Origin of the sequence: Actinacidiphila acidipaludis (assembly GCF_019890725.1) — a bacterium.
Classification (GTDB): Bacteria; Actinomycetota; Actinomycetes; order Streptomycetales; family Streptomycetaceae; genus Actinacidiphila; species Actinacidiphila acidipaludis.
On the sequence record NZ_JAINZZ010000031.1, the window covers coordinates 1 to 57,145 of the forward strand.

The 57,145-nt window shown below is 73.9% G+C and carries 47 protein-coding genes and 1 riboswitch (1 of these 48 cut by a window edge); of the genes, 29 read left to right on the plus strand and 18 right to left on the minus strand.

Annotated features, from left to right (window positions below; genetic code table 11):
* From K7862_RS38620 to K7862_RS22570, 4 genes are all read left to right on the plus strand, one after another.
* Nucleotides 1–123, plus strand: a 123-nt coding sequence (locus tag K7862_RS38620) for a serine/threonine kinase C-terminal domain-containing protein (protein ID WP_504740058.1), incomplete at its 5' end; no start/stop codon positions are given.
* A 301-nt stretch (nt 124–424) separates the two neighbouring features.
* Nucleotides 425–2,035, plus strand: a complete 1,611-nt coding sequence (locus K7862_RS22560; protein ID WP_222965387.1) for a serine/threonine-protein kinase — start codon at nt 425–427, stop codon at nt 2,033–2,035.
* Nucleotides 2,036–2,284: 249 nt separating this feature from the next.
* Nucleotides 2,285–3,922 (plus strand): succinic semialdehyde dehydrogenase, encoded by a 1,638-nt coding sequence (locus tag K7862_RS22565; RefSeq protein ID WP_222965389.1) that lies wholly within the window; start codon nt 2,285–2,287, stop codon nt 3,920–3,922.
* Between the two features lie 88 nt (nt 3,923–4,010).
* Nucleotides 4,011–5,849, plus strand: a complete 1,839-nt coding sequence (locus K7862_RS22570) for a GMC family oxidoreductase N-terminal domain-containing protein (RefSeq protein ID WP_222965391.1) — start codon at nt 4,011–4,013, stop codon at nt 5,847–5,849.
* Nucleotides 5,850–6,338: 489 nt separating this feature from the next.
* Here K7862_RS22570 and K7862_RS22575 read toward each other — a convergent pair whose 3' ends face one another.
* The gene (locus tag K7862_RS22575) at nt 6,339–6,710 is read right to left on the minus strand and encodes a chorismate mutase (RefSeq protein WP_222965393.1); all 372 of its coding nucleotides are present in this window, start codon (nt 6,708–6,710) and stop codon (nt 6,339–6,341) included.
* A 365-nt stretch (nt 6,711–7,075) separates the two neighbouring features.
* On the opposite strand from K7862_RS22575, the gene guaA reads away from it, so the two are divergent.
* Together guaA and K7862_RS22585 are read left to right on the plus strand one after the other, a co-directional pair.
* On the plus strand, nt 7,076–8,683 hold the full coding sequence (gene guaA, locus K7862_RS22580) for a glutamine-hydrolyzing GMP synthase (RefSeq protein ID WP_222965395.1): 1,608 nt from the start codon (nt 7,076–7,078) through the stop codon (nt 8,681–8,683).
* 169 nt (nt 8,684–8,852) lie between these two features.
* Nucleotides 8,853–9,392, plus strand: coding sequence for a DoxX family protein (locus K7862_RS22585; protein ID WP_222965397.1), 540 nt, complete (start codon nt 8,853–8,855; stop codon nt 9,390–9,392).
* On the opposite strand, the gene K7862_RS22590 is transcribed toward K7862_RS22585, so the two are convergent.
* Nucleotides 9,298–9,561, minus strand: coding sequence for a hypothetical protein (locus K7862_RS22590; RefSeq protein WP_222965399.1), 264 nt, complete (start codon nt 9,559–9,561; stop codon nt 9,298–9,300). The two genes, K7862_RS22585 and K7862_RS22590, sit on opposite strands and share 95 nt — an antisense overlap.
* Entirely contained in the window at nt 9,561–11,066 is a 1,506-nt protein-coding gene (locus K7862_RS22595; RefSeq protein WP_222965401.1) for a PspC domain-containing protein, read from the minus strand. Before K7862_RS22595 ends, K7862_RS22590 begins: the two co-directional genes overlap by 1 nt.
* Nucleotides 11,067–11,221: 155 nt before the next feature.
* On the opposite strand from K7862_RS22595, the gene K7862_RS22600 reads away from it, so the two are divergent.
* Together K7862_RS22600 and K7862_RS22605 are read left to right on the plus strand one after the other, a co-directional pair.
* Entirely contained in the window at nt 11,222–12,517 is a 1,296-nt protein-coding gene (locus tag K7862_RS22600) for an ATP-binding protein (RefSeq protein ID WP_222965403.1), read from the plus strand.
* Nucleotides 12,514–13,191 carry a LuxR C-terminal-related transcriptional regulator gene (locus K7862_RS22605; protein ID WP_222965405.1) on the plus strand — a complete coding sequence of 226 codons (678 nt, stop codon included), beginning with the start codon at nt 12,514–12,516 and terminating at the stop codon, nt 13,189–13,191. Before K7862_RS22600 ends, K7862_RS22605 begins: the two co-directional genes overlap by 4 nt.
* 103 nt (nt 13,192–13,294) lie before the next feature.
* Here the strand turns inward: K7862_RS22605 and K7862_RS22610 are convergent, their stop codons facing one another.
* The gene (locus K7862_RS22610; RefSeq protein ID WP_222965407.1) at nt 13,295–13,609 is read right to left on the minus strand and encodes a hypothetical protein; all 315 of its coding nucleotides are present in this window, start codon (nt 13,607–13,609) and stop codon (nt 13,295–13,297) included.
* Nucleotides 13,610–13,875: 266 nt separating this feature from the next.
* On the opposite strand from K7862_RS22610, the gene K7862_RS22615 reads away from it, so the two are divergent.
* The 3 genes from K7862_RS22615 to K7862_RS22625 all read left to right on the plus strand — a co-directional run bounded on the left by K7862_RS22615 (nt 13,876) and on the right by K7862_RS22625 (nt 17,522).
* Complete coding sequence (locus tag K7862_RS22615; protein ID WP_222965409.1) at nt 13,876–14,427, plus strand: DUF2231 domain-containing protein; 552 nt, start codon at nt 13,876–13,878, stop codon at nt 14,425–14,427.
* A 223-nt stretch (nt 14,428–14,650) separates the two neighbouring features.
* Nucleotides 14,651–15,601, plus strand: a complete 951-nt coding sequence (locus tag K7862_RS22620; protein WP_222965411.1) for a transglutaminase-like domain-containing protein — start codon at nt 14,651–14,653, stop codon at nt 15,599–15,601.
* Between the two features lie 115 nt (nt 15,602–15,716).
* Nucleotides 15,717–17,522: an FG-GAP repeat domain-containing protein gene (locus K7862_RS22625; RefSeq protein ID WP_222965413.1), complete on the plus strand. Its 1,806-nt coding sequence runs from the start codon at nt 15,717–15,719 to the stop codon at nt 17,520–17,522.
* A gap of 84 nt (nt 17,523–17,606) precedes the next feature.
* Here K7862_RS22625 and K7862_RS22630 read toward each other — a convergent pair whose 3' ends face one another.
* Nucleotides 17,607–18,662 carry a C40 family peptidase gene (locus tag K7862_RS22630; protein ID WP_222965415.1) on the minus strand — a complete coding sequence of 352 codons (1,056 nt, stop codon included), beginning with the start codon at nt 18,660–18,662 and terminating at the stop codon, nt 17,607–17,609.
* A 332-nt stretch (nt 18,663–18,994) separates the two neighbouring features.
* On the opposite strand from K7862_RS22630, the gene K7862_RS22635 reads away from it, so the two are divergent.
* Nucleotides 18,995–19,354, plus strand: a complete 360-nt coding sequence (locus K7862_RS22635) for a hypothetical protein (RefSeq protein ID WP_222965417.1) — start codon at nt 18,995–18,997, stop codon at nt 19,352–19,354.
* A 79-nt stretch (nt 19,355–19,433) separates the two neighbouring features.
* Here K7862_RS22635 and K7862_RS22640 read toward each other — a convergent pair whose 3' ends face one another.
* Both K7862_RS22640 and K7862_RS22645 read right to left on the minus strand, forming a co-directional pair.
* Nucleotides 19,434–20,471 (minus strand): C40 family peptidase, encoded by a 1,038-nt coding sequence (locus tag K7862_RS22640; RefSeq protein ID WP_222965419.1) that lies wholly within the window; start codon nt 20,469–20,471, stop codon nt 19,434–19,436.
* 8 nt (nt 20,472–20,479) lie between these two features.
* Nucleotides 20,480–20,635: riboswitch (cyclic di-AMP (ydaO/yuaA leader) on the minus strand.
* A 140-nt stretch (nt 20,636–20,775) separates the two neighbouring features.
* Complete coding sequence (locus K7862_RS22645; protein WP_222965421.1) at nt 20,776–21,897, minus strand: C40 family peptidase; 1,122 nt, start codon at nt 21,895–21,897, stop codon at nt 20,776–20,778.
* A 232-nt stretch (nt 21,898–22,129) separates the two neighbouring features.
* Between K7862_RS22645 and pcrA the strand changes: the two genes are divergently transcribed.
* A complete protein-coding gene (pcrA, locus tag K7862_RS22650) occupies nt 22,130–24,745 on the plus strand; it encodes a DNA helicase PcrA (protein ID WP_222965423.1) in 2,616 nt (871 codons plus the stop codon).
* 164 nt (nt 24,746–24,909) lie between these two features.
* On the opposite strand, the gene K7862_RS22655 is transcribed toward pcrA, so the two are convergent.
* Nucleotides 24,910–26,508, minus strand: coding sequence for a M23 family metallopeptidase (locus K7862_RS22655; RefSeq protein ID WP_308012120.1), 1,599 nt, complete (start codon nt 26,506–26,508; stop codon nt 24,910–24,912).
* 139 nt (nt 26,509–26,647) lie between these two features.
* Nucleotides 26,648–27,601, minus strand: coding sequence for an esterase/lipase family protein (locus K7862_RS22660; protein WP_222965425.1), 954 nt, complete (start codon nt 27,599–27,601; stop codon nt 26,648–26,650).
* A 325-nt stretch (nt 27,602–27,926) separates the two neighbouring features.
* Between K7862_RS22660 and icmB the strand changes: the two genes are divergently transcribed.
* Nucleotides 27,927–28,340 (plus strand): coenzyme B12-dependent isobutyryl CoA mutase small subunit, encoded by a 414-nt coding sequence (icmB, locus tag K7862_RS22665; RefSeq protein WP_222965427.1) that lies wholly within the window; start codon nt 27,927–27,929, stop codon nt 28,338–28,340.
* A gap of 135 nt (nt 28,341–28,475) precedes the next feature.
* Here the strand turns inward: icmB and K7862_RS22670 are convergent, their stop codons facing one another.
* The gene (locus K7862_RS22670; RefSeq protein WP_222965429.1) at nt 28,476–30,068 is read right to left on the minus strand and encodes a DUF5691 domain-containing protein; all 1,593 of its coding nucleotides are present in this window, start codon (nt 30,066–30,068) and stop codon (nt 28,476–28,478) included.
* 126 nt (nt 30,069–30,194) lie between these two features.
* On the minus strand, nt 30,195–31,544 hold the full coding sequence (locus tag K7862_RS22675; RefSeq protein WP_222965432.1) for an SWIM zinc finger family protein: 1,350 nt from the start codon (nt 31,542–31,544) through the stop codon (nt 30,195–30,197).
* 150 nt (nt 31,545–31,694) lie between these two features.
* On the opposite strand from K7862_RS22675, the gene K7862_RS22680 reads away from it, so the two are divergent.
* From K7862_RS22680 to sucD, 5 genes are all read left to right on the plus strand, one after another.
* Nucleotides 31,695–32,807 (plus strand): ATP-binding protein, encoded by a 1,113-nt coding sequence (locus tag K7862_RS22680; protein ID WP_262413630.1) that lies wholly within the window; start codon nt 31,695–31,697, stop codon nt 32,805–32,807.
* Nucleotides 32,804–35,314, plus strand: coding sequence for a DUF5682 family protein (locus K7862_RS22685; RefSeq protein ID WP_222965436.1), 2,511 nt, complete (start codon nt 32,804–32,806; stop codon nt 35,312–35,314). Before K7862_RS22680 ends, K7862_RS22685 begins: the two co-directional genes overlap by 4 nt.
* Nucleotides 35,307–36,473 carry a VWA domain-containing protein gene (locus K7862_RS22690; protein WP_222965438.1) on the plus strand — a complete coding sequence of 389 codons (1,167 nt, stop codon included), beginning with the start codon at nt 35,307–35,309 and terminating at the stop codon, nt 36,471–36,473. The genes K7862_RS22685 and K7862_RS22690 overlap by 8 nt, the downstream gene beginning before the upstream one ends.
* A gap of 262 nt (nt 36,474–36,735) precedes the next feature.
* Complete coding sequence (sucC, locus tag K7862_RS22695; protein ID WP_222965440.1) at nt 36,736–37,914, plus strand: ADP-forming succinate--CoA ligase subunit beta; 1,179 nt, start codon at nt 36,736–36,738, stop codon at nt 37,912–37,914.
* Nucleotides 37,915–37,940: 26 nt separating this feature from the next.
* Nucleotides 37,941–38,825, plus strand: coding sequence for a succinate--CoA ligase subunit alpha (gene sucD, locus K7862_RS22700; RefSeq protein WP_222965442.1), 885 nt, complete (start codon nt 37,941–37,943; stop codon nt 38,823–38,825).
* Between the two features lie 25 nt (nt 38,826–38,850).
* On the opposite strand, the gene K7862_RS38295 is transcribed toward sucD, so the two are convergent.
* Complete coding sequence (locus tag K7862_RS38295; RefSeq protein ID WP_308012121.1) at nt 38,851–39,768, minus strand: sigma factor-like helix-turn-helix DNA-binding protein; 918 nt, start codon at nt 39,766–39,768, stop codon at nt 38,851–38,853.
* Nucleotides 39,769–40,097: 329 nt separating this feature from the next.
* On the opposite strand from K7862_RS38295, the gene K7862_RS22710 reads away from it, so the two are divergent.
* The gene (locus K7862_RS22710; RefSeq protein WP_222965446.1) at nt 40,098–41,612 is read left to right on the plus strand and encodes a cell division protein PerM; all 1,515 of its coding nucleotides are present in this window, start codon (nt 40,098–40,100) and stop codon (nt 41,610–41,612) included.
* A gap of 373 nt (nt 41,613–41,985) precedes the next feature.
* Here K7862_RS22710 and K7862_RS37750 read toward each other — a convergent pair whose 3' ends face one another.
* The gene (locus K7862_RS37750; RefSeq protein ID WP_262413632.1) at nt 41,986–42,552 is read right to left on the minus strand and encodes a hypothetical protein; all 567 of its coding nucleotides are present in this window, start codon (nt 42,550–42,552) and stop codon (nt 41,986–41,988) included.
* Between the two features lie 528 nt (nt 42,553–43,080).
* Between K7862_RS37750 and purN the strand changes: the two genes are divergently transcribed.
* Nucleotides 43,081–43,740, plus strand: a complete 660-nt coding sequence (gene purN / locus K7862_RS22720; protein ID WP_222965450.1) for a phosphoribosylglycinamide formyltransferase — start codon at nt 43,081–43,083, stop codon at nt 43,738–43,740.
* Entirely contained in the window at nt 43,737–45,323 is a 1,587-nt protein-coding gene (gene purH, locus K7862_RS22725) for a bifunctional phosphoribosylaminoimidazolecarboxamide formyltransferase/IMP cyclohydrolase (protein WP_222965452.1), read from the plus strand. The genes purN and purH overlap by 4 nt, the downstream gene beginning before the upstream one ends.
* A 187-nt stretch (nt 45,324–45,510) precedes the next feature.
* On the opposite strand, the gene K7862_RS22730 is transcribed toward purH, so the two are convergent.
* Complete coding sequence (locus K7862_RS22730; protein WP_308012122.1) at nt 45,511–46,266, minus strand: RDD family protein; 756 nt, start codon at nt 46,264–46,266, stop codon at nt 45,511–45,513.
* A 168-nt stretch (nt 46,267–46,434) separates the two neighbouring features.
* On the opposite strand from K7862_RS22730, the gene K7862_RS22735 reads away from it, so the two are divergent.
* From K7862_RS22735 to K7862_RS22750, 4 genes are all read left to right on the plus strand, one after another.
* Nucleotides 46,435–47,304, plus strand: a complete 870-nt coding sequence (locus K7862_RS22735; protein ID WP_222965456.1) for a bifunctional methylenetetrahydrofolate dehydrogenase/methenyltetrahydrofolate cyclohydrolase — start codon at nt 46,435–46,437, stop codon at nt 47,302–47,304.
* The gene (locus K7862_RS22740; protein WP_222965458.1) at nt 47,294–47,728 is read left to right on the plus strand and encodes a DUF3017 domain-containing protein; all 435 of its coding nucleotides are present in this window, start codon (nt 47,294–47,296) and stop codon (nt 47,726–47,728) included. The genes K7862_RS22735 and K7862_RS22740 overlap by 11 nt, the downstream gene beginning before the upstream one ends.
* A 217-nt stretch (nt 47,729–47,945) precedes the next feature.
* A complete protein-coding gene (locus K7862_RS37755) occupies nt 47,946–48,758 on the plus strand; it encodes a helix-turn-helix domain-containing protein (RefSeq protein ID WP_262413639.1) in 813 nt (270 codons plus the stop codon).
* A gap of 281 nt (nt 48,759–49,039) precedes the next feature.
* Entirely contained in the window at nt 49,040–50,029 is a 990-nt protein-coding gene (locus tag K7862_RS22750; RefSeq protein ID WP_222965460.1) for a malate dehydrogenase, read from the plus strand.
* Between the two features lie 159 nt (nt 50,030–50,188).
* On the opposite strand, the gene pdxR is transcribed toward K7862_RS22750, so the two are convergent.
* Nucleotides 50,189–51,667 carry a MocR-like pyridoxine biosynthesis transcription factor PdxR gene (gene pdxR, locus K7862_RS22755; protein WP_222965463.1) on the minus strand — a complete coding sequence of 493 codons (1,479 nt, stop codon included), beginning with the start codon at nt 51,665–51,667 and terminating at the stop codon, nt 50,189–50,191.
* 49 nt (nt 51,668–51,716) lie between these two features.
* Here pdxR and K7862_RS22760 point away from each other — a divergent pair, with 49 nt between their 5' ends.
* Complete coding sequence (locus K7862_RS22760; RefSeq protein WP_222965465.1) at nt 51,717–52,235, plus strand: carboxymuconolactone decarboxylase family protein; 519 nt, start codon at nt 51,717–51,719, stop codon at nt 52,233–52,235.
* A 20-nt stretch (nt 52,236–52,255) separates the two neighbouring features.
* Here K7862_RS22760 and K7862_RS22765 read toward each other — a convergent pair whose 3' ends face one another.
* Together K7862_RS22765 and rocD are read right to left on the minus strand one after the other, a co-directional pair.
* Nucleotides 52,256–53,179, minus strand: coding sequence for a DMT family transporter (locus K7862_RS22765; protein ID WP_262413640.1), 924 nt, complete (start codon nt 53,177–53,179; stop codon nt 52,256–52,258).
* Nucleotides 53,180–53,350: 171 nt separating this feature from the next.
* Nucleotides 53,351–54,598, minus strand: coding sequence for an ornithine--oxo-acid transaminase (gene rocD / locus K7862_RS22770; RefSeq protein WP_372461632.1), 1,248 nt, complete (start codon nt 54,596–54,598; stop codon nt 53,351–53,353).
* A 303-nt stretch (nt 54,599–54,901) separates the two neighbouring features.
* Here rocD and trpS point away from each other — a divergent pair, with 303 nt between their 5' ends.
* Both trpS and K7862_RS22780 read left to right on the plus strand, forming a co-directional pair.
* Nucleotides 54,902–55,915, plus strand: a complete 1,014-nt coding sequence (gene trpS / locus K7862_RS22775) for a tryptophan--tRNA ligase (RefSeq protein ID WP_222965467.1) — start codon at nt 54,902–54,904, stop codon at nt 55,913–55,915.
* Between the two features lie 199 nt (nt 55,916–56,114).
* Nucleotides 56,115–56,693 (plus strand): 2'-5' RNA ligase family protein, encoded by a 579-nt coding sequence (locus K7862_RS22780; protein WP_308012124.1) that lies wholly within the window; start codon nt 56,115–56,117, stop codon nt 56,691–56,693.
* 35 nt (nt 56,694–56,728) lie between these two features.
* Here the strand turns inward: K7862_RS22780 and dprE2 are convergent, their stop codons facing one another.
* On the minus strand, nt 56,729–57,145 hold the 3' portion of the coding sequence (gene dprE2, locus K7862_RS22785; RefSeq protein ID WP_222965469.1) for a decaprenylphospho-beta-D-erythro-pentofuranosid-2-ulose 2-reductase. 339 nt of this gene lie beyond the right edge of the window; 417 of the gene's 756 nt are visible here — the last part of the coding sequence; the start codon falls outside the window, past its right edge; its stop codon occupies nt 56,729–56,731.

Below are 57,145 nucleotides of genomic sequence, written 5' to 3' on the forward strand. Positions count from 1 at the left end.
CGCAATCTCGCCGTCCAGATCGGCGGGCGGTACCACATCGTCCTGATCAGCGGCCCCGACTCCCAACGCGCCGCCGTCCAGCGCGCCTTCGACAAGGCCGTCGAAACCTACACGTCCAGCTGAGCCGCCCCCGCACCTGCGCACCCAGTGCGCACGAGCCCCCCCTGGCGAGGGGCAACCACCCTGGGGAACCCCGCGCCCCTGTTGTGGCGGACGCGGTCCTCCGTCTCGCGGCTCGCGCACGGTAAGGGGGGAACTGCGCTACAGCCCACGGCGGACCGTGGAACGGGGACGGGCTGTCGGGACAAGGCCCAGGCACGCCGCCGGGGGGATTCGGCCCGGGCCGGGGAGGGGGCAACTCCCGTGGAGTGAGGGGATTGTGGTCGCGCGAGCCGGCCCGCAGGGCGTGGTGCATGATGGCCGCATGGCAAGTGACGGGGGACGGGCCACGGCGTCACAGGAGCCCCGCGACACCGTCGCCGGGCGCTACCGCATCACCGGGCGGCTGGGCCGCGGCGGCATGGGCACGGTATGGCGTGCCACCGACGAACTGCTGCGCCGTCAGGTCGCGGTCAAGGAGCTGCACCTCGCCGACCCGGGTCTGGCCGACGTCGAGTCGGACCGGCAGCGTGACCGCGCCCTGCGCGAGGCCCGCAGCGTCGCCCGCATCCGCCACCCGCACGTCGTGGTCGTGCACGACGTCGTGGAGCAGGACGGCCGCCCGTGGATCGTCATGGAGCTGGTCGACGGCCGTTCGCTGGCCGACGTCCTGCGCGAGGACGGCCCGCTGGACCCCCGCGAGGCGGCCCGCATCTGCGGCGCCGTCGCGGGCGCGCTGCTCGCCGCGCACCAGCACGGAATCCAGCACCGCGACGTCAAGCCCGCGAACGTGCTGATCGAGCGGGCCACCGGCCGCGTCGTGCTCACCGACTTCGGCATCGCCCGGATCCCGGGCAGCGCCACCATCAGCGACACCGGCTCCTTCGTCGGCTCGCCGGAGTACACCGCGCCGGAGCGGATGTCGGGGCGCGGGGCGGGCCCCGAGTCGGACCTGTGGTCGCTGGGCGCGCTGCTGTGCGCGGCCGTGGACGGCCGGTCACCGTTCCACCGGGAGTCCATCGCCGAGGTCGTGCACGCCGTGGCGATCGACGACATCACGCCGCCCAGCACCGTCGGGCCGCTGCTGCCGGTGGTCAGGGGGCTGCTGGACCGGGACCCGGCGCGGCGGATGGCCGCCGCCGAGGTGCGGACCGTGCTGATGGCGTACGCCGAGACGGGCACCGAGCCGCCCACCAGGGAGGCGCCGACGCCCGCGCTGTCCCCGGCCGAGCCGGCGCCGGCCACACCCGCGAGCCCGCGCAGGTCCCGCGGCCGGACCGCCGCCGTCCTGGCCGCGGCGGCGCTGATCGCGGTGATCGCCGGGGCGACGGCGGCGCTGGTGGTCGGCCGGGACGGCGGTTCGGGTCACGCCGCGGCCGCGCCGCCGTCCACCGCCGGCACGGCCGCGACCACGCCCACCACCCCGGCCGGCACCGCGACGCCGCGCACCACCCCCGCCGCCTCGGCCTCCCCGGCGCTGCCCAGCGGCTTCCACCTGGTCAGGGACGCGCGCGGGTTCTCCGTCGCCCTGCCGCGGCCCTACGAACGGCAGCTCGCCGCACCCCGCGTCTACTACTGGCTGGCCGGCCACACCTTCCGCTTCGGCGAGCGCACGCAGCGACCCGACCCGCGCGGCGCCTACGCGGTGATGAACGACCAGAACGTCGCGGCCGCCGAGCCGGGCAGCGTGTACCCGGGCTATCGCGACGGAGTGATCACGCCCACGACGATGCACGGCCAGGAAGCCGCGCTGTGGGAGTTCACCTACGACGGCTTCGGCGACGGCTCGGGCGCCCGCCGCACGCTGGACCTGTGCTGGACGGAGAACGGCCGGATGTACGACATCTGGCTGTCGGCGCCGGTGACGAAGACCGAGGCGGCCCGCACGATGTTCGACACCGTCCGCGACACCTTCACCCCCGCCGCGCACGGCTGACCCGCCCCCACGGCTGGCGGGCGCCCGCCAGTCGTAGGGGACCCCGGAGGCGTACGGGGCGCCCCCCGGCCCCGGGACCGGCGCCCCGACCCCGGTCCTGACCTGCGGCTCCGCGTACCGCCGGTTACCCCGCCCCGACCTGCGGCGACCCCATGTCGCCACCGATCGCTGGCGTAGTTGCGCGAATCAAGGAAAAAGTGGCTACTGATGGGTATCCACAGTGTGCCGGGGAGTCGTAACCTCACCGGCATGACGGAAACGCCGGAGCCCGGCAGCAGCCCGAGCGGCAGCGCCAGCAGCGCCCCCACCGACGGCAACCCGGCCGCGCCGACCACGGCCCGGGGCCCGCAGGACGTCGTCACGCCCGACCTGGTCGCCCGCCTCACCCGCGGCGTCACCGGATCGGGCCGGACCGCGAACCACACCCCGCTGACCGGCGAGCGGCTCGCCGAGCTGCCCGAGGCCACGCCGGAGGAGGTGGCCGAGGCGTTCGAGCGGGCCCGCACCGCCCAGCAGGCGTGGGCGGCGACTCCGGTGCGCCGGCGCGCAGCGGTCCTGCTGCGCTTCCACGACCTGGTGCTCGCCCGGCAGTCCGAGGTCCTCGACCTCATCCAGCTCGAGACCGGCAAGGCGCGGCTGCACGCCCACGAGGAGGTGCAGGTGGTCGCGATGGCCGCCCGGCACTACGGCCTCAAGGCGCCCGCGTACCTGCGGCCCAAGCGGCACACCGGCGCGATCCCGACGCTGACCAAGACCGTCGAGCTGCGGCAGCCGCGCGGCGTGGTGGGGCAGATCGCGCCCTGGAACTACCCGCTGGAGCTGTCCGTCGGCGACGCGCTGCCCGCCTTCGCCGCCGGCAACGCGGTGGTGATGAAGCCGGACACCGAGACCGCCCTGACCGCCCTGTGGGCGCGCGAGCAGATGATCGAGGCCGGACTGCCGGCGGACGTCTGGCAGATCGTGATCGGTGAGGGGCCGGTGGTCGGTCCGGCGGTCGTCGAGCACGCCGACTACGTGTCGTTCACCGGCTCCACCCGCACCGGCCGCGAGGTCGCCCAGCGCGCCGCGGCCCGTCTGGTCGGCGCCTCGCTCGAACTCGGCGGCAAGAACGCGCTGCTGGTGCTGCGCGACGCGGACCTGGACAAGGCCGCCGACGGCGCGGTGCGGGCCTGCTTCGCCTCCGCCGGGCAACTGTGCATCTCCGTGGAACGGCTCTTCGTGGACGAGTCGGTGGCCGACGCCTTCACCGAGAAGTTCGTCGCCCGCACCCGGGCCATCCGGCTGGGCACCGCGCTCGCCTACGGCGCGGGCATGGGGTCGCTGGTCGGCGAGCGCCAACTGGCCACCGTCACACGGCATGTGGACGAGGCCCGGGAGAAGGGCGCGAAAGTGCTGGCCGGCGGCCGTCCGCGGCCGGACCTGGGACCGTACGTCTACGAGCCGACGATCCTCGACGGCGTCGAGCCGCCGATGGCGGTCTGCACCGAGGAGACCTTCGGGCCGGTCGTCTCGGTCTACCGGTTCCGCGACGAGGACGAGGCCGTCGAGCGTGCCAACGCCACCGACTACGGGCTCAACTCCAGTGTGTGGAGCCGCGACACGCGCCGCGCCGCCCGGATCGCCGCACGGCTGCGCTCGGGCACCGTCAACGTCAACGAGGCGTACGCGTCCGCCTACGGCAGTGTGCGCGCGCCGATGGGCGGGATGAAGGACTCCGGGCTCGGCCGCCGGCACGGCTCCGAGGGCATCCTGAAGTTCACCGAGGCGCAGACCATCGCCACCCAGCGGCTGCTGCCGATGGCGCCGGCGCTCGGCATGGACGACGAGAAGTACGCCGCGTTCCTCAGCCGTTCGCTGCGGCTGATGAAGACGCTGCGGATGCGCTGACCGCCGCGGCCCCGACCCCGGCCCCGGAATCCGGCTCCCGGACCCCGGCTCCCGACCCCCGTCAACCCCGCTTTTCCCGGAGGACCTTGTGGCTCAGGACGACGGTTACGACTACGACGTGGTCGTCATCGGATCGGGCTTCGGCGGCTCCGTCTCGGCGCTGCGGCTGACCGAGAAGGGCTACCGGGTCGGCGTGCTGGAGGCCGGCCGCCGCTTCGCCCGCGACGAACTGCCCAAGAACTCCTGGGACCTGCGCAACTACCTGTGGGCCCCGGCCCTCGGCCTCTACGGGATCCAGCGCATCCATGTGCTGGGCAACGTCCTGGTGCTGGCCGGCGCCGGGGTCGGCGGCGGTTCGCTGAACTACGCCAACACCCTGTACGTGCCGCCGCCCGCGTTCTTCCAGGACCGCCAGTGGGGCCACATCACCGACTGGCAGGAGGAGCTGGCGCCCTACTACGACCAGGCCCAGCGCATGCTCGGGGTGCGGCTGAACCCCACGCTGACCCCGTCCGACGTCCACCTGCGGGCGGCCGCCGAGCAGATGGGCGTCGGCGACACCTTCCACATGGCGCCCGTCGGGGTCTTCTTCGGCGACGGAAAGGACGCCCGCGGCGACGCCGAGGTCCCGCCGGGCGACGAGACCCCGGACCCGTACTTCGGCGGGGCCGGGCCGTCGCGGCGGGCCTGCACCGAGTGCGGCGAGTGCATGACCGGCTGCCGGCACGGCGCGAAGAACACCCTCAACGAGAACTATCTGCACCTCGCCGAGCGGGCCGGCGCCGTCATCCACCCGATGACGACGGTGGTGGACCTCGCCGAGGACGCCGAGGGCGGCTACCGGGTCACCTCGGTACCCACCGACCGGCGCAAGAAGGGACCGCGGCAGGTGCTGCGGGCCCGGCAGGTGGTCGTCGCGGCGGGCACCTACGGCACCCAGACGCTGCTGCACTCCATGCGCGACGCCGGCCGGCTGCCCGGGATCTCGTCCCGGCTCGGCGAGCTGACCCGCACCAACTCCGAGGCCCTGGTGGGCGCCCAGACCTCGCCCGGCCGGTACCGCAAGCTCCATCCGGGTGCCCCGCTGGACTTCACCCAGGGCGTGGCGATCACCTCGTCGGTGCACCCCAACGACCACACCCACATCGAGCCGGTCCGCTACGGCCGCGGCTCCAACTCGATGGGCTCGCTGTCCACCCTGGCCGCGCCCCACCGCGGCCGGGTGCCGCGCTGGCTGGAGTTCCTCGGCAACAACCTGCGCCACCCGGTGCTGGCCTGCCGTTCGCTGATCACCTACCGCTGGTCGGAGCGGACCATCATCGGCCTGGTGATGCAGACCAGCGACAACTCGCTGACCACGTACCGGAAGACGAAGGGACTGGGCAAGGGGCTGCTCACCGCGCGGCAGGGCCACGGCGCGCCCAACCCGACGCACATCCCCGAGGGCGCCGAGGCCGCGCGCCTGATCGCGGCGGAGATCGGCGGCTTCGCCGGCAGCAACATCGGCGAGGCCACCGAACGGCCGCTCACCGCGCACTTCCTGGGCGGCTGCCCGATCGGGGAGGACGCCGAGCACGGTGTCATCGACCCGTACCACCGGCTCCACGGCCATCCCGGCATCCATGTGGTGGACGGCGCCGCGGTCTCCGCCAACCTCGGGGTCAACCCGTCGCTGACGATCACCGCGCAGGCCGAACGGGCGATGTCGCTGTGGCCCAACAAGGGGGAGGCGGACCCGCGTCCGGCGCAGGGGGAGTCCTACCGGCGGGTGACCCCGGTCGCGCCGGTCGCTCCCGCCGTGCCCGAGGAGGCCTTCGGCGCGCTCCGGCTGCCGTTGCTCGCGGTGCCCGCCGTACCGCCCAGGACTGCGGACGTACCGGCCGGGTCCGGGACGGCGGACGAACCGAGCGAGTCCGGAACGTCCTGAACGCGGTAGTGTGTCCTTCGCAGAGCGGCCGGTCCCAGGCGTCCCTGGGAACCGACCGCCTCTTTGAGTCGTGACCGGGCTGCTGTCCCCTGCCGTCCGATCACTCGCACCGAGGCGAGGTCCCACAGCGGCCGCGTCACTGCGGCCGCATCATCGCATCGGTCACACCCCGCCCAGCTGCGTCTGAGCGGTGTCCATTTCCACGCGTGGTGTTGGGGTACCGCCCCTGGCTGGCACGGACATCACCTCCAACGAAACCGGGGAGCGCCGGTCACGTGCCGTTCGGGTGATGCCGCCCGAACGGGCGCGCCGACCGCCGCCGCGCCTGCCTCCCCCCGCGCGGCGGCACGGGCCCACGGCCCTGTCACACCGTGCGGGTACTCGGGTCGGTCTTCCTGCTCACCGGCTTCGCGGACGGCCTCGTTCCTCGGCCGGCCGCTGCGCCGGTTCGTGCGTCAGCCCTCTGGGGTACTCGGTCGGTCTTCCTGCTCACCGGCTTCGCGGACGGCCTCGTTCCTCGGCCGGCCGCTGCGCCGGCTCGTGCGTCAGCCCTCCGCGGCAGAGTTCCAAGAGCTTCATCGCCACCGCCGTCCCCGGCTTGCCCAGTGCCGTGCCGTACGTGCGGAGGACGTCCAGTTCGCGGGCCAGGTGGACCCGGCGGCCGCCGGAGCCGATCCGGGCGGCCTGGATCTGGCCGGACACGTCCATCCGCTCCCGCACCAGGGCGATGATCCGCGTGTCCAGTTCGTCGATGCGCTCCCGCCGCTCGGCGATCAGCGCCTCGGCCGTCTCCGGGCCGGTGCCCGCGGGGGAGTGGGCGCCGGTGTCCGTCGCGGTCCTGGTGGTGGTGCTCTCGGTCATGGTCTGCTCCTCGGGGTGACCGGCCCCGGGTCACGGCCCCGCGGAAGCGACAGGCGCCCCGGGCCGTGTGGCCCGGGGCGCCTGGGAAGTCGCTGGCTAACTCACGCAGCGCGACCGTGGCAGCCGGACCAGCCGGTGCCATAGGTAAACGCGAAGGTGCGCGGGTTCATGGCGCCAGTATGGACCACGCCCCCCGCGGGGGCGCAAACCCGAAACCGGGCCGGGGGGACGCCCCGGTCCCGGACGCCGGGCCGGCGTCCGTCCACAGGAGGATCTCCGGCCGGGACGTCCGCCATCCGGCCGACGGTAGACTCGGGGGCAGGCCGATTGGCCGCGACCCTGCAGAAACCGCCGGAAGGCCGCCCGTGGCATCAGCGACCCCAGCCGCCCCCGACCACAACCCCGTCACGAACCCGGACGTCGTCCTCGTGGTCGACTTCGGAGCGCAGTACGCCCAGCTCATCGCCCGCCGGGTGCGTGAGGCCCGGGTCTACAGCGAGATCGTGCCCTCGACCATGCCGGTCGCGGAGATGCTGGCGAAGAACCCGGCCGCGATCATCCTGTCCGGCGGTCCCTCCTCGGTGTACGCCGAGAGCGCGCCGACCCTGGACCGCGCGATCTTCGAGGCCGGCGTCCCGGTCTTCGGCATGTGCTACGGCTTCCAGCTGATGGCCACCACGCTCGGCGGCACCGTCGACAACACCGGCGCCCGCGAGTACGGCCGCACCCCGCTGAGCGTCAGCAAGCCCGGGTCGACGCTGTTCGAGGGCACCCCCGCCGAGCAGTCGGTGTGGATGTCGCACGGCGACGCCTGCTCGGCGGCCCCCGAGGGCTTCACCGTCACCGCGTCCACCGACGTCGTCCCGGTCGCCGCCTTCGAGAACGACGCCCAGCGGCTGTACGGCGTCCAGTACCACCCCGAGGTGCTGCACTCCACGCACGGCCAGCAGATCCTGGAGCACTTCCTCTACCGGGGCGCGGGCATCGCCCCCTCGTGGACCACGACCAACGTCGTGGAGGAGCAGATCGCGCTCATCCGCGAGCAGGTCGGCACCCGGCGGGCGATCTGCGGGCTGTCCGGCGGCGTGGACTCCGCGGTCGCCGCCGCGCTCGTGCAGCGGGCCATCGGCGACCAGCTCACCTGCGTGTACGTCGACCACGGTCTGATGCGCAAGGGCGAGACCGAGCAGGTCGAGAAGGACTTCGTGGCCGCGACCGGCGTCCAGCTCAAGGTCGTGGACGCCTCCGAGCGGTTCCTGGACGCGCTCGCCGGGGTGTCCGACCCCGAGGAGAAGCGGAAGATCATCGGCCGCGAGTTCATCCGGGTCTTCGAGCAGGCGCAGGCCGAGATCGTCGCCGAGGCCGGGGTGACCGGCGAACCGGTGGAGTTCCTGGTCCAGGGCACCCTCTACCCGGACGTGGTGGAGTCCGGCGGCGGCACGGGCACCGCCAACATCAAGTCCCACCACAACGTCGGCGGCCTCCCCGAGGACCTCCAGTTCCAGCTCGTCGAACCGCTGCGCAAGCTGTTCAAGGACGAGGTGCGGATGGTCGGCCAGGAGCTCGGGCTGCCCGAGGAGATCGTCCACCGGCAGCCGTTCCCCGGCCCCGGCCTCGGCATCCGGATCGTCGGCGAGGTCACCCGGGAGCGCCTGGACCTGCTGCGCGAGGCCGACGCCATCGCGCGCGAGGAGCTGACCGCGGCCGGTCTCGACCGCGAGATCTGGCAGTGCCCGGTGGTGCTGCTGGCCGACGTCCGCAGCGTCGGCGTGCAGGGCGACGGCCGCACCTACGGTCACCCGGTCGTGCTCCGCCCGGTCTCGTCCGAGGACGCCATGACCGCCGACTGGTCGCGGCTGCCCTACGACGTCCTCGCCCGGATCTCCACCCGGATCACCAACGAGGTCAAGGACGTCAACCGGGTCGTGCTGGACGTCACCAGCAAGCCCCCGGGCACCATCGAGTGGGAGTGAGCGGGAAGGCGGCGCTCCGATCGGGGCGCCGCCTTCTTGCCGGTGCCGTGTGGCGCCCCGATTGAGTGACAGCGCGCGGGTGTACGTATAGGCCTCTGACGCAGTCGTCCGCCGCGTGCCGGGGAGAACCGTTCCTCCTCGGGCGCGGGCAGCGAGAGAGGTGGAACTGATGCTGGACACGTGGCGCGGGACCGCGCGGCGCTACGCGCTGCTGCCGTTGCGGATCTTCCTGGGTGTGACGTTCGTCTACGCCGGACTCGACAAGCTCACCAGCAACACCTTCTTCACCGACGCGGCCAACGGCTCCCTCGTGCAGACCCTGCACGGGACCCACGACACCGCGGCCGTCCCCGCGATGATCGACCTGGCGCTCAAGGCGCCGCACGGATTCGGCTACGCGATCGCCCTCGGCGAGATCGCCGTCGGCCTCGGCATGCTGGCCGGCCTGCTCGGCCGGGTCGCGGCGGCCGGCGGCGCGTTGATCTCGCTGAGCCTGTGGCTGACCGTCAGCTGGTCGACGACCCCGTACTACTACGGCAACGACCTGGCCTATCTGATGGCCTGGCTGCCGCTGGTCCTCGCCGGGACGCCCTACCTGTCGCTGGACGCGCTGATCACCAGGCGCCGGGACGGGCAGAACCGGGTGCCGCGCCAGCACGCTGCCGACGCCGCTCACGACGAGCGCGTACGAAGCGAACACCCTGCGTGAGGATCGCGGTGGCGGCCACCAGCAGCAGGCCGCCGCCGGCCAGCGGGATCGTCACCGTCAGCCGGGACAGGTCCCACACCCGGCAGGCGTCCAGGACGAACGCCACCGTCAGCCCGATCAGCACCAGGCCCATCACCAGCGCCGCCGGCTCGAAACGATGCCGCCGCATCACCGCACCACCTTCACCTGGCCGACGCCCACGTGGACGTCCAGCCGGATCGTCCCGGACGAGACCGTGCCCCTGGGCACGGCGAACGTCCGGGTGCCGTGCCGGCCGCCGTGGACCTGCACCCCGTCGTTCACCGTGCCGGGCAGCACGAGTTCGCCGACGCCCAGGTCGTAGTCGATCGTCACCACGGCGTTCCGCGGCAGCAGCACCTCGGCCTGGCCGGCGCCGATCTCCACCCGCGTGGTGACCGTCCGCCCGTCCAGCGCCACCCGCGTCAGGTCCAGCGTCGCGGTGCCCGCCCCGCGCTCGTACGACGACTGGACGGCGGCCGCGGTCAGCGGCCGCCAGGTGCTGCGGCCCACTCCCTGACCGGACTTCGGCAGCGTGGCCGTGCCGATCAGCGCGGCGATCGTCAGCACCGCGAAGAACGTGGTGCCCCCGCGGGCCCGTCCGGCGAAGGACGCGACGACGAACGCCACGCCCAGCACGCCGAGTGCCGACGCCAGGCCGATCTCCACGCTCACCGCGGTCGGCTGGTACGGCCACGCCACTCCGGTGCCGACGGCGAGCGCGGTCACCGTGAGCAGGAACACCAGCAGCCCGAACAGCCACGAGGAGTGCTCCCGCCGGACCTGCCGCTTGCGCTCCCGCCACACGGCCCGGTCCTCCGCGCCGTACGGGCCGTCGTCGGGGCCCCACAGATAGCCCGGCTCCTTGGTCAGCGGCTCCCGCCACCACGAGGGGGCGGCGCCCGGCTCCGGCGGAGCCTGCACCGCGGGCGGCGCGTCCGGGACCGCGGTGGCCACCCGGCTCCCCCCGCCGGGACCGGTGCCCGGCACGGGCACCTCGCCCGCGGCCGCCATCCGGCGCCGCTGCTGCGACCAGTACACCGCGGCCGCCGTCCCCGTCAGCAGCAGCAGCGAGAACGCCTGGTTGCCGCCGTTGCCGATCATCGACGCGTACAGGCCGCAGCCGACCAGGGTCATCAGCACCGCGGTCAGCGGCGCGCCCTCGATCCGGCCGGACAGCAGCCGGTGCGCCTCGCTCTCGTCCTCGCCGTCCTGCGGGATCACCAGCCAGCCCATGCCGTAGACGATCAGGCCGATGCCGCCGGTGAGCGAGAGCACGACCAGGACGACGCGGAAGATCACCGGGTCGACGCCGAAGAACCGGCCGGCGCCGTGGCAGACGCCCGCGATCACCTTGTCGCGGTCGCGACCGCGGCGCAGGCGCGGCCGGGACGCGTCGCCGTCGTCGCCGGGGTCACCGCGGTCGCCGCCGCCGTTGTCGTTGCCGCCGCCGTCGTCATCAGCGTCCGCGACGTCCTCGGCCGAGACCCGGGTCGCGCCCGTGCGCCCCGGCCGGGGCCCGCCGCCGGGCGCGTCCGCCGACGCTCCGGTGCGCGTGTCCGCACGGCCGTGCCCGGGCGCGTCCCCTGGCCGGGGGCCGTGCTCGGGTTCGTGCTCGGGCTCGGGGGTGTGCCGCCCGGGAGGCTGGTCCGTCATACGACCATGGTGGCGGTTCCGCCGCTCTGCCGGGACCCGGCCCCGACCCTGGTACGACCCTGATCCGTCCCCTGGGGGCCGCACCGGGTTCCGGGACGGGATCGTGGGGTCAACCCTGATGCCGCGGGCCGGGCGGTTGTGTGACGATCGGGGGTATGCCAGCCAGCAGCCCGCCCTCCGGTGTCACCGGAGCGACCTTCCTCGCCCCGCCCGAGCCGGGCGACAGCGGTGTGCGCAAGCTCTACCGCAGTTCCGAGGGCCGCATGGTCGGCGGCGTGGCGCGCGGGCTGGCCGGGCACCTGGGTCTGCCCGTGCTGTGGGTGCGGGTGTTCTTCATCGTCCTCGCGGCCTTCAACGGCATCGGGATCCTCGTCTACGCCATCTTCTGGTTCTTCGTGCCGCTGGGCGTCGGCGGCGTCGCCGAGGCCAAGGAGCCGCGCGACGCCCGGTCCTGGCTCGCGGGCAAGCGACCCGACAAGGGCCAGGTCATCGCGCTGATCGCGCTCGCCGTCGGCACCGGCATCCTGGTCGACAACCTCAACCTGGGGGCCGCGAACCGCGCGGTGTGGCCGCTGCTGGTGATCGCGCTCGGCGTGGCCCTGGTGTGGCGGCAGGCCGACAACGCCCGCAAGGCCCGCTGGCTGGAGATGAGCCAGGGCAAGCGGTTCTGGCCGGTGGCCCGGGCCGCGGCCGGGATCGCGCTGGTCGTCGCCGGTGTGACCGGCTTCATCGTGGTCCGCGGCTCCGGCAGCCACCTCGGCGGCATCCTGCAGGCCGCGCTCGCCGTGCTCGTCGGCGTCGCGCTGATCGCCGGCCCCTACCTGGTGCGGATGACGCAGGACCTGTCCGCGGAGCGCCTGATGCGTATCCGGGCTCAGGAGCGGGCCGAGGTCGCCGCGCACGTCCACGACTCGGTGCTGCACACCCTGACCCTGATCCAGCGCAACGCCGACGACCCCCGCGAGGTGGCCCGGCTGGCCCGCGCCCAGGAACGCGAACTGCGCGCCTGGCTCTACCGGCCGGAGGGCACCGGACGGGACGACGAGCCGACCACCCTCGCCGACGCGGTGCGGGCCGCCGCGGCCGAGGTCGAGGACGCGCACGGCGTTCCGGTGGAGGTCGTGTGCGTCGGCGACTGCCCGCTCGACGAGCGGCTCGTGTCGCAGATGCAGGCGGCGCGTGAGGCGATGGTCAACGCGGCGAAGTACGGTGGCGGTTCGGCCGGCGAGGCGGTGCAGGTCTACGCCGAGGTCGAGGAGGGCCGGGTCTTCGTCTCGGTCCGTGACCACGGTCCCGGATTCGACCTCGACCAGGTCCCCGAGGACCGCATGGGCGTACGACAATCGATCATCGGCCGGATGGAGCGCAACGGCGGGCTGGCCCGGCTGCGGTCCGCCCCCGGCGGCGGAACCGAAGTGGAGCTGGAGATGGAGAGGGTGGCGGCGGCATGAGCACGGACGAGCAGCGGCGGGTTCGGGTGGTGCTCGTCGACGACCACCGCATGTTCCGCACCGGGGTGCAGGCGGAGATCGGCGCCACCGAGGAGACCGGCGTCGAGGTCGTCGGCGAGGCCGCCGACGTCGACCAGGCGGTCAGCGTCGTCACCGCCACCCGGCCGGAGGTGGTGCTCCTGGACGTGCACCTGCCCGGCGGCGGCGGGGTCGAGGTGCTGCGGCGCTGCGCCGCGCTGGCCGCCGACCCGGAGCGGCCGGTGCGCTTCCTCGCCCTGTCGGTGTCCGACGCGGCCGAGGACGTGATCGGGGTGATCCGCGGCGGCGCCCGCGGCTACGTCACCAAGACCATCACCGGTCCCGACCTGATCGGCTCGATCTTCCGGGTCAGGGACGGCGACGCGGTGTTCTCCCCGCGCCTGGCCGGCTTCGTGCTCGACGCCTTCGCCTCCACCGACGCCCCGCCGGTCGACGAGGACCTGGACCGGCTGACGCAGCGCGAGCGGGAGGTGCTGCGGCTGATCGCGCGCGGGTACGCGTACAAGGAGATCGCCAAGCAGCTGTTCATCTCCGTCAAGACGGTCGAGTCGCACGTCTCCGCGGTGCTGCGCAAGCTGCAGCTGTCCAACCGGCACGAGCTGACCCGCTGGGCGACGGCCCGCCGGCTGGTCTGAGCGGGCCGTCCCCGGAGCGTGCGGGCCATGGCACGGTGTTCCGCCGTGTCACCGCACGTCCGGTGCGGGCCGCCGTACAAGGCCCGCGGTCACCGCACCGGCGTCAGTCGTCCTCGTCGGGCCAGAGCAGGGTGTAGTTCGGCACACGGACCGCGCGCTGCTCGACCGGGGTGTCGAGGGACTCCATCGGCACCCCCTCGGGCACCGCGCAGCGGCTGAGATGAATGCCGACCAGGCATCCGTCGCACCAGAAGGCCGCGTATCCCACCCGCTGGTCCGGATGCCCGGTGAAGGTCAGCCGGAGGCCGTCCGCCCCGCAACTGGGACACGGCCGGTGCGTCGCCCGGGCCGGCAGCGCTTTCCAGTGCTGCTCGTACGCCTCCAGCCACGCTCCCCAACTCGCCGTCAGGGCCTGCATCCTCGCATCTCCTGTCATCTCGGCTCGCCCGTCTCCGGGCGACAGACGACACTACGCCGCCGCCCGCGCCCGTGGGTCGCTTTCCCCTAACGGTTGGCGCGGCCTCCGCGCGCGGTCCGGCGCCGCGCGGTTCCGGCCACCGGGCGGACGGTGGACGGGCGGCGGTGTCCACAGGCGGGCAGCCGCGTTCAGAGGGGACGCAGAAGTTGGCGTGCCAGGCTGCTGACCTCGTGTTGTCCGCACGTCCGCTGCCCTGGAGATCCCTGATGAGTCCGACCGTCGTCGACGGCCTGCCGGCCCACATCCTGTTCGTCCACTTCGTCGTGGTGATGGTCCCGTTGACCGCCCTGGCGGTGGTGGCGGGTGCCGTACGGCAGCGGTGGGCCCGGCGGATGGGCGTGCTGCTGCCGGTGACCGCCCTGGTCACGCTGGCGATGGTGCCGGTGACCACCCACGCGGGGGAGTGGCTGGAGCGGCGGTCCGGGCACAGCCCGCTGCTGCGGCGCCACACCGAACTGGGCGACACCCTGCTGCCGTGGGCCCTTGGCCTGTTCCTGGCGGCCACGGTCGTGTGGTGGATCGGCCGCCGCACCGCCCCGGCAGTCGCGCCTGACGGGGTGGACGCGGGGAGCACGACGGACGCCGGGCCGGCGCGGTCCGGCGGCGGCTGGCAGCGCGCCGGATGGGTCCGGACGGTGGCCGTCGTCGCCGCGGTCGCGATCGGGGCCGGCGCCGTCGTCGACGTCTACCGGATAGGCGAGTCCGGGGCCAAGGCGGCGTGGGAGGGCACGACCCAGTCGGCCCCGGCGTCCCACTGACCGCCGGACTCCGGCCGTACGGCGAGCGCGCGTGCCCACAGCGCGTGCCGCCGCCGCGCATGCTGCCGGTCGGCGGCGCGGGGTCGTGCGCCGTCGATCGTTATCCCCTGGACACGCGACGGCGGCATTTGGCACGGTGGTCCGCGCCCGCCCGCCGCACGACGCGGAGCCGGCGCCGATGACCGGGGGCCGATGACCGGGGCCCGATGACTGGGGGAAGTCGATGACCACCGCCGCCGTACCGCACCTCGCACCCGAGGCCGCCGCGTTCTACCGCGCGCAGAGCCTGTTCTCCGACCCGGGTGACATGGTCGGCCTGTACGCGGACCTGCCGCATGGCGTCGGTGAACTCGCCACCGTCGTACGCAACCTGATGATCCATCGGGTGGAGTCCGGGCAGTGGGGGATCCCCGTCGACGAGCAGCGCATGCACGACGACGCCGAGACCCGCTACGTCGACGACATCCTGCGGCTGGTCGCCGGCCGCAGCACCGAACCGCTGACCGGCAGCCGCCCCTACGGAGACCGCTTCGTCGGCATCTGCCGGGACTTCACGCTGCTGCACGTCTCCCTGCTGCGGCACCTGGGGATCCCGGCCCGGCTGCGGTCCGGCTTCGCCGACTACTTCGGCACCGACGGGTTCCACTTCGACCACGTCGTCACCGAGTACTGGGACGAGGGGCGCGGCTGGCTGCTCGCCGACGCGCAGATCCACGACCCAGGCCACTACGCCCTGGACTTCGATCCCGCCGACATCCCGCGCGACCGCTTCCTGACGGCGGGCCGGGCCTGGCAGCTGCTGCGCTCGGGCGAGGCCGACCCGCGGACGTTCGGACTGCCCCCGGCCGGCGGGGACTTCACCGGGCGGTGGTTCGTCGCCGCGGACATCCGCCTCGATCTCGCCGCGCTGAACAAGGTCGAGACGCTGCTGTGGGACACCTGGGGATCCGGCGCGACCGGAGGTCCGGGCGACGGTGGCGCCGACGGGTTCGGCGCCGACATCGGCGAGGACCTGCTCGCGGTGTACGACCGGGCCGCCGCGCTCACCGCCGGGGACGTGCCGTTCGCGGCCGCGCGTGAGCTGTTCGCCGGCAGCGACGAGCTCCGCACACCCCCCACCGTGACCTGTCACGCCCCCTTCAACGGCCGCTCCCAGGTGACGTTGCGGCGATAGAATCGTGCCGCCCGGGTCGGGCGACCGCCGCTCCCGGGCTCCGGCTCCGCCTGCGCCTCGGCGCAACGACCGCGTTCCTGGGGGGACTGTGCTCTTTCGATCTCGCGCGCACGCAGTGGCGCGCCGTCGTGGCCGTCTGATCGCGGCCTGCACGACCGGCGCGGTGGCCGCGGGCGCGCTCGCGCTCGGCCCCGCGGGCGTCGCCCGGGCGGACGGCGCCGGGCCCAGCGGCAGTGCGTGGAAGGCCACTTCGGCGCGCGCCGGCGCGTCGGGCCCGGCCGGTCCCTCCCGCACCTCGGACCTCGCCGGCGCCTCCCGCACCTCCGCCCTGGCCGGCCGGCATCCCACCGTCGTCCTGCCGCACCACAAGACGGTGCTGTCCGCAGCGGCCGCGGCCGACGCCCTGGTCACCCCGCGCTACGACGTGGACGGCGACGGCCTCGAGGACTTCATCACGCAGGAGATCGACGGCACCGTCCACCAGCTCGGCAGCGTCGCCGACAAGTGGACCCCGCTCGGCCAGAGTCCGGTCATGTACCGCGACATCCTCACGCCCGGGAACCTGACGGCGGGCATCGCCGGCCCCGAGGTGCTGTCGCTGACCACCACCGGCCGCCTCTCGCTGTGGGACCACACCGCGTTCCCCACCGGGACGCCGGTGTGGACCGGCATCGGCTGGCAGATCTACAACAAGGTCGTCGCGGTCGGCGACATCGACGGCGACGGCTGGGGCGACCTGCTCGCCCGCACCCCGTCCGGCGACCTGTTCCTCTACAAGGGCACCGGCAGCGCCACCGCGCCCTTCGCCGCCCGCGTCAAGGTCGGCAACGGCTACGGCGTCTACGACCAGCTCATCGGCGCCGGCGACATCACCGCCACCGGCCACGAGACGCTGGTCGCCCGCGACCTCGACGGCGACCTGTGGATGTACACCCTCGACGGCACCGCCGCCGACCCGCTGTCCGCGCGCGTGAAGATCGGCACCGGCTGGAACGTCTACAACCAGCTCGTCGGCGCCGGCGACGAGAAGGGCGCGGTCGGCGGCATCTTCGGCCGCGCGCTGAACGGCGACCTCTACTGGTACGAGGGCACCGGGACGGGCACCGGCACCGCGACGCTCACCGCCCGGTCCAGGATCAGCACCGACTGGAACAGCCAACTGGTCGTCGGCCAGGGCAGCGTCCCGATGTGGGGCAGGAACGACCTGTTCGGCCAGACCTCCGGCGGCAACCTCTATTACTACTACGGCAATCTCGACGGCGCCCTCAGCGCCCGGCTGGCCGTCGGCGACGCCGGAGCGTGGAGGGGCAGCCGCCTGCTCACCTCGGTGTCGCTGTCCCAGCAGGACGAGGAGCCGCTGCTGGAGATCTACAACGGCACGCTCTACAACGACACTCCGGGCTTCGAGACGGTGCGCAGCAGCGGGTGGGGCGGGTACGACTCCGTCTTCGGCCCCGGCGACCTCAACGGCGACGGCAACGCCGACCTCCTCGCGCGCGACACCGGCGGGGTCCTGTGGCTGCTGACCGGCAAGGGCAACGGCACGTTCTACGGCCGGGCCAGGGTCGGTGCCGGCTGGGGCGGCTACAACGCGCTGACCGGCGCGGGCGACATCAACGGCGACGGCATCCCCGACATCGTGGCCCGCGCCGGCAACGGCCACCTCTACCTGTACCTCGGGACCGGCGTCGGCTCCGCGCCGTTCAGGTCCCGCCAGGACATCGGCGCCGGCTGGAACATCTACTCCCGGCTCGCCGCCCCCGGCGACCTCGACGGCGACGGCCGCGCGGACCTCGTGGGCGCGACCCCGGGCGGGCGGCTCTACCGCTACAGCGGCTCGGGCCGCACCGGCACCGCCACCTTCGGGCCCCGCGTCGAGATCGGCACGGCGGGCTGGAACACGTACAGCGCGATCTTCTGAGCCGGATGCCGGGACCCGGGAGCCGGAAGCGATGAGCCGCGGCCGCAGCCCGTGGGGAGGGACCGGCAGGAGCAGCGGCAGCGGTCATCCGGGCCGCGTCGCCCCGGCGAAGGGCATCTCCGAGATGGCGGCGATGCGCACCGGGGCGCCGGGGTGCGGCGCGTGGATCATCTGGCCGTCGCCGATGTACAGGCCCACGTGCGAGACGCCGGAGTAGAAGAACACCAGGTCGCCGGGGCGCAGTTGGGACTCCGGCACCCGCGTCCCGGCGTTGATCTGGGTGTAGGTGGTACGCGGCAGGGACACGCCCGCGGACTTCCACGCCGCCTGCGTCAGGCCCGAACAGTCGTAGGCGCTGGGCCCGGTGGCGCCCCAGACATACGGGAGGCCCAGCGCGCGGTAGGCGAACGCGACGGCCTGGGCGGCCCGGGCCGAGGGCGCGCCGGCGACCGTGGACAGCGGCGGCCGGACGATGGAGCGGTCGGCCGCGGCCGGGCCGGAGCCGGGACCGTCCGAGGCGGCGACCGCCGCCCGGTCGGCCGGGCTGAGCAGGGCGAGCAGCGCCTGCGCCTCCGCGAGGGTGTGCTGCACGGTCTGCTTGCGGTGCGCGAGCCTGGTCTGCGCGTCCTGGAGGGTGGACAGCCGGTCCGCGGCCTCGGCCCGCGTCTGGTCCATGTCGCGCTGCTCGGCGGTCAGCCGGGCCAGTGCCGCGGCCTGCCGGTCGCCCAACTGGTCGAGCATCCTGGCCTGTTCCAGGTAGTGCTGCGGCGCCGAGCTCAGCGCGAGCTGCAGCGTCGGGTCGAGGGAGCCGGCCCGGTACTGCGCCGCCGCGACCGTGCCCAGGGCGTCCCGGGTCGCGTTGACCGCGGCGGCCTTGCGGGCCAGCTCGTCCTGGAGGCCGTTCACCGCCTGCTGCGCGGTGTCCACCTGCTGCTTCGCGTCGTCGTACTGCTCGGCCGCCTGCTCCGCCTCCCGGTAGAGCGCCTCGACCTTCGTCCTCACCTCGGCCGGTGTCGGCCGGGGCTCCGCGTTCCCGGTCTCGCCGAACAGGGACACCGAGGCGGCGGAGGCGAGGGCCACGGTGCAGGCGGCGCGGGAGGCGGTCGTGCGAGGTCGGGGCGGGCGACTGTGGGAGGCCATGGCGGCCGTCCCTCCTTCCGGGGGTGGGGCCCGGCGGCGCCTGCACGGGGGAACAGGACGCCGCCGGACCTCGGCGGAGGTGGCCGCCCGCCGTGGTGACGACGACGGGGCGTCGACGGCGGGGGATCGGCCACCTGTCGAGCGACGCTAAACCTCCGGCGGGCCTTCGCGGGGGCGTTGGACCGGGACTGGTCTGCTTCCGGCCGGGCCCGACCGGAACCGACCGTCGTTCGACGGGTGACCTGCCCGCTTCGGTGCCCGCCGTGACCGATGCGCCCGGAACCCCACCCCGCCCGCCTGGTGGTGCTAAGGGCGCGGTTAGGGTCCCGCCCATGGACACCCTGATCAATGTGTTTGTCGGCCTGCACATCCTGGGCATCGCCGCCCTGCTGGGCGGCTACCTCACCCAGCTGAAGGTGATGGGCAACGGCGGCGCGCAGCTGCGCTTCGTCCCCGGCATGCTCTACGGCGCCGCCACGATGCTGGTGACCGGCGTGACGCTGGTCGCCCTGACGAACGCCCACCACCATCCCGTGGACAACGTCAAGATCGGCGTCAAGCTCGCGGTGCTGGTGGTCATCCTCGGCCTGCTCTACGTCAAGCGCGACGAGGAGCGCATCGACCGTGCGACGTTCGGCGCGGTGGGCGCGCTGACCGTGGTCAACATCTTCATCGCGGTGCTCTGGACGTAGCAGGGCGCCGGCCCGGTCGTCCCGGTCCGGCGCCCGTGGTGCGCGCGTGGCCCGCGGGCCACCGGTGCGCGAGGGGCCGTCAGGCCACGCGGCGCGCGGCCGCGAACGGCATCCAGCTCATCGGGGCGATCTCCACGGTCGCGCCGGTGTGCGGGGCGTGCACGACCTGGCCGTTGCCGAGGTAGATCCCGACGTGGGAGATGCCCGAGTAGAAGAAGACCAGGTCGCCCGGCTGCAGGTCCGACTCGGACACCGCCACGCCGTCCTTGACCTGGTCCCAGGTGGTGCGGCCGATGGTGACGCCCGCCGCGCGGTACGCGGCCTGGGTCAGCCCGGAGCAGTCGTAGGCGTTCGGGCCGGTGCCGCCGGAGACGTACGGCTTGCCGCGCTGCGCGAGCGCGAACTGGATGGCCGCCGCGGCGCGGCCGGTGGCCGGGCCGCTGTAGGTGTAGCTGCTGGTGGCCTTCGACGTCGAGGGCGTCAGCGCGGCGAGCTTGGTCCGCTGGGCCGCGGTGAGGCTGTTCAGCAGCTTCTGTGCGGCCGCCAGCTTCGTCTGCAGGTTCTTCTTCTCGGTGCCGAGCTGGTTCTGCGCGCTGGTGAGCTGGTTCAGGCTCGAGGTGGCCTGCGCCCGCTGGATGTTCGCCTGCTCCTGCTGGACCTTGAAGGTCTGCAGGGCCTGCTCCTGCGTGGTGGAGAGGCGGTCCATCATGTGCGTCGTCTGCAGGAACTGCTCCGGGTTGTCGGAGAGCAGCAGCTGCGTGGTCTGGTCGAGGCCGCCGTCGCGGTACTGCGCGGTGGCGAACTGCCCCAGGACCCGCCGGGTCTCGTTCATCTGCTGGGTCTTCCGGGCGACCTCGGTCAGCAGCTGGTTGGCCTTGGCGCGCTGCGCCTCGGTCTTCTCCTTGGCCTGGTCGTACTGCTGCGTGGCCGTCTCTGCCTGCTGGTTGAGCGAGTCGATCTGCTTCTTCACCTCGGTGATCGAGGGCTTGGCAGGTGCCGCGTTCGCGGTCTCGCTCATCAGGGTGACGGACGCCAGTGCCGCTGCGGTGACTCCGACCGCCGCGCGCGGGGCGGCGCTGGCGAGAATCCGGGTACGCGGCTTGCGGTGCGACGCCACAGCGGGCGACTCCTTCCGTGGACCGCCGACCGGGTTAGCTGACGGGTTCGGGCTGGGAAGGCTCCCCTACGGAAAGACGCTTGTCGGCGTCTGTCCCGATTCACCCCAAAGGTGCTGGTGGGTCCCCGGTTCCGGCCGCCGGCCGGATTAGGCGGAGGTGACGTGCTGCCGGCACTTGCACCGGCGGGAGACAGGTCACCTAGCGGGCTACGGTAATCAACTCTCGCGACTGTTGGGAAGTTTGGATCGCAATGTGACCGAAATCGCTTTGTGATCTTACGGTTGGTGACAGTGATTCAGGGGGTCAATACGGGCGAACGGCCGCGTAGAAGGGCATTTCCGTGATCGGAGCGATCTTGACGACCGTGCCCGTGTGCGGAGCGTGAATCATCTCGCCGTTGCCGATGTAGAGACCGACGTGGCTGACGTCGCTGAAGAAGAAGATCAGGTCCCCCGGCTGGAGGTTGGACTCCGAGACCCGGGTGCCGACGTTCACCTGGTCGTAGGTGGTGCGCGGCAGCGTGATCCCGGCCGCCTTGTAGGCCGCCTGGGTCAGACCCGAGCAGTCGAACGAGCCGGGGCCGGTCGCTCCCCATACGTACGGCTTGCCGAGCTGGTTGCGGGCGAAGGCGATCGCCTGTTCGGCGACCGAGGAGTTGACCGGGGCGGTGGGCGTGGTGCCGCCGGTCTTCGCGGCCGCCTTGGCCGCCGCCTCCTGCGCGGCCTTCTCCTTCGCCGCGAGCGCCGCGGCCTTCGCGCGGGCCTCCTGCTCCTGCTTGGCGGCCAGCGCGGCCAGCCGCGCCTTCTCCTGCGCGGTGAGGCTGTTGAGCAGATGCTGGGCCTCGCCCAGCTTGGTCTGCACGGTCTGCTTGGCGGTCTTCAGCTTCGCCTGCTGCGTGGTGAGCGTCGCCAGGCTCTTGGCCGCCTCCACGCGCTCCTGCGTCGCGGCCACCTGCTGCACCCGGTACGACTCGACGGCCGCCTTCTGCCGCTGTGCGAGCACGTCGGTCAGGTGCAGTTGGTCGAGCAGGTCCTGCGGGCTGCCGGAGAGCATGTAGCGGGTCGTCGAGTCGTCTCCGCCGTCGCGGTACTGCGCGGCCGCGTACTGGCCGAGCTGACGGCGGGCGTCGTTGAGCGTCTGGGTCTTCCGGGCGACCTGCGCCAGGAGTTTGTCGACCTTGCTGTTCTGCTGGTCGGCCTGCTCCTTGGCGCCGTTGTAGTTCTGGGTGGCGACCTCGGCCTGGTGCATCAGGGAGTCGACCTTCGCCTTGACCTCGGCGATGGAGGGCTGGGAGGGGGCGGGCTGCGCGTGCGCGGTCTCGCTCAGCAGGGTCACGGTGGCGAGTGCCGCGGTCGTGATCCCCACCGCGGCACGGGGCCCGGGGGTGCTGAGTAGCGCGGTTCTGGCCTTACGGTGCGTCGCCATGGCGGGCGGACTCCTCTCGGACGCGGACCGGTGCGGCTGGTGCGGGAACGTAGCCCAGGCCCGGCAGCGCTGGGAAGGCCGATGTCCGATAAGGCCCGATACCTTTTCGTAATCTTTTGCTCGAACGCGTGTCTCGTCACTCAGTGTGTTAATGGAGCCCCGCTGCGCGTCCGGCGGCCGGTTCCGCGAACCGGGACGGAGTGTCGGCGGGGCGGCCTAGACTCAGGAGGCGATGAGCAGCCTCTTTGACGACAGTTTCCTGGCCGGTCTCGACGCGGCCCACGGCCCCGCCGACGACGGGCCGCCCCCGCCGCCGGACGGCGAGCACGGCGACGCCGAGCACGTCCCCGAGGGCCTGTTCGGCGACCGTTTCGACGGCCCGCCGCCCGTCCGCGACAGCCACTACCGCAACGGCGCGGCCCGCCCGGCCACCGACCCCGCCCAGCTGCTCGAGGGGCTGAACGAACAGCAGCGCGCCGCCGTGGTGCACGCCGGCGGGCCGCTGCTCATCGTCGCCGGCGCCGGCTCCGGCAAGACCCGGGTGCTCACCCACCGCATCGCCCACCTGCTCTACGCCCGGCACGTCCACCCCGGCTCGATCCTCGCGATCACCTTCACCAACAAGGCCGCGGGCGAGATGAAGGAGCGCGTGGAGCAGCTCGTCGGCCCGCGGGCCGGCGCCATGTGGGTGTCGACGTTCCACAGCGCGTGCGTGCGGATCCTGCGCCGCGAGTCGAAGAAGCTGGGCTTCACCTCGTCCTTCTCCATCTACGACGCGGCCGACTCCAAGCGGCTGATGGCCCTGGTCTGCCAGCGCGACCTGGACCTGGACCCCAAGCAGTTCCCACCGAAGTCGTTCAGCGCCAAGATCTCCAACCTCAAGAACGAGCTCATCGACGAGGAGACCTTCGCCGACCAGGCCGAGAACCCCTTCGACAAGAAGCTCGCCGAGGCGTACGCGCTCTACCAGGCACGGCTGCGCGAGGCCAACGCCCTGGACTTCGACGACATCATCATGACCACCGTCAACCTGCTGCAGGCGTTCCCGGACGTCGCCGAGCACTACCGGCGGCGCTTCCGGCACGTCCTGGTCGACGAGTACCAGGACACCAACCACGCGCAGTACACGCTGGTCCGCGAGCTCGTCGGCACCGGGGGCCCGGCCGCCGGGGCGGAGGGCCCGGCGGACGGCGCAGCGCGATCGGCGGCCGGCTCGGGGGACGCGCCGGCGGACGGCCCGGCGGACGGCCCGGCGGACGGCTCCGCGGAAGGCAGCGGCCCGATCCCGCCCGCCGAGCTGTGCGTGGTCGGTGACGCCGACCAGTCGATCTACGCCTTCCGCGGCGCCACGATCCGCAACATCCTCCAGTTCGAGGAGGACTACCCGCAGGCCCGCACGATCCTGCTGGAGCAGAACTACCGCTCGACGCAGACGATCCTGTCGGCCGCCAACGCGGTCATCGAGCGCAACGCCGGCCGCCGGGCCAAGAACCTGTGGACCGAGTCCGGCAACGGCCCGGTGATCATCGGCTACGTCGCCGACCAGGAGCACGACGAGGCCCAGTACGTCGCCGACGAGATCGACCGGCTCACCGACGCAGGCGACGCCCGCCCCGGCGACGTGGCGGTCTTCTACCGCACCAACGCGCAGTCCCGGGTGTTCGAGGAGGTGTTCATCCGCGTCGGCCTGCCCTACAAGGTCGTCGGCGGGGTGCGCTTCTACGAGCGCCGCGAGGTCCGGGACGTGCTCGCCTACCTGCGGGTGCTGGCCAACCCCGAGGACGGCGTGCCGCTGCGCCGCATCCTCAACGTCCCCAAGCGCGGCATCGGCGAGCGCGCCGAGGCGATGATCGACGCCCTCGCCCAGCGCGAGAAGGTGTCCTTCGCGCAGGCGCTGCGCCGGGTCGACGAGGCGTACGGCATGGCCGCCCGCTCGGCCAACGCCGTCAAGCGGTTCAACACGCTGATGGACGAGCTGCGCACCGTCGTGGAGTCGGGCGCGGGACCCGCGGTCGTCCTGGAGGCGGTGCTCGAACGCACCGGCTACCTCGCCGAGTTGCAGGCGTCCACCGACCCGCAGGACGAGACCCGCGTCGAGAACCTCCAGGAACTCGCCGCCGTCGCGCTGGAGTTCGAGCAGGACCGCGGCGAGGAGGGCAGCACCCTGGCCGAGTTCCTGGAGCGCGTGGCCCTGGTCGCCGACTCCGACGAGATCCCGGACGACGAGGAGGGGTCCGGCGGCGTGATCACCCTGATGACGCTGCACACCGCGAAGGGCCTGGAGTTCCCCGTGGTGTTCCTCACCGGCATGGAGGACGGCGTCTTCCCGCACATGCGGGCCCTGGGACAGGTCAAGGAGCTGGAGGAGGAGCGGCGGCTGGCGTACGTCGGCATCACCCGCGCCCGCGAGCGCCTCTACCTGACCCGCTCGACGATGCGCAGCGCCTGGGGGCAGCCGGCCTACAACCCCCCGTCACGCTTCCTGGAGGAGATCCCCGACGCGCTCATCGAGTGGAAGCGCAAGGGATCCTCGGGGGGCGGCTTCGGCTCGGGCTCCGGCGGCGGTGGAGCGGTGTCCAAGGCCGCGGCGTCGCTGTCCTCGACGCTCGCCGCGCGCAGCCGCGGGGGCTCCGGCGCCGCGGGCTCGCGGGGCTTCGCCACGCGGAGGTCCGGCGATCGGCCGGTGATCTCGCTGGCGGTCGGGGACCGCGTCACCCACGACCAGTTCGGGCTCGGCACCGTCATCGCGGTCACCGGGCGCCCGGGCGACGAGAAGGCCACGATCGACTTCGGGGACGAGCGGCCGAAGCAATTGCTGCTGCGGTACGCGCCGGTGGAGAAGCTGTAGCGGCTGCCGGGCGGTGACCGCTGCCGGGCGGGCGGGGGCGTCGGGCCTCCGGCCGTCCGGGGACGGCGGCGCCTCCCGGGGCGCGGCTCACCGGCGGGGCGGTGCGTCCGTGGTGGGCGCGCGGCCCTTGACGCTCAGCGGGGACGCTCAGCGGAGTCGAGGGCTCAGCGGGGGTCGAGGCCGTGCGCGAGGAGCCAGGGCAGCGGGTCGATCGGGGAGCCGCCGTGCGGGCGCACCTCCAGGTGCAGGTGCGGACCCGTGGTGTTGCCGGTGTTGCCCGAGTAGGCGATGACCGTGCCCGCCTTGACGGACCCGGACCGGATCTTGGTGCTGCTCAGGTGGCAGTACCAGGTCTCGGTGCCGTCGGGCGCGGTGACGATGGCCATGTTGCCGTAGGACGGGTTCCACTGCGTGCGGACCGTGCCGTCGGTGACGGCCATCACGGGTGTGCCCACCTGGACCGGGAAGTCGATGCCGGTGTGCAGGGCCATCCAGTTGACGCCGGCCTGACCGAAGTACGCGCTCAGGCCCTTCTGCGTCACCGGCAGCACGAACTTCGGCCGCAGCGCCTCCTTGCGGGCGGCGGCCTCCGCGGCCGCCTTCTTCGCCGCGGCCTGGCGCTCCTTGAGGTCCAGCCGCTCCTGGGAGCGGCTGGCTCGGGTTGCGAAGTCGTCGGCGTCACGGCTGACGCCGGTGAGCTGCCGGTCGAGCTGCTGCGTCGGCGTCTTGGCGGTCGCGTCGGCCTGCGTCGTGGACGAGCTCTGGGCCATGCCGACCCCCGCGACCGCGGCGGCGCCGACCGCCGCGACGCCCATCACGGCCACCGACGGCACGGCGACCGTCAGCAGCGCCGAGCGCTTGGCGGGTTTGCGGCGGCGGCTGCGGGCGGTCGGCTCACCGTCGGCGAAGCCGTCCGCGGAGTACTCGTCGTTCGCGTAGTCGTGGCGGGCCGTCGGTTCGTCGCGGCCGTAGGAGTACGCCAACTCGTCGGCCAGGTCTGCGGGGTCTGCGGGGTCGGCGAGGTACCTGTCGTCCGCGCCGCTCGGGGCGTCACCGGCGTACGGGTCCGCTGTCAGGTCGTCCGCGTAGGGGTCGGGCGCGTCGGCGGGTGACGCGGCCTGAGCCGCGTGGGCGCCGGGCGCCGGGAAAGCCGTGGTCCGGTCGTCGGCCGCGGGGTAACCCGTGCCGTAGGCCGTGCCGTACGCCGTGTCGTAAGCAGGCGCCGCGGCCGGAGTCGCCGTCGGAGCCAGGTGTTCGTAGACGCCGGTGTCACCCGACGCGTCGTAGCCGTACCCGTATCCGTAGCCGTACGTCGGGTACGCGCCGGAGTCCCAGTCCTGCTGGGGCGTCGGATGCGCCTGCGGGAACGACGTGAACGCGCCGGTCTCGTAGGAACCGGTGTCGTAGGAACCGGTCTCGTAGGCCGACGTGTCGTACGAGCCCGTGCCGTACGAGCCGGCGCCGTAGCTGCCGGTGCCGGTCACCGTGGCGGCCTGGCCCTGGGCCTGGCCGTAGGCGTACGGGTCGTGGGTGGCGTAACCGCCGGTGTCCCAGGACTGCGTGGCGCTCGCGTCGTAACCGAACGAGTAGCCGTAGCCCTGCGTCTGGTCGTGCGAGGGCGTGTACTGCTGCGGGATGGCGTAGGTGCCGGTGGTGTCGTCGCCGAAGGCGGTGCCGACGGTCTGGTGGGAGCCCGTGGAATAGGGGTCGTACCCGTAGGCGTCGTAGTCGGGGGAGTATCCCGACGAGGGACCTTCGTTCACCGCCAGCTTCTCTTTCGCCTCGGCAGCAGGAGAATTAGCGGCGACTGTAGCCCTCCGTACCCGGCCGCGACAATCTCTCCCCGAGACCTGGCGCCCGCCTTGCCCGGTGTTCGGTCGATATTCGACCGTTACATGTCCGTTATGCGGCGTCCGCCGCGCCGGGCCGGCCGGGGCCTCCGGACAGCTCGCGACGGATCTCGGCGGCCACCGCGCCGTGCACCGGCAGGGCGAGATGTCCGATGCCGGTGACTTTGATGTTCTTCGCCGACAGTCCCGGGTGTTCGAGGCGCGCCGACTCCACCGGGATCATGAGCTGGTCGAGGTCGCTCCAGAACGCCACGAAGCGGGTCCGGCACCGGCGGACCGGCTTTGCCAGCTCCTCCAGCACCGCGGAACCCGGGCGCATCTGCCGGGCCAGCGGGTGCGGGATGAGGGCCGGTATCGCCCGCGTGCCGTTGTGCGGTGTACCGAGCGTGACCAGTGTCCGTACCTGCGCGTCGCCGCCCAGGCGCTGGACGTAGTAGCGGGCGATCAGCCCGCCCAGACTGTGCGCGACGATGTCCACCCGGCGCTCGCCGGACTCCTCGCAGATACGTTCGATGTGCGTCCCGAGCACGGCGGCCGCGGTCCGTACGTCGGAGGTCAGCGGTGAGTAGTTGACGGCCTGGATCCGGGTCCAGCCGTTGCGCTGCAGCGAGCGGCGCAGCAGGGCGAAGGCGGAACGGTTGTCCACGAAGCCGTGCACCAGCAGCACGGGCGGCCGGGACTTCGCCTTCGCGCCGGGCCGGGCCGGCGGGCCGTCGCCGGGGTCCGTGCCGGCGTCGGAGGCGGAGTCCAGCGTCATGGCCGGGGGGGCCGTGGCCGAGGGGGTGCCTGCGTCCTGGGCGCCCTGGGGGTCCGGCTCGTCCGGGGGCCGGTCGGGCGCGAGGTGGGAGCGCTCGGGCAGGATCCCGGTCGGATACAGCAGGGCGTGGCCGGCCAGTATGGCCAGGTCGATGGCGGTGACACGGACCAGACCGGCTCCGTGCCCCAGAAAACTGCTGCCGGGCTCTGCACCACCACCCGGCTCGGCCTCAGGCGACTTCGCGGCCATGGCCCACCTCCCGTCGCGGCCCCGAGGGATCGGCGTCGACCCCGCGGGCCCTTTCGTCGGGGGCCGGAGCGGAGGCCGCACCCCGCGCCCTGCGGCTGCGAGCACGGCGTGCGGCTCCAGACTGCGGCTCCCGAGGGAAGTTTGCAGGTCGGCGACCGTCCCGGCGTCCCGTGCCGGATGGGCGGCGGCGGACCTGCGTCCCGTCGTGTGTCTCTCCTGTGTGATTTCCCCCTCGCTGCGTCCCGTAAAACTGACGCGCCCCAGGCCCGGGCGATAACGTTCGTTCACGTAGTGCTGCGCCGCAGCCGTACCCATGGAGGCAGTGATGGGAGTGACCGGTCCGATCCGCGTGGTGGTCGCCAAGCCGGGTCTCGACGGCCACGATCGCGGTGCCAAGGTCATCGCCCGGGCGCTGCGTGACGCCGGTATGGAGGTCATCTACACCGGGCTGCACCAGACGCCCGAGCAGGTCGTGGACACCGCGATCCAGGAGGACGCCGACGCGATCGGCCTGTCGATCCTGTCCGGCGCCCACATGACGCTCTTCGCCAAGGTGATAGAGCTGCTCAAGGAGCGCGACGCGGCGGACATCAAGGTCTTCGGCGGCGGGATCATCCCCGAGGCCGACATTCCCCCGCTCAAGGAGCTCGGCGTCGCCGCGATCTTCACCCCTGGCACCTCCACGGGCGACGTCGTCGCCTGGGTCAACGCGAACGTCCGCCATCCGGCTGACGCATAGGTTTTCTCCCGCTCGGGAGACCGGGCCGCCGCCGGACGGGTGACCTTCACCTGATCGGCCGCACGGCGCCCCCGACCTCTGCGGTGAGCTTCACGGTGAGTAGCGGGCGCCTGGACACGGCCGAACGAGTGATCGTCAGGCTCGGCCGGGGCCCGGTATGGACGAGCCCGAGGGCTGCGGCACGCGCAGTTCCGCCAGCATCAGGGCCCGCAGACGCAGCGTGCCGGTGAGGCGCTGGAAGGCCTCGGACCAGTACGTACCGGCGCCCGGCGAACCGTCGGGCGGCTCCTCCGCCGCGGCGGTGAGCACGGCCACCTGGTCGGCCGCGTCCGGGTCCAGACAGCGCTCGGCCAGTCCCATCACCCCGCTGAAGCTCCACGGATAGCTGCCGCCCTCCCGTGCGATGTCCAGGGCGTCCACCACCGCGCGGCCCAGCGGGCGCGACCACGGCACCGCACACACGCTCAGCATCTGGAACGCCTCCGAGAGCCCGTGCGCCGCGATGAACTCCGCGACCCACGCGCCGCGCTCCGGCCCCGGCAGTATCGACAGCAGCTTCGCCGGGTCGCCGACCGCCGTCACCGGCGCGGCGGGTTTGGGCGGCGGCCCGAGCAGCGCCCGCGCCCAGCCGGTGTCGCGCTGCCGTACCGCGGCACGGCACCACGCGGCGTGCAGATCCGGCTGCCAGTCGTCCAGTACGGGCAGCGCGATGATCTCCTCCGGGGTTCGGCCCCCGAGTCTCGCCGGCCATGTCGACAGCGGGGCCGCGTCCACCAACTGCCCGAACCACCAGGCGCGTTCGCCTCGGCCGCTCGGCGGTTTGGCCGCCACGCCGTCCCTCTCCATCGCCGGGTCGCAGGCATAGGGCGCCTCGACCACGATGCCCTCCGGACTCAGCGAGACGCAGCTCCTCGCCCGCTCCGCCATCCGCGCGGCGAGCGCCGAACCGGGCAGGGCGGAGAGGAGTTCGGCCGCGGTCGTCCTGACATTGCGGCTGCGGTCGTTCAGCGCCTGCTCGAGGAACTCCTCGTCGGCCGGGGACAGCCCGGTGCGCAACGCGTCGAGGAACATCAGACGGTCCTCGGCGCGCTCGGTCCGCCACGACGACTCCAGCAACGCCAGGGCGGCCGCCGCATCGGCCAGGCGCATCCGGGTCAGCAGGGCGATGCGCTCGGCGAACAGCCCTTCCTCCCAGAGCTGTTCCGCGTCCCCTTCCTCCGCGGCGGCCGCGCCCTGACCCGCCCGCAGGGCGAACTTCCAGTCCGGGTTCAGCGCGGCGAGCCACAGGCCGCGCGGTCCGGCGAGGGCGAGGGCGTCGGTCCGCAGGTCCGTGCGGGCCCGGGCGGCGTCCAGCAGCGCGGGCAGCAGGGCGTGCGGTGCGGCATAGCCCTCGCGGCGGGCCGCGGCCAGCCACTGCGGCAGCAGCTCGGCGAGGTTCGGCGTCGCGCCCCGGCGTCCGCGGGCGGCGTCGGCCGTGCGGTCGGCAAGCAGCATCGCCAGCCGGCGACGGGCCGCCTCCGGGAGGTCCGGCCGGCGGTCCGCGGGGGCGAGCCCCGGTCTCGTCCCGGCCGCAGCCGGAGTCACCCCGGCCCGCCGTCGGATCACGCCGGCGGCCGCGGCGTCCAGCAGGGCGACGGCCGCTTCCTCCGCGTCACCCACCACCCCTGCCGGGCGCCGCCGCTCCGTCCCGAGCAGCGCGCTTCCGACCAGGTCGTCCCAACTCCCCATCCCCGTCCCCTTTCTCACCTGTTCCCTGCCCGTGCCCCGTCCCGCGCCCTTCACCGACGTCGCCGCGCCTCGCTCCCCGTCGCGTCCCAGGCCGACCGCGGCTCCCCGCACCGGGGGTGCGGCCCGTCAGGCGGTGAGCGGCGTCGGTATGACGCTCGCCGCGGGCCAGGCGCAGAGGGGACGGAAGCCGGTCGGGCCGAGTTCGCCGAAGGCGGTGAGGGGGTGGCCGCCCGACAGTGCGGCCAGGCGCCACTGAGGACCGGCGCCCGCGATCGGGATCGCGTCCTCACCTGTGGCGTCGGCCACCTGCCACCGCGTCGCCCCCGGTATCGGCACCACGTCCGCCAGCACGACCGGCCACGCGTCCAGCCAGGGGTCGTCGGCGAGCGCCGCCCCGTAGGCGTCGAGCGCGGCCGCGACCGGCATCCCCCGGGGCACCGACTCGGCCTGCGCCGTGCCGTGCTGGGGCCCCAGCACCGCCCGGAGCGGAAGAGCCGACGGGTAGTAGGCGACCTCGGCCTCCAGCACCGCGCCCAGCGGCAGCACCAGCTCGGGCGCCCGCCCCGCCGCGCCGAACGACAGCAGCAGCGCGAACCGGCCCGCCCCCTCGTCGTACAGCCATATCCGCCGCGTGGTCAGCCGGTCGTCGGCCGAGTCGTACTGCGCCAGGACCTGCCAGTGGCCGCGGATCGTCGCGCCGGCCAGCAACTCCGCGCTGTCGACGGTGAATCCCACCCTGGCCCGGACGGTCCCGGCCAGCGGGTCCGGCAGCCGCTCGCGGCCCAGATAGCCGCGGGCGAGCAGATGCAGCAGTGCCGTCTCCTCCAGCATGCGCGACGGCCAGTCGCCCCCGGTGGCCGTCACCGCCCCCAACTCCCGCACACGCGAGGCGAGTCCCGGCGCCTGCGCGTCCACCATGCGCGCCGCGATCTCGTCCCACTGCCGGTACCCGTCGCGGTCGGCCCCCGCCAGGCCGCCCCGCAGCAGGTCGGCGAGCCGCTGCTCCAGCTCGACGGCGCCGCCCTCGACCCGTATCGCCCGGCGGTCCGCGCGCCGCCTGGCCGCGTCGGGATCGGCCGGCCCCGCGGCCTTTCCCGACCCCGAGGACGGCGCCTGCGCCCGCTCGTCCGCCTTCTTGCGGCGAGCCGCCGTCCACTGCTCCACCCACTCCGGCTCCGCCGCGGCGGCGATCGGGCCGCCGTCCCCCTCCGCCCAGAGCAGCAGCAGCCCCAGCGCGTGCTTGCACGGGAACTTGCGGCTCGGGCACGAGCAGCGGAACGCGGGACCGCCCAGATCCACGACCGTCTGGTACGGCGTACGGCCGCTGCCCTTGCACAGCCCCCACACCGCCGCGCCCGCCACCCCCGTGCCGGACCACGGCGCGGGTGTCGCGAGCCTCGCGCCCGCCTTCCGTGAAGCGGCGTCAGGTGCCAGCGCGAGCACCTGATCGGCCGTCCACCGCGCTTCCGTATCCATGTGTACGACCGTAGAACGCGCCACTGACAATCGCCCTGACCTGCGCGGATCGCTGTCGGTGACGAATTGTCAGTGGCGGGGTGCACTGTGGAGATCAGCAACGGACGAGCCCGGGCCGAGCCGGTCCCGGCGAGTGAGTGGGGGAGAGCCATGTCCGATTCGACGAGTGCCGCGACCGGCACCGAGCAGACGCTGCGGCCGCACGCGGAGACCGCTTTCGCGGCCGAGCTCGCCGCGCTCGCCGCCGCGGACGACCGCCCGCGCCCGGCCCGCTGGAGGATGTCGCCGTGGGCGGTCGCCACCTACCTCCTCGGCGGCACGCTGCCCGACGGCACGGTCGTCACTCCCAAGTACGTCGGTCCGCGCCGGATCGTCGAAGTGGCCGTCACGACCCTGGCCACCGATCGGGCGCTGCTGCTGCTCGGCGTGCCGGGCACCGCCAAGACCTGGGTGTCGGAGCATCTCGCGGCGGCCGTCAGCGGCGACTCGACGCTGCTGGTGCAGGGCACGGCCGGCACCCCGGAGGAGGCCATCCGCTACGGCTGGAACTACGCCCAGCTGCTCACGCACGGCCCGAGCCGGGACGCCCTGGTGCCCAGCCCGGTGATGCGGGCGATGGCCGAGGGGCGCATCGCGCGCGTCGAGGAGCTGACCCGGATCCCGGCCGACGTACAGGACACGCTGATCACGATCCTGTCCGAGAAGACGCTGCCGATACCGGAACTGGGCACCGAGACGCAGGCGGTGCGCGGCTTCAACCTGATCGCCACCGCCAACGACCGCGACCGCGGGGTCAACGACCTGTCCAGCGCCCTGCGCCGCCGCTTCAACACGGTGGTGCTGCCGCTGCCGGCCACCGCCGAGGACGAGGTGGACATCGTCTCGCGCCGGGTGGGCCAGATGGGCCGCGGCCTGGACCTGCCCGCCGCGCCGCAGTGGGCCGACGAGATCCGCCGGGTCGTCACGGTCTTCCGCGAACTGCGCGGCGGTGTCACGGAGGACGGCAGGACGAAGGTCAAGTCGCCGTCCGGCACGCTGTCCACGGCCGAGGCGATCTCGGTGGTCACCAACGGGCTCGCGCTGGCAGCCCACTTCGGCGACGGCGTGCTGCGCGCCGGCGACGTCGCCGCGGGCATCCTCGGCGCGGTGGTCCGCGACCCGGCGGCCGACCGGCTGGTGTGGCAGGAGTACCTGGAGACGGTCGTCCGCGAACGGGACGGGTGGAAGGACTTCTACCGGGCCTGCCGCGAGGTGTCGGTATGAGCACCACCGACGACGTCCTCCTGCTGGGCGTCCGCCACCACGGCCCCGGCTCGGCCCGGGCGGTCCGGGCGGCGCTGGACGCGTACCGGCCGCAGGCGGTGCTGATCGAGGGTCCGCCGGAGGCCGACGCGCTCACCGCGCTGGCCGCCGACCCGGCGATGCGGCCGCCGGTCGCGCTGCTGGCCCATGTCGTGGACGACCCGGCGCGGGCGGGCTTCTGGCCGTTCGCCGAGTTCTCGCCCGAGTGGGTGGCGCTGCGGTGGGCGGCCAAGGCCGGCGCCGAGGTCCGCTTCATCGACCTTCCGGCCGCTCACAGCCTCGCCCTGCGGTCGGCGGACGACGAGTCCGGGCACCCCGACGGCGGCGCCACCCCGCCGGCCCCGGCCCACCCGGCCGACTCCCCCGGGGACGCTCCCGGTCCTGAGCCGGACCCGGACGCGGCCGCGCCCACGCCGGACGCCGGCGACCCGGGCGCGGCGGCCCGGATCGACCCGCTGGCCGTCCTCGCCCGGACCGCCGGGTACGACGACCCCGAGCGATGGTGGGAGGACGCCGTCGAGCACCGCGGATCGGCCGGGGAGGAGGGCGCCCCCGGCGGGGAACCCGGGCCGGGCGGCGACTCTGCCGACGCCCTCGCGCCGTTCGCGGCACTGGCCGAGGCGATGGGGGTGATCCGCCAGACCTACGGGGACGGCGGCCACACCCAGGACCCGCTGCGCGAGGCCCATATGCGGCTGCGGGTGCGCGAGGCCCGCCGGGCCCACGAGCGCACCGCCGTGGTGTGCGGCGCCTGGCACGTCCCGGCGCTCGCCGAGAAGACCACGGCCACCGCCGACCGGGCGCTGCTCAAGGGACTGCCCAAGGTCAAGGTCGAGACCACCTGGGTCCCGTGGACGCACCGCAGGCTGGCCCGGGCCAGCGGCTACGGCGCGGGCATCGACTCGCCGGGCTGGTACCGGCACCTGTTCACCGCGCCGGACCGCCCGGTGACCCGGTGGATGACGAAGGTCGCCGGCCTGCTGCGGGAGGAGGACTACCCGGTGTCCTCCGCCCACGTCATCGAGGCGGTGCGCCTGTCCGACACTCTCGCCGCGATGCGCGGCCGCCCGCTGGCCGGCCTCGCCGAGACGACCGACGCGGTCCGCGCGGTGATGTGCGACGGCTCGGACGTCCCGCTGGCGCTGGTCCAGGACCGCCTGGTGGTCGGCGAGGTGCTCGGCGAGGTGCCGCCGGACGCCCCGGCCGTGCCGCTGGCCCGCGACCTCGCCCGCGAGCAGCGCTCCCTGCGCCTCAAGCCCGAGGCCCTGGAGCGCGAGCTGGAACTCGACCTGCGCAAGGACCTCGACGCGGCCCGCAGCCGCCTGCTGCACCGGCTCCGCATGCTGCACATCGGCTGGGGCGAGCCCGCCCGGAGCCGCGGCAGCACCGGCACGTTCCGCGAGACGTGGCGGCTGCGCTGGGAGCCCGAGGCTGCGATCCGGATCGCCGAGGCCGGCATCTGGGGCACGACCGTGGAGTCCGCCGCCAACGCCCGCGCCGAGGACCTCGCCGTCCACGCCACCACGCTCGCCGACGTGACGGCGGTCGCCGAGCAGTGCCTGCCCGCCGGCCTGGCCGACGCGCTGCCGACCGTCATGCGGGTGCTCGCCGACCGCGCCGCGCTCGACGCGGACGTCGCGCACCTCGCGGCGGCCCTGCCCGCCCTGGTCCGGGCGGTCCGCTACGGCGACGTGCGCGGCACCGACTCCGCCGCGCTGGGCGCCGTCGCCCACGGCCTGGCCCGGCGGGTCTGCGTCGGCTTCCCCGCCGCGTGCACCGGCATCGACGCCGACGCGGCCCGCGTCCTGCGCACCCACATGGAAGAGGTCCACCGGGCCGTCGGCCTGCTGCCGGGACCGGACGCCGGGGGCGGACCCGGGACGGCACCGGCCCCGGTGCCCGCCCAGCGTCCCGGCCCGGACCCGGCCCGGGAGCTGCACGACAGATGGGGCGCGGTCCTGCGCACCCTGGCCGAACGCGACGAGGCGATACCCGGACTGCTGCGCGGCGCCGCCGCCCGGCTGCTGCTCGACGACGGCCGGCTGGACGCCGGCGAGGCCGCCCGGCTGATGGGGCTGGCCCTGTCGCCCGGCACCGCCCCGACGGAGGCGGCGGCCTGGATCGAGGGATTCCTGGCCGGCGGCGGCATCCTGCTGGTCCACGACGAACGGCTGCTCGCCCTGATCGACGGCTGGCTCGCCGCGGTGCCGGCCGACTCGTTCACGGACGTCCTGCCGCTGCTGCGGCGGACCTTCGCGGAGTTCGAGCCCGGCGTGCGGCGCGGCGTCGGCGAACTGGTGCGCCGCGGACCGGCCGCCGCCCGCCGCCCGCCGGGACCGGCCGACGCCGGGCTGCCCGGCTTCGGCACCGCCCTGGACCGGGCCCGCGCGGACGCCGCCGCCCACACCGCGCGGCTGCTGCTCGGCACGCTGACCACAACGGACCTGGGGGAACTGGGAGATGACTGACACTCGGCAGGCCGCCGACGAGCGGCTGCGGCGCTGGCGGCTGGTGCTCGGCGGCGGCGCGGACGGCACCGGCCACGAACTGGCCGGGCAGGACGCCGCGATGGACCGCACCCTGGCCGCGCTCTACAGCGGCGCCCCGGGCGGCGGCACCTCCGCCGCCCGCGGCGCCGAACGCTCCGCCGGCCTGGGCGGCTCCGCCCCCCAGGTCGCCCGCTGGCTCGGGGACATCCGCACGTACTTCCCGAGCTCCGTCGTCCAGGTCATGCAGCGCGACGCCATCGACCGGCTCGGCCTGTCGGCGCTGCTGCTGGAGCCGGAGATGCTGGAGGCCGTGGAGGCCGACGTCCACCTGGTCGGCACACTGCTGTCGCTGAACAAGGCGATGCCGGAGACCACCCGGGAGACCGCCCGCGCCGTGGTCCGCAAGGTCGTGGACGACCTGGAGAAGCGGCTGGCCACCCGTACCCGGGCCACGCTCACCGGCGCCCTGGACCGTTCCGCGCGGGTCGGCCGCCCCCGGCACCGGGACATCGACTGGGACCGGACCATCCGCGCCAACCTCCGCCACTACCTGCCCGAGCACGGCACGATCGTGCCCGAGCGCCTGATCGGCTACGGCCGCGCCGACCAGGCGGTGAAGAAGGACGTGGTGCTGTGCATCGACCAGTCCGGGTCGATGGCGGCGTCCGTCGTCTACGCCTCCGTCTTCGGCGCGGTGCTCGCCTCCATGCGGTCGATCGCGACCAAGCTGGTGGTGTTCGACACCGCGGTGGTCGACCTCACCGACCAGTTGGACGACCCGGTCGACGTCCTGTTCGGCACCCAGCTGGGTGGTGGCACCGACATCAACCGCGCGCTGGGCTACTGCCAGTCGCTCATCACCCGTCCGGCCGAGACCGTCGTGGTGCTCATCAGCGACCTGTACGAGGGCGGCATCCGGGACGGCATGGTCAAGCGGGTGGCCGCGATGAAGGCGGCCGGCGTGCAGTTCGTGGCCCTGCTGGCCCTCAGCGACGAGGGCGCGCCGGCCTACGACCACGACCACGCGGCGGCCCTCGCCGCGCTCGGCGCACCGGCCTTCGCCTGCACACCCGACCTGTTCCCCGACGTCATGGCGGCCGCGATCGAGAAGCGCCCGCTCCCCATACCGGACCGGTGAGGGGCGCGCCCTGTGACCGTTCTCACCGCTCACAGGGGACCTGCGATTTAGGCGGCCACGGCCCGCGGCGATAACCTGCAAGACGGACATGCCGCGTACTCGGTCACCGTGTGCGCTTCCCTTGTGACAGTGCAGTCGCGCCCTGCCCGTAGCGGCACGCCCAGGCGGACCAGGCAGCGCTGTACATCTGGCGGCAGCAGCCTGCGAAGCCCTGACACCAGGGAAATCCAGGGAACACCAGGGAAAAGGGAGACGGACGCGCGTGGACCTGTTCGAGTACCAGGCGAGGGACCTCTTCGCCAAGCACGGGGTACCGGTGCTGGCCGGTGAAGTCATCGAAACGCCTGAGGCGGCGCGCGAGATCACCGAGCGTCTCGGCGGCAAGTCGGTTGTCAAGGCGCAGGTCAAGGTCGGTGGCCGCGGCAAGGCCGGCGGCGTGAAGCTGGCGGCCACCCCGGACGAGGCCGTCGCCCGCGCGACGGACATCCTCGGCATGGACATCAAGGGCCACACGGTCCACAAGGTGATGATCGCCGAGACGGCCCCGGAGATCCTCGAGGAGTACTACGTCTCCTTCCTGCTGGACCGGGCCAACCGCACCTTCCTCTCCATCGCCTCCGTCGAGGGCGGCATGGAGATCGAGGAGGTGGCCGCCACCCGCCCGGAGGCCGTCGCGAAGATCGCGATCGACGCCATCGACGGTGTGGACGAGGCCAAGGCCCGCGAGATCGTCGAGGCCGCGAAGTTCCCGGCCGAGGTCGCGGACAAGGTCGCCCACGTGCTGATCAAGCTGTGGGACACCTTCATCAAGTCCGACGCCCTGCTGGTCGAGGTCAACCCGCTGGCGAAGGTCGCCTCCGGCGACGTCATCGCCCTCGACGGCAAGGTGTCGCTGGACGACAACGCCGAGTTCCGTCACCCCGAGTACGAGGAGCTCCACGACAGGGCCGCCGCCAACCCGCTGGAGGCCGCTGCCAAGGAGAAGGGCCTCAACTACGTCAAGCTCGAGGGCGAGGTCGGCATCATCGGCAACGGCGCGGGTCTCGTCATGAGCACCCTCGACGTCGTCGCGTACGCCGGCGAGAGCCACGGCGGTGTGAAGCCCGCCAACTTCCTGGACATCGGTGGCGGCGCCTCCGCCCAGGTCATGGCGAACGGCCTGGAGATCATCCTGGGCGACCCGGACGTCCGTTCGGTGTTCGTCAACGTCTTCGGCGGCATCACCGCCTGCGACGAGGTCGCCAACGGCATCGTCCAGGCGCTGAAGCTCCTGGAGGACCGCGGCGAGAAGGTCGAGAAGCCGCTGGTCGTCCGTCTCGACGGCAACAACGCCGAGCTGGGTCGCAAGATCCTCACCGACGCCAACCACCCGCTGGTGCAGCGCGTCGACACCATGGACGGCGCGGCCGACAAGGCCGCCGAGCTGGCCGCCGCCAAGTAAGCACGAGGACGAGGACTCACACCACCATGGCTATCTGGCTCAACAAGGACAGCAAGGTCATCGTCCAGGGCATGACCGGCGCCACCGGCATGAAGCACACCAAGCTCATGCTCGGCGACGGCACCAATGTCGTCGGCGGCGTCAACCCGCGCAAGGCGGGGCAGACCGTGGACTTCGACGGCACCGAGGTACCGGTCTTCGGCACCGTCAAGGAGGCCATCGAGAAGACCGGCGCCAACGTCTCCGTCATCTTCGTGCCGGAGAAGTTCACCAAGGACGCGGTCGTCGAGGCCATCGACGCCGAGATCCCGCTGGCCGTCGTGATCACCGAGGGCATCGCCGTGCACGACACGGCCGCGTCCTGGGCGTACGCCGGCAAGAAGGGCAACAAGACCCGCATCATCGGCCCGAACTGCCCCGGCATCATCACCCCGGGCCAGTCGAACGTCGGCATCATCCCGGGCGACATCACCAAGCCGGGCCGCATCGGCCTGGTCTCCAAGTCCGGCACGCTGACCTACCAGATGATGTACGAGCTGCGCGACATCGGCTTCTCGACGGCGGTCGGCATCGGCGGTGACCCGATCATCGGCACCACCCACATCGACGCGCTCGCCGCGTTCGAGGCCGACCCCGACACCGACCTCATCGTGATGATCGGTGAGATCGGCGGCGACGCCGAGGAGCGGGCCGCGGCCTTCATCGAGAAGAACGTGACCAAGCCGGTCGTCGGCTACGTCGCGGGCTTCACCGCCCCCGAGGGCAAGACCATGGGCCACGCCGGCGCCATCGTCTCCGGCTCCTCCGGCACCGCGCAGGCCAAGAAGGAGGCCCTCGAGGCCGCCGGCGTCAAGGTCGGCAAGACGCCGTCCGAGACGGCGCGTCTCGCCCGGGCGATCCTCGCGGGCTGACCCCGTACGAGCGGCCGCCGGCCGCTCACCGCTTGACGGCGCGGGTCCGTTCTCCGAAAGAGAACGGGCCCGCGCCGTTCGCGTGGTGCGGGGTCGCCGCGGGCGTGCTCCGGCCCGCGGGCTCGTCCACGGGAGCCGTGCGGCTCCCGGTCCCGGGCCCGAGAAGGACGACGCCCAGCGTCACCACGGCGATCAGCCCGGTCAGCGCGTACGCCCCGAGCGTGCGCTGCCGCGCCCCGCGCTCACCGGCGTCCCGCACCGCGGCCGGGGACCGCGGCGGTTCCGGCTCGCCGTCGAGCAGCGCGCCCAGCCGTTCCGACAGCGGTTCGCCCGGTTCGGGCACCGCGGCCGCCAGCGCCTCCCGCGCATGCGTGATGCGCGCGGCCGCCGCGACCGTGCTCGCCTCCACCTCGGCGGCCGCCTCGGGCAGGTCGAGGCCCAGCCCGTCGTAGAGCAGCACCACGCGGCGGTAGGCGGGCGGCAGATCGAGCAGCGCCGCCTCCAGCGGTTCCTCGGGCTTGCGGGGCTGCGGGCGGTGGCCGGCCCCCGGCAACCAGCGCTGCCAGGGCGCCAGCGCGTACTCGTACGCCGCCGCGCGCACCCAGCCCACCGGGTCGCTGTCCCGCGCCACCTCGGGCCACCGCTGCCAGGCCTGGCCGAACGCGTGCAGCACGGTGTGGCGGGAGAAGACGGGGTCGCCGGTGAGCAGCTCCACCTGGCGGAGCAGCGGGCCGGCGCTGCGGATGTAGAGCGCGTCGAACGCGGCTTCCGGGCCGTGGGGGAGTCCGGAGGACCGCTCCTCCTGACGCGACCGCTCAGGCCGCTCGGGCCGCGCAGACCGCTCAGGCCGCTCGGGCCGCGCAGACCGCTCCGGCTGCTCGGACCGCTCGCCCTGCCGGGCGTCCCCGGCATGCCGCTCCTGCCGGGAGCTCTCCGCCGGCACCGCGCTCGCCGCGGCCGGACGATACGTCGTCCCCCCGGGCCGCACCCGCGCACCGGCCGGCGCTGCGGCAGGTGCCGCAGGTGGGGGAGGTGCCGTGGACGGGACGGGAGGGGCGGCCGGCGGGGCCTTGACCGGGGCTCCGCCACCACCTCCCTTGGGCGGGTTCTTCCGGGGGCTCACCGCGGAGCTCCGTCAGCACGGCGCGGGCGCGCGGCGGTCGGAGTGTCCGATGGTCTGAAAAAAAGACACATAACGCTCATGCTGGGCGACACGGCGACCTTTCGCCCGCTGCTCGGGCGAAACGGGTGTTCTTGGCAGCATGGGACGCTGTGACACATTTCACCGACCCTCCCCAGGCCCCTGCCGCACGCCCCGAGCCGCACGCCCGCTGGGCCGCGGAACGGGTGTCCGCGCTCGCCTCGGGCGTCATCGCCGCCGGCCTCGGCCTCGGCGTGCCGGCCGTGGCCGTCCTGCTGCTCTGGGTCGGCTCGCCCTACCCGGACAACGGGGTCGACGGGGCGCTCCACCTGACCGCCGGCCTGTGGCTGCTGTCCCAGGGCGCCGACCTCGTCCGCACCGGCACGATCTCCGGCGAGCCCACGCCCGTCGCCCTCGCTCCGCTGCTGCTCAGCGCGGTCCCGGCGTGGCTGCTGTACCGGGGCACGGCCGCGGCGGTCTCGGGGGAACGGGGCGAGGGCGACGGCGACGAGGACGCCACCGGCCATGACGCCCGCCACGACGCCCGCCATGACGCCGGCCGCGGTTCCGGCTCCGAGCCGGGGGCCGGCGTGCACAGGGCCGCCGTCGTCGGCGGCTGGGTTCTGACGGGGTACCTCGCGGTGGCCGCGGTCACCGTCGCCTACGCGGTGAGCGGCCCGATCCGGGTCGCCCCGCTCACCGCGCTCTACGTGCCGCTGTTCGCGGCGGCGGCCGTCGCGTGCGGGGCCTGGTCGGGGTGCGGGAAGCCGGCCCCGGCCGACTGGCTCCCGCTGCCGCGCCGGTACGGCGAGGATGTCGCGAGTGCGCTGCGGTCCGCGGCGATCGGCTGTGTCGTGCTGGTGGGCGGCGGCGCGCTGGTCGGCGGTGCGGCGCTGGTCCTGCACGGAGGCGCCGTCGCGCGGTCGTACGGCCGGCTCAGCGGGCCCGACGCCGGGCGGATCGCGGTCCTGCTGCTGGCCGCGCTGCTGATTCCGAACCTGGCGGTGTGGGCGGCGTCGTACGCGCTGGGCGTCGGGTTCTGCGTCGGCGCGGGCAGTGTGGTGGCCCCGGCGGGGGCGTCGGGATACCCGCTTCTGCCGTCCTTCCCGCTGCTCGCGGCGCTGCCCGGGACCGGGGGAGCGGGGGTGCTGGGCTGGGCCACGCTGGTGGTGCCCGCGCTGGCCGCGGGTGCGGTGGCCTGGTGGGTGGGCGGGTCCGGGCTGGGCGCGGGGCGCACGGTACGGGTCGCCTGCGGGGCGGCGCTCTTCCACGGGGTGGGGTTCGCGGTGGCCGCGGCATGGGCGGGGGGTGCGCTGGGGAACGACGTGCTCGCCACGTTCGGGCCGATGTGGTGGCGCGCCGGGGCCGCGGCCGCGGGGTGGGTTCTGGTGATCGCCGTGCCCGGGTCGCTTCTCGTGCGCCGGCAGCTGGGCCACCCCGCGCGGCCCGTAAGTGCCCGCGTCCCGCGCCCGTCGCGGCGCCCCCGGATGCCCCGCCTCCCGCACATCCCACGTCCGACCTTCCGCCGGGCCGCGGTCTCGCCTCCCCCTGCGCCGGTACCGCCCCCCGTCGCCGACCCCCTCCCCTGGCCGACCCCGCCACCTTTCCCCCCGCCCCTGCCGCCCACCCCGCCCTCGCACTCCTGAGGACGCGCTGCCGGTGGCGTGCCCGGGCCGGAGAACCGGCTGCCGGCCGGTGGTCCGGGGCGGATTGCCCCTCGGGGGCGGTCGCCTGGGTGCGACGCCGCCGTGGTTGGTCGCGCCGGGGCACTCCCGGGCCAAGCCGGGGACCCCACGCCCCTACGGATTGCGTCAGGCGCCCGCCCGGCAGCCCCCGCCTGGGGATCGGCGTGGGCAGCTCATGGCGTGGGGCCACCCGGCCCGGGGAGCAAGTTCGGGCTGCTCATGTCGCGGTGCCACCCCGTCCAGGGACCAAGCTCAGGCAGTTCGTGCCGTAGGGCCACTTCGCCCCGGGGATCGGCTCGGGCAGCTCATCCCGCAGGGCCGCCCCGGGCAGGGGCTACTGGCGGAAAGCGGGGAGGTCGCGGACGGGCGACGGCAGAAGCTTGGTGCACGCGTGCGCCGCCGGCTGCGTCAACGCATCCGCCTTGCACGTGTAGTAGTCCCGGTACGCCAGCTGGAACCCGTACGTCGCGCCGACGATCGCCAGCGCCACCGCGCTGGTGACGACACCGGTCCACGCGGCCGTGAGGAACGACCGCTGGGCGTCGGGGCCCGGCGGAGGCGGTGTGGGCCGCGGCGTCTGCGAGGACGCGGCCAGCGCCGCGGCGGCGGCCGCGCGCGCCTCGGCGCGGTCCTCCGGGGACATCCGCAGCGCACTGATCCCCCAGTAGAGGGCCAGCGCGCCCAGCAGCAGGCCGATCGCCGTCCACCCGAGCAGCGCGAAGATCATGCCCCAGCCGCCGCACACCAGCGCGTAGCGCGACCGCCGGTGCGCCGGGTCGGTGGGGTCGAACCGCGGGCCGGTGCCCTGCGGTCCGGTCGGTCCCTGGTTCTGCGGGCGCTGGGCGAACGGGTCGGGCCGTCCGGACTGCGGCTGCCGGCTGCTCCACTGGCTGCCCCACACCGGGGGCGGCGGAGGCGGCGGCCCGTCCTGCGAACCGTCGGACCCCCCGGAGTTCCCGGGCCTGCCGCCCGAGCCCCCCGAACCGCCAGGACCGCCCGATCCGTCAGAGCCTCCGGACCCGCCGGATCCCCCGCGTTCCCGCCCGTCGCCGCCCTCGCCGGCCCCCTGGGGGCCTTCCGGCTGCCGCGGCTGCCAGGGCCGGTCCGGGGCCCCCGCGGGCGGGGGCGCGAACGGGTTGTTCCGCTGATCGCCCTCAGGCGCGCGCAGCACGATGCGCATACGGCCGCTGCTCATGATGTGATGCGCCATCCCCTTGGGCTCGACTCCTCCGGTCAGTGGACGCCCCCGTCCGAACTCCCATTCTCCGCCAGACGCTACCGTCCGCGCGCTCCCCCGTCCCGCGGGGGCCGTCCGAAGTGCCGGTATCGTTGCTGACGGTCGGCGGCCTCGTAGGGTTCCCCGGAATTCGATCGGCCACCGCATCGTACGATCATCCAATACGCACCACCTAAAAGGGAGCCCCCGCCAGTGGCCGCCCGCACCCCCGCTCGCTCTGACCGCGCCGCTGACCCGGACCGGACCGCACGCCTGGTGGTCCTCGTCTCCGGGTCCGGCACCAACCTGCAGGCGCTGATCGACGCGATCGACGCCGACCCGGACTACGGGGCCCGGATCGTCGCGGTCGGCGCCGACCGCGACGGCATCGCCGGACTGGAGCGGGCCGAGCGCGCCGGCCTGCCCACCTTCGTGGTGCGGGTCAAGGACCACCAGGACCGCGCGTCGTGGGACGAGGCGCTGGCGCGGGCCACCGCCGCGTACGAGCCCGACCTCGTGGTCTCCGCGGGGTTCATGAAGATCGTCGGCAAGGCGTTCCTCGCCCGCTTCGGGGGGCGGCTCGTGAACACGCACCCCGCGCTGCTGCCGAGTTTCCCCGGTGCCCACGGTGTGCGCGACGCGCTCGCGTACGGCGTGAAGGTCACCGGCTGCACCGTCCACTTCGTCGACGACGGCGTCGACAGCGGCCCGGTCATCGCGCAGAGCGTGGTCGAGGTCCGCCAGGACGACACGGAGGACGCGCTCCACGAGCGCATCAAGGACGTCGAGCGGCGACTGCTCGTCGACGTCGTAGGGCGGCTGTCGCGCGACGGCTACCGCATCGAAGGACGAAAGGTACGGATCCCGGCATGAGCGCCGACGTCACCACCACCCCCGGCACGCAGACCAAGCGGCCCTTCCGCCGCGCGCTGATCAGTGTGTACGACAAGACCGGCCTGGAGGAGCTGGCCCGCGGCCTGCACGCGGCGGGCGTCGAGCTGGTGTCGACCGGGTCGACCGCGGCACGCATCGCCGCGGCCGGGGTGCCGGTCACCCCGGTCGAGGAGCTGACCGGCTTCCCCGAGTGCCTGGACGGTCGGGTCAAGACGCTGCACCCCAAGGTGCACGCCGGCATCCTCGCCGACCTGCGGCTCGCCGACCACCGCCAGCAGCTCGCCGACCTCCAGGTGCAGCCGTTCGAGCTCGTCGTGGTGAACCTGTACCCGTTCAAGGAGACCGTCGCCTCGGGCGCGAGCGACGACGAGTGCGTCGAGCAGATCGACATCGGCGGTCCGTCGATGGTGCGCGGCGCGGCGAAGAACCACCCGTCGGTCGCGGTGGTCACCAGCCCCGAGCGCTACGCGGACGTGCTGGCCGCCGTGCAGGACGGCGGGTTCGACCTGGCGACCCGCAAGCGGCTGGCCGCCGAGGCGTTCCGGCACACCGCCGCGTACGACGTGGCCGTGGCCTCCTGGTTCGCCGACGGCTACGCGGCGGACGGCGACAGCGGCTTCCCGGAGTTCACCGGTGCGACCTACCGGCGCAAGAACACCCTGCGCTACGGGGAGAACCCGCACCAGGGCGCCGCGCTCTACACCGACGGCTCGGGCGGCGGCCTGGCCGAGGCGGAGCAGCTGCACGGCAAGGAGATGTCGTACAACAACTACGTGGACACCGAGTCCGCGCGCCGTGCCGCCTACGACCACGACGACCCGTGCGTGGCGATCATCAAGCACGCCAACCCGTGCGGGATCGCGGTCGGCGCCGACGTCGCCGAGGCGCACCGCAAGGCGCACGCCTGCGACCCGACGTCCGCGTTCGGCGGCGTCATCGCGGTGAACCGGCCGGTGTCGGTGGCCATGGCCGAGCAGGTCGCGGACATCTTCACCGAGGTCATCGTGGCCCCCGGGTACGAGGACGGCGCGGTCGAGGTGCTGGCCCGCAAGAAGAACATCCGGGTGCTGCGCTGCCCCGAGGCGCCGGCCGCGGTCACCGAGCAGCGGCCGATCGAGGGCGGGCTGCTGGTCCAGGTCAAGGACCGGCTGCAGGCCGCCGGCGACGACCCGGCGACCTGGACGCTGGCCACCGGCGAGGCGCTGTCCGCGGAGGACCTGGCCGAGCTGGCGTTCGCCTGGCGGGCGTGCCGCGCGGTGAAGTCCAACGCGATCCTGCTGGCGAAGGACGGCGCGAGCGTCGGCGTCGGCATGGGCCAGGTGAACCGGGTGGACTCCGCACGGCTGGCGGTCGCCCGGGCAGGCGCCGAGCGGGCGGCGGGCTCCTACGCCGCGTCCGACGCGTTCTTCCCGTTCCCCGACGGCTTCGAGGTGCTCGCCGAGGCGGGCGTCAAGGCCGTGGTGCAGCCGGGCGGTTCGGTCCGCGACGAGCTGGTGGTCGAGGCGGCGCAGAAGGCCGGCGTGACGATGTACTTCACGGGCACCCGCCACTTCTTCCACTGACGCTTGCGGGCCGCGCTCCGCGGCCCGACCGGTCCCTGGGCGGTGAGCCCCCGGGGCCGGCCCCGCGCACCAACGGCCGGCGGCCGCGCCCTCCTCGTCGAGGGCGCGGCCGCCGGCCGTCGTGTCGTCCCGGGCCGCACGGACCCCGCACGGGCCCGCGCGGGCCGGGTGTGGACCTCCGGACCGTCTAGTTGGGGTCCCTGATGACCACGGTGTGCACGCACTTGTCGGCGAACGTCTGCTTCTTGGCGTCCCACAGCGGCCACAGGTACCCCAGACCGCAGGCCAGCGAGTCGAGGACGTGCAGCAGGCGGCGGCCGAAGGCCAGACCGAAACCGAGCGACGATCCGTCGTGCTCGCGCAGCAGCCGGATGCCGACGATGCGCTTGCCGGGGGTCTGGCCGGTGCTGCCCTCGCGGTAGCAGAGGAACAGGGTGGCGGCCAGCATGAGCACGCCGCCGATCACCATCAGCGTGATGGAGCTGCCCGGTACCTTCGGCGTCGGGCAGCTGTCGCGCGGGATGTTCACCTTGTCGCAGTCCCGCCAGCGGTCGGCCACCTTCACCGAGAACCGCAGGTACCCCGCCATGAACAGGCCGTAGGGGACGAGCATGACCATCAGGCCGTCCAGCAGCACCGCGCCCAGCCGGGCGCCCCAGCTCGCCAGCGCGGGCATGCCCTGCGGCGCCATCGGGTAGGGCGGCCGGCCGCCGTAGGGCTGCCCGCCGTAGGGCTGCGCGCCGTACGGCTGACCCCCGTACGGCTGGCCCCCGTACGGCTGCTGGTAGCCGCCCTGCTGCGGGAAGGACGGGTACGCGCCCGGACCCGGCTGCCCGTACGGACCGGACTGCGGGTAGGCGGGCGGCTGCTGCTGGGGATGGTCGTACGGCGGCTGCGGCTGCGGCTCGCCGTAGGGACTGGCGGGGCCGGGAGGCTGACTCACGTGCGCGATCCTTCGAGCGGAGAGGGGGACGGCGGCGGCTGGGCCGAGGGGGGACCGGCACATCGTGGAGCCGGTGCCGGGTGCCGCGCAAGGGACAAACCCGCCCGTTCCGCGGACCGGACGCCACCTGATTGGCCGCCCGCCGGGAGGATCCGCGAGTATGGGTCCATGACCGCCCAGATTCTCGATGGCAAGGCCACGTCCGCCGCGATCAAGGCAGAGCTGACCGCGCGCGTCCAGGAGCTCAAGGCCCGGGGGATCACCCCCGGTCTCGGCACGCTGCTGGTCGGCGACGACCCGGGCAGCAAGTGGTACGTGGCAGGCAAGCACCGCGACTGCGCCGAGGTCGGCATCGGTTCCATCCAGCGGGAACTGCCGGACACCGCCACGCAGGAGGAGATCGAGGCGGTCGTCCGCGAGCTGAACGCCGACCCCGCGTGCACCGGCTACATCGTCCAGCTCCCGCTGCCCAAGGGCATCGACACCAACCGGGTGCTGGAGCTGATGGACCCGGCCAAGGACGCCGACGGCCTGCACCCGATGAGCCTGGGCCGGCTGGTGCTGGGCGTGCCCGCGCCGCTGCCCTGCACCCCCAACGGGATCGTGGAGCTGCTGCGCCGCCACGGCGTGGAGATCAACGGCGCGCACGTGGTGGTCGTCGGCCGCGGCATCACGGTGGGCCGGTCGATCGGGCTGCTGCTGACCCGCAAGTCGGAGAACGCGACGGTGACGCTGTGCCACACCGGCACGCGGGACCTGTCCGCGCAGCTCCGCCAGGCCGACATCGTGGTGGCCGCCGCGGGCGTGCCGCACATCATCAAGCCCGAGGACGTCAAGGCGGGCGCCGCGGTGCTGGACGTCGGCGTCAGCCGGGACGAGCACGGCAAGATCGTCGGCGACGTGCACCCGGGCGTGGCCGAGGTCGCCGGCTGGATCTCGCCGAATCCGGGCGGCGTCGGCCCGATGACCCGGGCGATGCTGCTGCTGAACGTCGTAGAGGCGGCCGAGGCGGCCGAGGCGGCGGAACGTGTCGGCTGAGGAGGCGCGGCCGGAACCGGCGTGGCGGCACTCGCGGCGTGAGCCGGGCGGCCGCCCCGCTGTCACCCGTGGCACCGCGCGGCCCGAGGGCGGCGACCGCGCGGCGAGCGGCGACGCCCCGGCTCCGGCCCGCCAGTGGCCGATCCTGCTGGTCATCGCGGGTACGGCGATCGGCCTGATCGTCACCGCGACCGGAGCGTTCCGGGCGGGCACCATCACCGTCGGGGTCTCGCTCCTGGTCGGGGCGGCGCTGCGCTGGGCGATGACGCGGGTGGGCATGCTGGCCGTGCGCAGCCGCTTCACCGACGTGATCACCTACGGCGTCCTGGGCCTGGGCATACTCATGCTGGCGCTGATGGCCCAGCCCGACCCGCTGATCCGCATCCCGTTCCTCGAGGACATCATCCACTTCAGCGTCCGCTGAAACGTATGACCGGCCCGAGCCCGCGGGATCCGCGAGACCCGCGCGCTGAGTCCGGGAGTGCGGCGTGTAGCACAACGGGCCTGCTTCCGGGCGGAGGTGCGCGAAATCGTACGGGGCGCGGACGGATGTTCTAGCGTGGTCGGCCGGGTGGAGGCCGAATCACGAGGGGTGCGGCGTGACGCAATGGGAGCCTTTGGCGGATCGCATCCCGGTGGACATGCGACGCCTGGCCACGCAGTTGCGCCGCATGAAGGACCGCGGCGGCCTGACCGTACCGGCGCTCGCGGCGCGCACCGCGCAGTCCGTCGAGTCCTGGGAACGCGCCCTGGCCGGGCGGCAGTTGCCGCCGCTGGACGCGGTGGAGGTGCTGGCCCAGGCGAGCGGCGCGGACTACGACCGGGTCGGCGCGCTGTGGAAGCTGGCCGAGCGGGCGTCGACGGGATCGGGTGACCGGGGCCGCGGCAAGCCGCTGCCGAACCCTGACCCGCTCGACCCGCTGGGCGCCGACGAGGGACTCCCGCGCCGCGGCCGCCGGCTGCTGCTGCTCGCCACCGTCGGCGTCCTGGCCGCCGCGGCCCTGGTCGCGGTGCTGCTCACCGCGGGCCCGAGCACCGGCCGCGTCCCGCCGGGCTCGGCCGGCCCGACGGTGACCGGCGTGGGCGTCCCCGAGGGAGGCACGCCACGCGCGCGGGGCACCGGGACCCCGAACCCGGGCGGCGGTCCGGGCCGCGCCACCACGACGGTCGGGCCCTCCGGCAGCGGCACCCCGGCGGGCGACCGGCCCTCGCCCGCGACGGAGTCGCTCTCCCCGGCCCCCGGCACGCCCACCGCGCCCGGCACCGGCGGCGCCTCGGGGAACGTCCCCGCCCCGCCGGGCGCGGGTACTCCGGGCGGCGGCCCGACCACCGCGCAACCTCCGTCGACCGGCGTCCCCTCCGCGCCGCCCAGCAGCTCGCCGTCCCCGAGCCCGAGCCCGGCCCACTCCCGGCTCTGCCTCGGCCTGATCGTGCTCGGCGTCTGCATCGGCTGACGGCGGCCTCGCGCCCGCCCCCGCCGAATCGACGTACGGCCCCGTGGATCAGCCCGTGCCGAACCGCTTGGCGGCCCCCGCGGACCCGCCCCCGCCGAACCGTTTCCGCGGTATCCGGTGACCGTCACCACACGACCGCGCGTCGAGGCGGCGGGCCGCGCGCGATAGCCTGACGGATGGCTCTCTTGACGCCGAGAGATCCACGTGAAGGGCCGCTCGGGCCACTGCCGGGGCGACCGCAACCCGCCGCAGCACACCGCAGCAAAGGCCAGGAGAAGGCAATGACTCGCACTCCCGTCAACGTCACCGTCACCGGAGCGGCCGGCCAGATCGGCTACGCCCTGCTCTTCCGCATCGCCTCGGGCCACCTGCTCGGCGCGGACGTGCCGGTGAAGCTCCGGCTGCTGGAGATCCCGCAGGGCCTGAAGGCCGCCGAGGGCACCGCGATGGAGCTGGACGACGCCGCCTTCCCGCTGCTGCGCGGCATCGACATCACCGACGACCCGAACGTCGCCTTCGACGGCGCGAACGTCGCGCTGCTGGTCGGCGCCCGCCCCCGCACCAAGGGCATGGAGCGCGGCGACCTGCTGGAGGCCAACGGCGGCATCTTCAAGCCGCAGGGCAAGGCCATCAACGACCACGCGGCCGACGACATCAAGGTCCTGGTCGTCGGCAACCCGGCGAACACCAACGCGCTGATCGCCCAGTCCAACGCCCCGGACGTCCCGGCCGAGCGCTTCACCGCGATGACCCGCCTGGACCACAACCGCGCCATCGCGCAGCTCGCGAAGAAGACCGGTGCGCAGGTCGCGGACATCAAGCGCCTCACCATCTGGGGCAACCACTCCGCGACGCAGTACCCGGACATCTTCCACGCGGAGGTCGCCGGCAAGAACGCCGCCGAGGTCGTGGGCGACGAGCAGTGGCTGGCCGACACCTTCATCCCGACCGTCGCCAAGCGCGGCGCCGCCATCATCGAGGCCCGTGGCGCCTCCTCGGCCGCCTCCGCCGCGTCCGCCGCGCTTGACCACGTCCACACCTGGGTGAACGGCACCGCCGACGGCGACTGGACCTCCATGGGCATCGTGTCCGACGGCTCCTACGGTGTGCCGGAGGGCCTGATCTCCTCGTTCCCGGTCACCACCAAGGACGGCGCCTTCGAGATCGTCCAGGGCCTGGACATCAACGAGTTCTCGCGGACCCGCATCGAGGCGTCCGTCAAGGAGCTCGAGGAGGAGCGCGCCGCGGTGCGCGAGCTCGGCCTGATCTGACGCATTGCAGCATTGCAGCAGCGCGGCGACGACGCATTGCCGCGTCCGGCTCGTACGCCTGAGCCGGGGTAAGGGGCGCCGCCTTTTGGTGGCGCCCCTTACGTATGCGCCGGGTCCCGGTCCTCATCCGCCGGGCCCGGGTCATCCGCCGGGCCCGGGTCACCCGCCGGCGGCCCCCCTGGTCGTCAGCACCTCGCAGAGCAGGTCCACCGCGCCGCTGAACGCGTGCTCCGGCGGGGTGCCGTAGCCGATGACGAGGGCGGGCGGTGTGCCGGGCGGCGCGCCGAAGGCGTCCAGTCCGCCGAGCGCCAGGCCCCGGGCGTGCGCCCTGGTGACGACCTCGGCCAACGTTCCTGCCTCGGGCGGCAGTTCGACGAGCATGTGCAGCCCGGCCGCGATCCCGGAGACCCGCGCGCCCGGCACCCGCTCGGCCAGCGCCGCCACCATGCGGTCGCGCCGCTCCCGGTAGTGCAGCCGCATCCGCCGCACATGGCGGTCGTAGCCGCCGGACTCGATGAACTCCGCGAGCGTCAACTGCTCCAGCACCGGCGACTGGTGGTCCGCCAGCCGCTTCTCCCTGACCACCGCGTCCAGCAGGTGCGGCGGCACGGCGATCCAGGCCAGCCGCAGCGCCGGGGCCAGGCTCTTGCTCGCGGTGCCGGCGTAGACGACGTGATCGGGTGCGAGCCCCTGCAGCGCGCCGATCGGCTGCCGGTCGTAGCGGAACTCGCCGTCGTAGTCGTCCTCGACGATGATGCCGCCGGTCGCGCGGGCCCACGCGGTGACCGCGGTCCTGCGCCCGGGCGACAACCGCACCCCCATCGGGAAGTGGTGAGCGGGCGTCAGCACGGCCGCGGCGACGTCGGCGCCCGCGCGTTCCAGGCCCTCGATCCGGGCTCCGTCGGCGTCGACGGGCAGCGGCACCGTGGCCAGGCCCGCGGCCGTCAGCAGGGTGCGCAGATCGGGCAGTCCGACGGCCTCCACCGCGATCCGGCGGGCGCCTCGGGCGCGGAGCACCCGGGCCAGCAGGCCGACCGCCTGGACGTAGCCGGTGCAGATCACCAGCCGGTCGGGGTCGGTGCGCACGCCCCTGACGCGGGCGAGGTAGCCGGCCAGCGCGGTGCGCAGTTCGGGGCGGCCGCGCGGATCGGCGTAGCCGAACGCCTCGTTGGGCGCCGCGACCAGCGCGCGGCGGGCGGCGGCCGCCCACGCGGTGCGCGGGAAGGACGACAGGTCGGGGGAGCCCGGCCACAGCACGTACGGCAGTCGGGTGGCGAAGGGCACGAGGTCGGCGCGTCCGGTCCGCGGCCCCTCCACGGCCCCCGCCGCGGCCGACGGGCCCGCGGGCGGAAGGTTGTGCGGGGCCGGGCGGTCGGCGACCCGCGTGCCCGAGCCCTGGCGGGCGGTGAGCCAGCCCTCGGCCACCAGCTGCCCGTACGCGTCGGCGACGGTGTTGCGGGCCACGCCCAGGTCCTTGGCGAGCACGCGGCTCGACGGCAGCCGGCTGCCGGGGGTGAGCCGGCCCTCGCGGACGGCCTCGCGCAGCGCCTCCTCCAGGGCGGCCCGCGAGTGCCGGCCCGCCAGGTCGAGGAGCAGGTCGTAGGTGCCGCCGCGTCCGGAAGTGGCCCACTGGTACATAAGGCAAGTGGACCATGGGACGGAGCCATTGCGCCTCTACGGTGGGAGCATGACGACGATCTCCGAGACCGCGACCGAGACCACGACTGCGACCACCGTCCCCGCCGACGCGCCCGTGCCCGCGCCTGCCCCGCGGATCAACCTGATGGACAACGCGCCGGACTTCTACCAGGCGATGTTCGCGCTGGACAAGGCCGCGGCGAAGGGCCTCGACCCCGTCGTGCGCGAGCTGGTGCGGGTCCGCGTCTCGCAGCTCAACGGCTGCGCCTACTGCGTCGACAAGCACAGCGCCGACGCCCGGGCGCTCGGTCTGTCGGAGCAGAAGCTCTACGGGGTCACGGTGTGGCGCGAGACGCCGTTCTTCACCGCCCGCGAGCGGGCCGCGCTGGCCCTGGCCGAGGCGGTCACCGGGCTCGGCGCCCATGGTGTGCCCGACGGCGTCTACGACGAGGCGGCCGCGCTGTTCGACGAGAAGGAGCTGCCGCGGCTGATCGCCATGTGTGTGACCATGAACGCGTGGAACCGGATCGGCGTGACCTGCCGGATGTCGCCGGCCACGCGGGCGTAGCCCTCGCGGGCCGGGGGGCTTCAGTCGGCGCGGCCCCGGGCCGGGTGGGTGTCGGGGGCCGCGTCCTCGTCCTCCCCGGCGGGGTGGGTGTCGCGGCCCGGGGTCCCGGCCGGTTCCGCGGGCGGGGGCGGCGCGACCTCGCCGAAGCGCGCGAGGACCAGCGCGCCCAGGACGGCCAGCACGAAGCCCGCGACGGCGACGGGGGTCCAGCCGGCCCGGGTCCGGTCGCCCAGGGCCAGTACGCCCACCAGCGCCGGGCCGATCGTCTCGCCGATCACCATGCCCGCGGTGGCCGCGGTGACCGAGCCGCGCTGCAGCGCCGAGGTCAGCAGCAGGAAGGCGGCGCCGCCGCCGAGCACCACCGCGTACAGCGCGGGGTTGGCGAAGAGTGCGCCCGGGGAGAGGCTGTCGATCAGCCGTACCGCGACCTCGACGACGCCGAAGCCGAAGCCCGCGCCGAGACCGAGGATGGCGGCGCGCGGCCGGTCCGGCAGCCGGCCGGCCGCCCAGCCGATCAGCAGCACGGCTCCGGCGGCGGCGAGCGTCGACCAGCGCAGGGCCGTGCCCCCGTGGCCGCCGCCCTCGGCGCCGGAGGACAGGCCGAGCAGGGCCAGGCCGCCGCACACCGCGCCCACGGCGGCCCACTCGGGGCGGGACAGCCGGGTGTGCAGCATGCGGCTCGCGCCGATCGCGGTCACCGCGAGGCTGGCGGCCAGCGCGGCGCCCACCGTGTAGATGGGGAGGGTGCGGAGGGCGACCAGTTCGAAGAGGAAGCCGACGCCGTCGAGGGCGAGGCCGAACAGGTAGGTCCACTGCCGGACCGCCCGGGCCAGCAGGCGGGTGTCCACGCCGGAGCCCGAACCGGGCGCGCTCGCCCGGGCGCCCGCGGCCTGCAGGACCGAGGCCACCCCGAAACACAGGCTCGCGCCGAGCGCCGCCACCATTCCCCAAAGCACGCCCCACCTTAAGCCGGTCGGGGTGCGCCGCGCGGCACCCCGTCACCGGCCGGTGCGGTGCCGTGCTGTGCCGTGCCGTGCGGCCGTCGGGGCCGCGGGGACCAGGAGGCGGCCCCCGCCGGCGGGACGGCCGGTCGCCGGCGGGGGCGGCGTCCGCGGTCAGGAGGCCAGGGCGCTCCTGAGCTGGTCGAGCGACCAGTCGAGGTCCTCCTTGGTGATGACCAGCGGCGGGGCCAGGCGGATCGTGGAGCCGTGGGTGTCCTTGACCAGGACGCCACGTGCCAGCAGGCGCTCCGAGATCTCGCGGCCGGTGCCGAGCGCGGGGTCGATGTCGACCCCGGCCCACAGGCCGCGCCCGCGGATCCCGGTGACGCCGGACCCGGTGAGCGCGCCCAGTTCCCGGTGGAGGTGGGCGCCCAGCTCGGCCGCCCGCTCCTGGTACTCCCCGGTCCGCAGCATCGCGACGACCTCCAGGCCCACCGCGCAGGCCAGCGGGTTCCCGCCGAAGGTCGACCCGTGCTCGCCCGGCCGGAAGACCCCGAGGACCGCCTGCGACGACACCACCGCCGACACCGGGACCACGCCGCCGCCGAGCGCCTTGCCGAGCACGTACACGTCAGGCACCACGTCCTCGTGCTCGCACGCGAAGGTGCGGCCGGTGCGGCCGAGGCCGGACTGGATCTCGTCCGCGACGAAGAGCACGTTCCGCTCGGCGGTCAGCCGCCGCACCCCGGCCAGGTAGCCGGGCGGCGGGACCAGCACGCCAGCCTCGCCCTGGATCGGCTCCAGCAGCACGGCCACGGTGTCGTCGTCGATCGCGGCCTCGACCGCCGCCAGGTCGCCGTAGGGCACGACCGTGAAACCGGGCGTGTAGGGCCCGAAGTCCGCCCGGGCGTCCGGGTCGGTGGAGAAGCTGACGATCGTGGTGGTGCGGCCGTGGAAGTTGTCCGCGGCCACGATGATCTTCGCCCGGCCGTCCGGCACGCCCTTGACCCGGTAGCCCCACTTGCGGGCGGTCTTGATCGCGGTCTCGACGGCCTCCGCGCCGGTGTTCATCGGCAGCACCGTCTCCATGCCGCACAGGTCGGCGAGTTCGGCGCAGAACGACGCGAACTTGTCGTGGTGGAAGGCGCGGGAGGTCAGGGTGACCCGTTCGAGCTGGGCCTTGGCGGCGGCGATCAGCCGCGGGTTGCCGTGGCCGAAGTTCAGCGCCGAGTAGCCGGCCAGCATGTCCAGGTAGCGGCGGCCCTCGACGTCCGTCATCCAGGCGCCTTCTGCGGTGGCGACGACGACGGGCAGCGGGTGGTAGTTGTGCGCGCTGTGCGCCTCGGCCGCCGCGATCTCGCGGTCGGTCGCGGTGGCTGCCGTAGCCCCCGGGGTGGTGGGGGTGCCGGAAGTGGTGGTCACGTGCGTACTCCGTTCGTTGTGCGTCGGGAGCGAGCAGGAAGCCCGGGCGATCTGCGGCCTGCGACGGTGCGGGGTGGTGTCGGTCGGTGTCCCTGTCCGACGTGTCCGTCGGTTCTATCGTCGCTCGTCCGTGGTGGCGTGAAACCTTACGGCGGAACCCGCCCCCGCGCCGCCGATCCGGCGGAACCGTCCGCCCGCTGCCCCCGGCGCCGCGCCCGGTGCCGCCAGAACCTCCGCGGAGCCTCGTGCGCGCGCGGTCAGGAGGGGTGTGGAGCCGCGGCCCGCACCTGAGAGAATGGCGTCATGGCCTCTGAACGTCCCCGTGCCCTGTCCGGCATCCAGCCCACCGCCGGCTCCTTCCACCTGGGCAACTACCTGGGTGCGATCCGCCAGTACGTGGCGCTGCAGGAGACCCACGACGCGTTCTACATGGTCGTCGACCTGCACGCGATCACCGTGCCGCAGGACCCGGCGGCGCTGCGCGCCAACACGCGGCTGGCCGCCGCCCAGCTCCTGGCCGCGGGCCTGGACCCGGAGCGCTGCACCCTGTTCATCCAGAGCCATGTGCCCGAGCACGCGCAGCTCGCCTGGGTGATGAACTGCCTGACCGGGTTCGGCGAGGCGTCGCGGATGACGCAGTTCAAGGACAAGTCGGCGAAGCAGGGCGCGGACCGGGCCACCGTCGGCCTGTTCACGTACCCGATCCTCCAGGTCGCGGACATCCTGCTGTACCAGGCGGACGCCGTCCCGGTCGGCGAGGACCAGCGCCAGCACGTGGAGCTGACCCGCGACCTGGCCGAGCGCTTCAACACCCGCTTCGGCCCGACGTTCACCGTGCCCGCCCCGCACATCGTGCGGGAGGTCGCCAAGATCTACGACCTGCAGGACCCGACGGCCAAGATGAGCAAGTCGGCGGCCTCCCCGAAGGGCCTGGTCAACCTGCTCGACGACCCCAAGGCGTCGGCGAAGAAGTTCAAGAGCGCGGTGACCGACACGGACACGGTGATCCGCTTCGACGAGACGGACAAGCCGGGCATCAGCAATCTGCTCACGATTCACTCCGCCCTCACCGGCACCACTATCGCGGAACTTGAGGATCAGTACGCCGGCAAGGGCTACGGTGCGCTCAAGACCGATCTCGCGGAGATCTTCGTGGCCTGGGTCACGCCGTTCCGCGAGCGGACGCAGGAGTACCTGGGGGACCCGGAATCGCTCGACTCGGTGCTGGCCAAGGGGGCCGAGAAGGCGCGCGCGGTGGCGGCGGAGACGCTCGCGGCCACGTACGACCGGATCGGGTTTCTGCCCGCCAAGCACTGACCGGCCCGGGGGCGGACGAGGGGGAGGACCCGCGGGGCTGTGACGCAAGTCGCTCCCGGCGGGCCCGAACGCGCGCGACACTGAGACGGGGCGACTTGCCCCGGCGTGACCGAAGTGACCGGCCGCGCCGGTGACCGGCCGGAGACGGCGGGTCACGCTCGGCGAGTCCGGGGACTGATCTGGGAAGGGGTGAACGCACGTGGCAGCGGACAGCACCACGATCGGCGTGTCCATCGCGGTCCCGGAGCCGTACGGGCGGCTGCTCCAGGAGCAGCGGGCCGGTTTCGGCGACCCGGTGGCCCATGCCATCCCCACCCACATCACCCTGCTGCCGCCCACCGAGGTCGCCATACCCGAACTGCCGCGGTTCGGGCTGCACCTGTCCCGGGTCGCCGCCCAGGGCCGGTCCTTCCCGATGCGCCTCGACGGCACCGACTCCTTCCGGCCGCTGTCGCCGGTGGTCTACGTGCGCGTCGCGGACGGCGCCCCGGCGTGCGCCGCGCTGCAGGAGGCCGTGCGGTCCGGGCCGCTGGCACGGGAGTTGCAGTTCCCGTACCACCCGCATGTCACCGTCGCCCACGGCATCGCCGAGGAGGCGATGGACCGCGCGCAGGCCGAACTGGCGCACTTCACGGCGTCCTGGACGGCCAACGGCTTCGCCCTGTACGAGCAGGGCTCGGACGGGGTGTGGCGCAAGCTGCGGGACTACCCCTTCGGCAACGAGGAGCGCCCCGTCCTCCCCCATCAGCAGGGCGTCCACGCCGCCTCGCGGCGGTAGTCACCGCGGCTCGCTCCGGCCGGTGGGGGCACGCCTCACAGGGGCAGGCGGCGGAACAGGGGGCGGGGCATGAGCCGGATCGCGGCCATGACCGGGCGCAGGGCGGCGGGCACCCAGACGACCTCCGAGCGGCGGCGCAGCCCCGCCTCGATCGCCTCGGCCACCGCGCTCGGCGTCGTGGCCAGCGGCGCCTCCGGCCGCCCCTCGGTCATCTTCGTGCGGACGAACCCGGGGCGGACCACCATCACATGGACGCCGCAGCCGTGCAGCGCGTCGCCGAGGCCCTGGGTGAAGGCGTCCAGCCCGGCCTTGCTGCTGCCGTAGATGAAGTTGGACCGGCGGGCCCGCTCGCCGGCCACCGACGAGAGCACCACCAGCGAGCCGTGCCCCTGCCGCTGCAGCGCACTCCCGCACACCAGGGCGGCCGAGACCGCGCCGGCGTAGTTGGTCCG

Coding starts and splice junctions, on each gene's coding strand:
- K7862_RS22615 (WP_222965409.1), top strand. CDS start 13,876: ATGAGTCCGACCGTCGTCGACGGCCTGCCGGCCCACATCCTGTTCGTC.
- pdxR (WP_222965463.1), bottom strand. CDS start 51,667: ATGTACCAGTGGGCCACTTCCGGACGCGGCGGCACCTACGACCTGCTC.
- K7862_RS22645 (WP_222965421.1), bottom strand. CDS start 21,897: ATGGCGACGCACCGTAAGGCCAGAACCGCGCTACTCAGCACCCCCGGG.
- K7862_RS22670 (WP_222965429.1), bottom strand. CDS start 30,068: ATGGGGAGTTGGGACGACCTGGTCGGAAGCGCGCTGCTCGGGACGGAG.
- K7862_RS22620 (WP_222965411.1), top strand. CDS start 14,651: ATGACCACCGCCGCCGTACCGCACCTCGCACCCGAGGCCGCCGCGTTC.
- K7862_RS22590 (WP_222965399.1), bottom strand. CDS start 9,561: ATGCGGCGGCATCGTTTCGAGCCGGCGGCGCTGGTGATGGGCCTGGTG.
- K7862_RS22750 (WP_222965460.1), top strand. CDS start 49,040: ATGACTCGCACTCCCGTCAACGTCACCGTCACCGGAGCGGCCGGCCAG.
- trpS (WP_222965467.1), top strand. CDS start 54,902: ATGGCCTCTGAACGTCCCCGTGCCCTGTCCGGCATCCAGCCCACCGCC.
- K7862_RS22660 (WP_222965425.1), bottom strand. CDS start 27,601: ATGGCCGCGAAGTCGCCTGAGGCCGAGCCGGGTGGTGGTGCAGAGCCC.
- K7862_RS22560 (WP_222965387.1), top strand. CDS start 425: ATGGCAAGTGACGGGGGACGGGCCACGGCGTCACAGGAGCCCCGCGAC.
- K7862_RS22675 (WP_222965432.1), bottom strand. CDS start 31,544: ATGGATACGGAAGCGCGGTGGACGGCCGATCAGGTGCTCGCGCTGGCA.
- K7862_RS22600 (WP_222965403.1), top strand. CDS start 11,222: ATGCCAGCCAGCAGCCCGCCCTCCGGTGTCACCGGAGCGACCTTCCTC.
- K7862_RS22765 (WP_262413640.1), bottom strand. CDS start 53,179: ATGGTGGCGGCGCTCGGCGCGAGCCTGTGTTTCGGGGTGGCCTCGGTC.
- K7862_RS22565 (WP_222965389.1), top strand. CDS start 2,285: ATGACGGAAACGCCGGAGCCCGGCAGCAGCCCGAGCGGCAGCGCCAGC.
- K7862_RS22680 (WP_262413630.1), top strand. CDS start 31,695: ATGTCCGATTCGACGAGTGCCGCGACCGGCACCGAGCAGACGCTGCGG.
- K7862_RS22575 (WP_222965393.1), bottom strand. CDS start 6,710: ATGACCGAGAGCACCACCACCAGGACCGCGACGGACACCGGCGCCCAC.
- sucD (WP_222965442.1), top strand. CDS start 37,941: ATGGCTATCTGGCTCAACAAGGACAGCAAGGTCATCGTCCAGGGCATG.
- icmB (WP_222965427.1), top strand. CDS start 27,927: ATGGGAGTGACCGGTCCGATCCGCGTGGTGGTCGCCAAGCCGGGTCTC.
- K7862_RS37755 (WP_262413639.1), top strand. CDS start 47,946: ATGCGACGCCTGGCCACGCAGTTGCGCCGCATGAAGGACCGCGGCGGC.
- K7862_RS22635 (WP_222965417.1), top strand. CDS start 18,995: ATGGACACCCTGATCAATGTGTTTGTCGGCCTGCACATCCTGGGCATC.
- pcrA (WP_222965423.1), top strand. CDS start 22,130: ATGAGCAGCCTCTTTGACGACAGTTTCCTGGCCGGTCTCGACGCGGCC.
- K7862_RS22630 (WP_222965415.1), bottom strand. CDS start 18,662: ATGGCCTCCCACAGTCGCCCGCCCCGACCTCGCACGACCGCCTCCCGC.
- K7862_RS22610 (WP_222965407.1), bottom strand. CDS start 13,609: ATGCAGGCCCTGACGGCGAGTTGGGGAGCGTGGCTGGAGGCGTACGAG.
- purH (WP_222965452.1), top strand. CDS start 43,737: ATGAGCGCCGACGTCACCACCACCCCCGGCACGCAGACCAAGCGGCCC.
- K7862_RS22690 (WP_222965438.1), top strand. CDS start 35,307: ATGACTGACACTCGGCAGGCCGCCGACGAGCGGCTGCGGCGCTGGCGG.
- K7862_RS22685 (WP_222965436.1), top strand. CDS start 32,804: ATGAGCACCACCGACGACGTCCTCCTGCTGGGCGTCCGCCACCACGGC.
- K7862_RS22585 (WP_222965397.1), top strand. CDS start 8,853: ATGCTGGACACGTGGCGCGGGACCGCGCGGCGCTACGCGCTGCTGCCG.
- K7862_RS22760 (WP_222965465.1), top strand. CDS start 51,717: ATGACGACGATCTCCGAGACCGCGACCGAGACCACGACTGCGACCACC.
- K7862_RS22735 (WP_222965456.1), top strand. CDS start 46,435: ATGACCGCCCAGATTCTCGATGGCAAGGCCACGTCCGCCGCGATCAAG.
- K7862_RS22605 (WP_222965405.1), top strand. CDS start 12,514: ATGAGCACGGACGAGCAGCGGCGGGTTCGGGTGGTGCTCGTCGACGAC.
- K7862_RS22595 (WP_222965401.1), bottom strand. CDS start 11,066: ATGACGGACCAGCCTCCCGGGCGGCACACCCCCGAGCCCGAGCACGAA.